We start from the raw sequence: 57671 nt of genomic DNA, 5'->3' as shown, positions 1-57671 counted from the left end.
CGCGTGCGGGCGGTGTTCGGGGTCGAGCTGCCGGTGCACGCGATGTTCGAGGCGCCCACGGTGGCGGAGCTGGCGGAGCGGGTGGAGGCGCTGCGGCGCGCCGAGGTGCGGCTGCTGCCCCTGGTGGCGCCGGTGGAGCGCGACGGTCCGGTCCCGCTCTCCTTCGCGCAGGAGCGGCTCTGGTTCCTGGACCGGATGCAGCCGGGGAGCGCCTTCTACAACATCCCCGCTGTACGGCGGCTTGGGGGTGCCTTGGACGGGCAGGCGCTGGCGCGTGCGCTGGGGGAGATCGTCCGCCGGCACGAGGCGCTTCGCACCACCTTCGCCGAAGCGGCCGGTGTCCCGGTACAGGTGGTCGCCCCCTTCGCCGGCTTCACACTGCCGGTGGAGGACCTCTCCGGCCAGGAAGGACCGGAGCGCGAAGCGGAGGTGCGACGGCTCGCCCGCGAGGATGCCGCGCGCCCGTTCGACCTGGCGGCCGGTCCGCTCTTCCGGGCGAAGCTGCTGCGGCTGGGCGAAGAGGAGCACGTGCTCCTGCTCTGCATGCACCACGTGGTCAGCGACGGGTGGAGCATGGGCGTGCTCTTCCGCGAGCTGTCGGCGCTGTACGCGGCCTACCGGGAGGGGCGGGAGTCGCCGCTGGCGGAGCTGCCGGTGCAGTACGCCGACTACGCCGTGTGGCAGCGCGAGCAGCTCCGGGGCGAGATCCTGGAGCGGCAGCTCGCCTACTGGAAGGAGCGGCTCGCAGGCGCACCGGAGATGCTGGAGCTCCCCACCGACCACTCCCGCCCGGCGGTGCAGACGTACCGGGGCACGTACGAGCGCGTCCAGCTCCCCCTGGAGCTGCTGGAGCGGCTCCAGGCGGTGGGGCGCAGCGAGGGCGCCACGCTCTTCATGGTGCTGCTCGGCGCCTTCCAGGTGCTGCTCTCGAAGTACAGCGGGAGCGAGGACGTGGTGGTGGGCAGCCCGATCGCGGGGCGTACCCGCGGCGAAGTGGAGGGGCTGATCGGCTTCTTCGTCAACACGCTCGTGCTGCGGACGGACCTCTCCGGCGATCCGGGCTTCCGCCAAGTGCTCCACCGGGTGCGCGAGGCCACGCTGGGCGCCTACGAGCACCAGGACGTCCCCTTCGAGCGGCTGGTCGAGGAGCTCCAGCCGGAGCGCAGCCTCAGCCACTCCCCCCTCTTCCAGGTGCTGTTCGTGGCGGACGGGGCCGACGGCACCGCGGGCGGGCTATCCGGGCTGGACGTCCAGGGAGTGGGCACGGAGAACGACACCGCGAAGTTCGACCTCTCCCTGTACCTGGCGGCGACCCCCCGCGGGCTTGCCGGCGGGCTGAACTACAGCACGGACCTGTTCGAGCGGAGCACGATCCGGCGGATGCTGGGGCACCTGGAGCGGGTGCTAGAGCAGGTCGCGGCGGACGCGGGCGCAAGGCTCTCCGCGCTGGTGCTGCCGGGGGAAGCGGAGCAGGAGCAGGTGCTCCGGAGCTGGAACCGCACCGATCGCTCCTACCCCGACACCCCCGTCCACGTGCTGTTCGCGGAGCATGCGCGCCGGGCCCCGGACGCGGTGGCCCTGCTGCACGAGGGCGAGGCGGTGACGTACCGGGCCCTGGACCGCCGCGCCGACGCCCTCGCCGCGCGCCTGCGTGAGCTGGGGGTGGGGCCCGAGGTCCCGGTGGGCCTGTGCATGGAGCGTACGCCCGAGCTGCTGGTAGGGGCGCTGGGGATCTGGAAGGCGGGCGGGGCCTACGTACCGCTGGACCCGGGCTACCCGCCCGAGCGGCTGGGGTGGATGGTCTCCGACGCGGCGCTCCCGGTGGTGGTGACCGCGGGGAGCGCGGCAGACGCGCTGCCGGAGCACGGGGCGGCCATCGTGCGCAGCGACGAGACTTGTGGCGGCCCCGCAGACGAGGCGGTGCGGGTGCCCGTCTCGGCCTCCAACCTGGTGTACGTGATCTACACCTCCGGCAGCACCGGCCGCCCCAAGGGAGTGCTGGTGCAGCACGGCTCGCTGGCCAACCTGCTGGGCGCCATGCGCGAGGTTCTCGGCGTGGGCGAGGGGGACGTGATGCCGGCGCTGGCGAGCTTCGCCTTCGACATCTGGCTCCTGGAGGCGCTGCTCCCCCTCACCTCCGGCGCCGCGGTGCGCCTCGTTGGGCGGGAGCGGATGCTGGACGTCCCCGCGCTGCTGGACGAGGCCGCCGACGCCACGCTCCTGCACGCGGTGCCCGCGCTGATGCGGGAGGTGGCGCAGGTGGGGCGCGGCGCGTCCCGCCCGGGGCGGCTGCGGCACGCCTTCGTGGGGGGCGACCGGGTCCCGCCCGACCTGCTGGCGGAGATGCGCGCAGCCTTCCCCGGGGCGGAATCCTACGTGCTCTACGGGCCGACGGAGGGAACCGTCCTGGCCTCCATCCACCCCGTCCCGGAGGACGGCGTCGTGGGAGGGCACCCGATCGGCCGCCCCCTGGGGAACGTGCGCCTCTACGTGTGCGACCCCCTGGGACGCCCGCAGCCGGCGGGGGTCCCGGGCGAGCTCCTGATCGGCGGCGCGGGCGTGGCGCGCGGCTACCTGGGGCGCGCCGCCCTGACGGCGGAGCGGTTCGTCCCCGACCCGTTCGGCGCGCCTGGCGGGCGCCTCTACCGCACGGGCGACCGGGTGCGGTGGCGGGCGGACGGCACGCTGGAGTTCCTGGGGCGGGTGGACCGGCAGGTGAAGGTGCGCGGCTTCCGCATCGAGCCGGGGGAGATTGAGGCGGTGATGCGCCGCCAGCCGGGCGTGCGCGAGTGCGTGGTGGCGGTGCGCGAGGAGGCGCCGGGCGGGGCGCGGCTCGTGGCGTACGTGGTGGGTGAGGTGGACGCGGAGGCGCTGCGGGGAGAGCTGCACCGAGGGTTGCCCGAGTACATGGTGCCGGCCGCCTTCGTGGCCCTCGACCACCTGCCGCTGACCCCCAACGGCAAGCTGGACGTGAAGGCGCTGCCCGCGCCGGACTTCGCCGCGGGAGGGCACCACGTGGCGCCGCGCACGCCCACGGAGGAGGTGCTGGCGGGGATCTGGGCGGAGGTGCTGCGGCTGGAGCGCGTGGGGGTGGGGGAGAACTTCTTCGAGCTGGGCGGCCACTCCCTGCTGGCCATGCGGGTGGTCTCGCGGGTCCGCGAGGTATTCGGGATCGAGCTGCCGGTGCGTGCGCTATTCGAGGGCCCCACCGTGGCGGAGCTGGCCGGGCGGGTGGAGGCGCTGCGGCGGGCGGAGCTTCCGGTGCTGCCGCCGGTGGTGCCGGTGGAGCGCAGGGGAGCGCTGCCGCTCTCCTTCGCGCAGGAGCGGCTCTGGTTCCTGGACCGGATGCAGCCGGGGACAGCCCTCTACAACATCCTCAGCGCGCTGCGGCTGCAGGGAGCACTCGACGCCGCGGCCCTGGAGCGAGCGCTGGGCGAGGTCGTCCGTCGGCACGAGGCGCTCCGGACCGTGTTCGCGGAACGGGATGGAGAGGCGGTACAGGTGGTGGTGCCGTTCACCGGCTACGCGATGCTGGTGGAGGACCTCTCTTCGCTCGGTGAGGAAGAGCGCGAGGCCGAGGTGAGGCATCGGGTCGCAGAGGACGCCGTGCGGCCGTTCGACCTCTCGGCGGGTCCGCTCTTCCGTGCCGGGCTGCTGCGCCTGGGCAGCGAAGACCACGTGCTGCTGCTGAGCGTGCACCACATCGTCAGCGACGGGTGGAGCACGGGCGTGCTCTTCCGGGAGCTGTCGGCGCTGTACGAGGCGTACCGCGCCGGGCGCGAGTCGCCGCTCCCGGAGCTGCCCATACAGTACGCCGACTACGCCGTGTGGCAGCGTCGGCAACTCCGGGGCGAGGGCCTGGAGCGGCAGCTCGCGTGGTGGAAGGAGCGCCTGTCGGGAGCGCCGGCACTGCTGGAGCTGCCGACGGACCGTCCCCGCCCGGCGGTGCAGACGTACCGCGGCGCGTCGGAGCCGGTGCGGCTCTCCCCGGAGCTGCGGGACCGGCTGCAGGCGCTGGCCCGCGGGGAGGGAGCCACGCTGTACATGGTGCTGTTGGGCGCCTTCCAGGTGCTACTCTCGAAGTACAGCGGGAGCGGGGACGTGGTGGTGGGGAGCCCGACAGCGGGGCGGACACACCGCGAGGTCGAGGGGCTGATCGGCTTCTTCGTCAACGCCCTGGTGCTGCGGACCGACCTCTCCGGCGACCCGGCGTTCCGCCAGGTGCTGCGGAGCGTGCGCGAGGCTACGCTGGGCGCGTACGAGCACCAGGACGTCTCCTTCGAGAAGCTGGTGGCGGAGCTGCAGGCGGAGCGGAGCCTGAGCCACGCGCCGATCTTCCAGGTGAGCTTCGCACTGCAGAATAATGAGGCCCCGGGGGGCGCTCTGCCGGGGCTGGAGGTCCGCCGCGCGGGCGCGGCGGCGGAGCCCGCCAAGCTCGACCTCTCGCTGGACCTGACCGAGACGTCCGACGGCCTGCGGGGGAGGCTGATCTACAGCACCGACCTGTTCGAGCGGAGCACCGTCCGGCGGATGCTCGGGCACCTGGAACGGGTGCTGGAGCAGGTCGTGGCGGATGCGGACGTGCGCCTCTCCGGCCTGGAGCTGCTGGGGGCGGCGGAGCGCGCCCTGGTGGTGGACGAGTGGAACCGGACGGAGACTCCCCGTCCGCCGGACGCGACCATCCACCAGCTCTTCTCGGCGCAGGCGGCGTGCACGCCGGACGCGGAGGCGCTCCGCTTCGGCGGACGGGGGACCACCTACCGGGAGCTGGAGGAGGCGGCCAACCGCCTGGCGCATCACCTGGCGGCGCGCGGCGTGGAGCCGGAGGCGCGCGTGGGCGTGTTCGCCGAGCGCGCGCCGGAGACCGTGGCCGCGATCCTCGCCGTGCTCAAGGCGGGCGGCGCGTACGTGCCGCTGGACCCCGCATACCCGGCGGAGCGGCTACGCTACATGCTGGCCGACGCCGGCGTACGGACGGTGGTCGCCCCCGCGGGCGTCCCGGACGGGGTTCCGGCCGCGCTCCTCCCCGACCTGCTGGACCTGCGGGCCGAGGCCCGGGCAATCGCCGCGCGCCCGGCCGACGCCCCCCGCGTGCCGGTGGAGGCGGACGGCGCGGCGTACGTCATCTACACCTCCGGGTCCACCGGCGCCCCCAAGGGCGCGGTGGCCGCCCACCGGGGCGTGCCCAACCTGGCGCGCGCGCAGGCCGGCCGGTTCGGGATCGACGCCGCCAGCCACGTGCTGCAGTTCGCCTCGTTCTCCTTCGACGCGGCGGTCTCGGAGCTGTTCGCCACGCTGCTCTCGGGTGCTACGCTGGTGCTGGCCACGCGCGAGGAGACGCTCCCCGGCCCCGGCCTCCTCGACACGCTGCGCCGTGAGCGCATCACCGTGGTCACCCTGCCTCCGTCGGTGCTCGCCGCGCTGGAGCCGGACGGGCTGCCGGAGCTGCGCATGATCGTGAGCGCGGGCGAGGCGGTGGGTGCCGCGGTGGTGGAACGGTGGAGCGCGGGGCGCACCTTCGTCAACGCGTACGGGCCCACCGAGGCCACGGTCTGCGCCACCACCGCGGCGTGCGAGGCGGACGGGCGCACCCCGCCGATCGGCCGCCCGCTGGAGAACGTGCGGGTGTACGTGCTGGACGCGCGGAGGGAGCCGGTGCCCGTCGGCCTGCCGGGCGAGCTGTTCGTGGGCGGCGTGGGAGTGGCCCGCGGCTACCTGCACCGCCCGGAGCTCACGGCCGAGCGGTTCGTCCCCGACCCGTTCGGCGCAGGCGGCGGACGCCTGTACCGCACCGGGGACTGGGTGCGCTGGCGGGCGGACGGCACGCTGGAGTACTTGGGGCGGCTGGACGAGCAGGTGAAGGTCCGCGGCTTCCGCATCGAGCCCGCTGAGGTGGAGAGCGCGCTGTCGGCGCATCCCGGCGTACGCGAGGCGCGCGTGGTCGTGCGCGAGGACGAGCCGGGAGAGAAGCGGCTGGTGGCGTACTTGGTGGGCGAGGCGGCGGCCGACGGGCTCCGCGAGCACCTGCGCGGCCGCCTGCCGGAGTACATGGTACCCGCCGCCTTCGTCACCCTCGACCGGCTGCCCCTGACACCCCACGGGAAGCTCGACCGGAAGGCGCTGCCGGCGCCGGAGTACGCGACCGCCGGAGACCGGTACGTGGCACCGAGCAACCGCGTGGAGGAGATCCTGGCCGGGATCTGGGCGGAGGTGCTGGGGCTGGAGCGGGTGGGGGTGAACGAGAGCTTCTTCGAGCTGGGTGGCGACAGCATCCTCTGCATCCAGGTGGTCTCCTGCGCGCGGCGGGAGGGGCTGGAGATCACCCCCCCGCAGATGTTCGAGTACCAGACCATCGCGGAGCTCGCCGCGGTCGCGGGAGACACGGCGGAAGCGGAGGCGGGGCACGCGGAGCAGGGCCGGGTGCAGGGGACGGTGCGGCTAACGCCGATCCAGGCGTGGTTCTTCGAGCAGGGCCACCCGGCGCCCTGGCACTACAACCAGTCCGCGTTGCTGGAGGTGGACGCCGGCCTGGGCGACGCGGCACTGGAGGCGGCGCTGCGGGCGGTGCTGGAGCACCACGACGTCTTCCGGCTGCGCTACCGCAGGACGGCCTCCGGATGGGAGCAGTGGCACGCCGGACAGGTGGGGATCGCGCTGGAGCGGGTGGACCTCGCGGACCTGCCGCGCGAAGCGCAGGAGCGCGTGCAGGGCGAGGTGGCCGGGCGGGCGCAGGCGAGCCTGGACCTGGAGCAGGGGCCGCTCGGCCGCGCGCTACTCTTCGACCGGGGCGAGCGGGGCCGGGCGTTGCTGCTGGTGCTGCACCATCTGGTGGTGGACGGCGTCTCCTGGCGCATCCTCCGCGACGACCTGGAACGCGCCTGCGCCCAGGCGCAAGCCGGCGAGCCGATCGAGCTGGGGGCGAAGAGCACCTCGTACCGGCAGTGGGCGGAGGCGCTGGATGCGTTCGCCGCGAGCGACGCGCTGCTGGAGGAGGCCGGCCACTGGCTGGCGCAGGGGCCCGAAGGCGTGGCTCCGCTTCCGGCCGACGGCGAGGGCGGCCGGACGATCGGCGGCTCGCGCTCGGTGACGGTGCGGCTGGAGACGGAGGAGACCCGCGCGCTGCTGCAGGAGGTGCCAACGGCGTACCGCACGCAGATGAACGACGTGCTGCTTTGCGCGCTGGCCGAGACCGTGGGGGAGTGGACGGGGAGCTCGCGGGTGCGCCTGGCGCTGGAGGGACACGGCCGGGAGGAGGAAGAGAGCGCGGGGGTGGACCTGACGCGCACCGTGGGGTGGTTCACCAGCGTGTACCCGGTGGTGCTGGACACTGCGGGCACGGCGGGCCCCGGGGAGCGGCTGAAGCGGGTGAAGGAGCAGCTGCGCGCGGTGCCCAGGCGGGGGATCGGCTACGGCGTGCTGCGCTACCTGGGCCCGGACGCGGTGGTGCGTGGAGCGCTGGCGGCGCAGCCGGAGCCGGAGATCTCGTTCAACTACCTGGGCCAGTTCGACCAGGGGCTCGCCCCGGCGGCGCGGCTCCGCTCCGCGGTCGGACTGCGGGGCGGCGAGTGGGCGCCGGAGAACCGCCGTGCGCACGCGCTCGAGGTGAACGGCAGCATCAGCGGTGGGTGCCTGCGGGTGCGCTGGACGTACGGCGAGGGGGCACACCGGCCGGAGACGATCGAGCGGCTGGCGGGGAGGTACCTCGACGCGCTGCGCGGGCTGATCGCGCACTGCCGGGAGGAGGGCGCGGGCGGATACACCCCGTCGGACTTCCCGCTCGCGGGACTCGCGCAGGCGGAGCTGGACGCGCTGCTGGCGGGCCGGCGCGGCGTGGAAGACCTGTACCCGCTCTCGCCGATGCAGGAGGGGATGCTCTTCCACACCCTCTACAGCGAGACCCAGGAGTACCAGACCCAGCGCGCGGAGCGGCTGGAAGGGGCGTTCGACGCGGAGCTCTTCCGGCGCGCCTGGGCAGAGGCGGTGAGGCGCCACGCCGTACTGCGGACCTCCTTCGCGTGGGAGGGGTTGCGCCGGCCGCTGCAGCGGGTGGAAACCGCGGTGGAGGTGCCGTGGCGGACCGAGGACTGGCGGGAGCTCACCGCGGACGCCCAGGACGCCGCGCTGCAGCGGTACCTGGAGGAGGACCGCGCGCGGGGGTTCGCGCTGCACCGGGCGCCGCTGCTCCGGTTCGCCGTCTTCCGGGTGGGCGACCAGGCCCACTGGCTGGTCTGGAGCCAGCATCACCTGCTGATGGACGGGTGGTCGTGCGCCCGTATCGCCGACGAGGTGTTCCGGCTCTACCACGCCTGGAGCACGGGGCAGGCGGTGGAGCTCGGCCGCAGGCGGCCGTACCGGGACTACATCGCCTGGCTGGAGCGGCAGGACCAGGATGCGGCGGAGCGGTACTGGAGGCAGGTGCTCGGGGGCTTCACCGCGCCCACCCCGCTCGGGCTGGACCGGGCGGCGCCCGCCGGAGAGGCGGTGCGGCAGGCCCACTGGAGGGCGGCGCTCTCCGCCGGGCTCACGGAGCGGCTGGAGCAGGCCGCCCGGCGGGGCCGGGTGACGCTGAGCACCGTGCTGCTGGGGGCGTGGGGATTCCTGCTCTCGCGCTACGGCGGCGAAGAGGAGGTGGTGTGCGGCAACACCGTCTCCGGGCGACCGGCGCAGCTGGACGGGGTGGAGGAGATGGTGGGGCTCTTCATCAACACGCTCCCCGTGCGGATGCGGGTGCCGGGCGACGCGCGGTTGGAGGAGTGGCTGCGCGACCTGCAGCGGACGCTGGCAGAGGCGCGCGAGTTCGAGTACGCCCCGCTGGTGCAGGTGCAGGGGTGGAGCGGCGTGCCGCGCGGCACGCCCCTCTTCGAGACACTCTTCGTGTTCGAGAACTATCCGGTCGAGCGCGGTGGGAGCGGTGGGGGCGAGGCGCGCCTGCGGGTCGCCCGGACGCGCGCGGTGGAGTGGGACCACACGTATCCGCTCTGCCTCACGGCCGCTCCCGGCAGGCAGCTGCTGTTCGACCTGAGCTACGACGAGAGCCGCTTCGAGGCGGACACCATCAAGCGGGTGCTGGAGCACCTGTCCCGCGTGCTGGAGCAGGTGGCGGGGGGGGCGGACGTGCACCTCGCGGAACTGGAGCTGCTGGGGGAGGCGGAGCGGCGTCTGCTGGTGGAGGAGTGGAACCGGACGGAGCGCGCGTTCCCGCGCGGAGCCTGCATCCACGAGCTGTTCCAGGCGCAGGCGGAAGGCACGCCGGACGCCCTGGCGGTGGTCTCTGAGGATGGAACGCTGGCCTACCGGGAGCTGAACGAGCGGGCCAACCAGCTCGCCCACTACCTCCGTCGGCGGGGTGTGGGCCCGGAGACGCGGGTGGCGATCTGCGTGGAGCGCGGCTCCGGGATGGCCCTCGGCATCCTGGGCGCCCTCAAGGCGGGCGGCGCCTACGTGCCGCTGGACCCGGAGTACCCGGCCGAGCAGCTGGCCTACATGCTCGAGGACAGCGGCGCCGCCGTGCTGCTCACGACGGCGCACCTTGCCGGACGGCTCTCCGCGCCCGCCGGGGTCGTCTGCGTCGACCTCGAGGCCGAGCCGATCTCGGCAGAGAGCCGGGAGGCGCCGGAGAGCGGCATATCGCCGGAGAGCCTGGCGTACGTCATCTACACCTCGGGCTCCACCGGCCGCCCCAAGGGCGTTGCGCTCCCGCACCGGGCGCTGGTCAACTTCGCCACCGACATGGCCGGGCGACTCGGGCTCGGCCCCGCCGACCGCATCCTGCAGTTCGCCTCCCCCAGCTTCGACGTGGTCGTCGAGGAGCTCTTCCCCGCCTGGGTCTCCGGAGCGGCGGTGGTGCTCTCCAGCGGGAACCTGTTCGCCCCCAATGAGCTGCTGGAAGTGCTGGAGCGGCAGGGCGTGACCGGCTTCGAGCTCCCGACCGCGTACTGGCACGAGTGGGTGCACGAGCTGGTGCACGCCGGCAGGCGGCTCCCCGCGTGTGTCCGCTTCGTCATCGTGGGCGGCGAGCGGGTCCTCCCCGAACGACTCGCCGAGTGGAGCACGCTCGGGGTGCCGCTGGTGCACGTCTTCGGCCTGACCGAGACGGCCTGCACCTCCACTACGCTCCGCCTGGAGGGGGGCGACGACGGGTCGCGCTGGCCCAGCCTCCCCGTGGGGACCCCCACCGGCAACGTCCGGATCCACCTGCTCGACCGCTCGCTGCACCCCGTTCCCATCGGGGTGGCGGGGGAGCTGTTCATCGGCGGGGAGGGGGTGGCCCGGGGATACCTGGACCGGCCCGGCCTTACCGCCGCGCGCTTCGTCCCCGACCCGTTCTCCGCCCGTCCCGGGGCCCGGCTGTACCGCAGCGGAGACCGCGTGCGCTGGCTGGCGGACGGGACGCTGGAGTTCCTGGGCCGGCTGGACGACCAGGTGAAGATCCGCGGCTTCCGCGTCGAGCCGGGCGAGGTCGAGCGCGCGCTGTCGGCGTACCCCGGCGTGAGCGACGCCCGGGTGGTGGTGCGCGAGGACCGGCCCGGCGAGCGGCGGCTGGTGGCGTACGTGGTGGGCGGGGTGGAGCCGGAGGCGCTGCGGGCGCACCTGCGGCGGAGCCTCCCGGAGCACATGCTGCCGGGCGCCGTCGTGGGCCTGGACCAGCTGCCCCTGACGCCCAACGGCAAGCTGGACCGGAAGGCGCTTCCCGCGCCGGAGCTGCCATCGGCGGGGGACCGCTACGTCGCTCCGCGCACCCCCGTGGAGGAGGTGTTGGCGGAGATCTGGGCGGAGGTGCTGGGCGTGGAGAGGGTCGGAGCCGACGACGACTTCTTCGCGCTCGGCGGGCATTCGCTGCTGGCCATCCGGGTAGTCTCGCGCATCCGCGAGATCTTCGCGGTCGAGCTGCCGCTGCGCGCGCTCTTCGACCTCCCGGTCCTCGGCGAGCTCGGCGCCCTGCTCGCCACCGACCCGCGCTACGCGGGGCACGCCGCACGCGTCGCGGGGCTCCTGCTCCAGATCGAGGGGATGCCGGCCGAGCCGGCTTCACCCGCCGTGCGCACGTAGTCCGCAAACGCACCGAGAGCCAAGGGCGCATCGATGGATCCAACGCACGTCCCTCCGCGGGCTTCCGGGCCGGAAACGGCCCTGGCGGAGTCGCACCCCCGCCGCATGCGGCTGGACCTGCTCGTGCGCCTAGCGCAGGAGACGGGCGGCGCTGCACCGGACCGGATCCGTCCCCGCGCGAGCCGCGACCCCGCTCCGCTCTCGTTCGGCCAGGGGAGGCTCTGGCTCCTCCACCAGCTGGATCCCTCCCCGGCGGCGTACACCATCCAGGCGGCCTACCGGATTCCGCGGGTGGACGCCGCGGCGATGCAGCGCGCCCTGGGCGAGGTGGTGCGGCGCCACGAATCGCTGCGGACCACCTTCGCCGAGGTGGGCGGCGCTCCCGTCCAAGTGGTCGCGCCGTTCGTCGGCTTCGCCCTCCCCGTGGAGGACCTCACCGGCCTGGACGATTCCGCTCGCGAGGCGGCGGCGCTGCGGCGTACGGCCGACGAGGCGGAGCTGCCGTTCGACCTCACCGCCGGCCCGCTCTTCCGACCGCGGCTCCTGCGGCTGGGCGGGGACGACGTCCTGCTCCTCTTCATGCACCACACCGTCAGCGACGGGTGGAGCATGGGTGTGCTCTTCCGCGAGATTTCGGTGCTCTACGACGCGTTCCGCGCGGGCGGGGAGTCTCCGCTGCCGGAGCTCCCGGTGCAGTACGCCGACTACGCGGCGTGGCAGCACGAGCAGGAGCGTGGCGGGGCGCTGGAGCGGCACCTCTCCTACTGGAGCGGGCGGCTCGCCGGCGCGCCCGCGCTGCTCGGCCTCCTCACCGACCATGCCCGGCCCGTGGCGCGAACCTACCGCGGCGCGAGCGTGTCCGCCGCGCTGCCCGGCGAGCTGGTGGAACGGCTACGGGGGCTGGGGCGGAGCGAGGGCGCGACGCTGTTCATGGTACTGCTGGGCGCCTACCAGGTCCTGCTCGCGAAGTACTCCGGAAGCGACGACGTGGTGGTGGGGAGCCCGGTCGAGGGGCGGTCCCGCCGGGAAGTCGAGGAGCTGATCGGCTTCTTCGTGAACATGCTGGTCCTGCGCACGGACCTCTCCGGAGACCCGAGCTTCCGCGAGGTGCTGCGGCGGGTACGCGAGACGACGCTCGGCGCCTACGAGCACCAGGAGATGCCGTTCGAGCGGCTGGTGGCGGCGCTCCAGCCGGAGCGGAGCCTCAGCCACTCGCCCCTGTTCCAGGTCGTCTTCGCGGCCGAGACCGAGGTGCGGACGGGGGCCGGGGCGTCCGCTCCGCCCGGGAAGGGTCTTCCGCTGCAGCGACGCGCCGCCCTGTTCGACCTCACCCTCTCGACCTACGAGTCCGCCCGGGGCCTGCAGGTCGCGCTGGACTACAGCACGGAGCTGTTCGAGCGGCCGACGATCGAGCGGATGCTCGGACACTTCCGGCGCGTGCTGGAGCAGGCGGCCGCCGACGCGGACCTCCGGCTCTCCCGCCTGGAACTCGCCGGGGCCGACGAGCGCCGCCTCCTGCTCCAGGAATGGAACCGGACCGAACGGCCGTATCCGCGCGAGCTCTGCATCCACGAGCGGTTCGAGGCGCAGGTCCGGGAGCGGCCGGAAGCGGTGGCGCTGTTCTGGGGCGCGGAGCAGCTGACGTACGCGGAGCTGGATGCGCGTGCGAACCGGCTGGCGCACCACCTGGCCCGCCTGGGGGTCGGCCCGGAGACCCGGGTCGGCGTGCTGCTGGAGCGCGGGCTCGAGCTGATCGTCTCCATCCTGGCGGTGCTGAAGGCGGGCGGGTGCTACGTGCCCCTGGACCCCGGGTACCCGGCGGAGCGGCTGGAGCTGATGCTCGCCGACGGCGGGGTGCGGGTGCTGGTGAGCCGGGGCGAGCCCGCCCCGGCGCCGGCTCCCGGCGGGGTCCGCGTAGTCCGCCTCGACCGGGCGGCCGCGGCGCTCGCGGCGGAACCCGCGTCCCCCGTACGGAGCGGAGCCACGGCGGAGAACCTCGCGTACGTCGTCTACACGAGCGGCAGCACGGGACGCCCCAAGGGCGTGATGGTGGGCCACAGGCACGTCGTGCAGCTCGTCTGCGAGACCGACTACGTGCGCCTCGGACCGGGCGACCGGGTGGCGCAGGCCTCGAACGCGAGCTTCGACGCCCTGGCGTTCGAGGCATGGGGCGCCCTCCTGAACGGCGCCACGCTGGTCGGCGTCCCCCGTGACGTCCTCCTCTCCCCGCCCGCGCTGCGGGAGGCCTTTCGCGAGTGGGGAGTCACCACGCTCTACCAGACGACCGCGCTGCTGAACCAGCTCTCGCGGGAGCTCCCCGGCGCCTTCGCGAGCCTGCGGGAGGTGCTCTTCGGCGGGCAGGCCGTGGACGCGGAGAGCGTCCGCCGCGTGCTCCGCGCGGGCGGACCGCGTCGCCTGCTGCACATGTACGGTCCCACCGAGACCACCGCGTGGTGCTCGTGGGAGCAGGTGGAGGAGGTGGCCGGGGACGCGGCCACCGTCCCCGTGGGGCGGCCGACCGGCAACGCGCGGATCTACCTCCTGGGCGCCGCGCTGCAGCCGGTGCCGGTGGGTGTGCCCGGCGAGGCGTACGTCGGGGGCGCGGGGGTCGTCCGCGGCTACCTGGACCGTCCGGCACTGACGGCGGAGCGCTTCGTTCCCGACCCGTTCGCGACGGAGCCGGGGGCGCGGATGTACCGCACGGGCGACAGGCTGCGGTGGCGGACGGACGGCAGGCTGGAGTTCATCGGCCGGCTGGACGAGCAGGTGAAGATCCGCGGGTTCCGCATCGAGCCGGGCGAGGTGGAGAGCGTGCTCTCGTCCCACGCCGCGGTCCGCGGGGCCCGCGTGGTCGTGCGCGAGGACGAGCCCGGGGAGAAGCGGCTGGTCGCCTACGTGGCCGGCGAGGTGGACGGGGAGGCCCTGCGCGCCCACCTGCGGCGGACCCTCCCGGAGTACATGCTCCCGGCCGCCACGGTGGTGGTGGACGTGCTGCCGCTGACGCCGAACGGGAAGCTGGACGTGAAAGCGCTCCCGGCGCCGGAGTACGCCGGGGCGGCAGAGCGCTACCTGGCGCCACGAACGCCGGTGGAGGAGGTGCTGGCGGGGGTCTGGGCGGAGCTGCTGGGCGTCGCCCGTGTGGGGGTGAGCGAAGATTTCTTCGGGGCGGGCGGCCACTCCCTGCTGGCTATGCGGGTGGTGTCGCGCGTCCGCGAGGTCTTCTCCGTCGAGCTGCCGCTTCGCGCCGTCTTCGAGGGCCCCACGGTGGCGGAGCTGGCGGCGCGGGTGGAGGCGTTGCGGCGCTCGGACCCTGCGGCGCTCCCCGCGGTGGTGCCGGTGCAGCGCACCGCGCCGCTGCCGCTCTCCTTCGCGCAGGAGCGGCTCTGGTTCCTGGAGCGGCTGCAGCCGGGGAGCGCCCTCTACAACATCCTCGCTGTGCTGCGGCTTGGGGGCGACCTCCACGTGCGGGCGCTGGAGCGCGCGCTGGGCGAGGTCGTGCGGCGCCACGAGGCGCTGCGGACCACCTTCCGCGAGGTGGACGGCGCACCGGTGCAGGTGATCGCGCCTCCCGGCGGCTTCGCGCTGCCGGTGGAGGACCTCTCAGGGCTGGCCGGGGCCGGGCGTGAAGGAGAGGTGGCGCGGCGGGTGGCGGAGGAGGCGAGACGGCCGTTCGACCTGGCGGCGGGCCCCCTCTTCCGCGCGGGCCTGCTGCGGCTGGGCGAGGAGGAGCACGTGCTGCTGCTCTGCATGCACCACGTCGTCAGCGACGGGTGGAGCCTGGGCGTGCTGTTCGAGGAGATGTCAGCGCTGTACGGAGCGTACCGCGAGGGCGCGGAGTCGCCGCTGCCGGGGCTGCCGGTGCAGTACGCGGACTACGCGGTGTGGCAGCGCCGGCAGCTGAGCGGCGCCGCGCTCGACCGGCAGCTCGCGTACTGGAAGGACCGGTTGGCCGGGGCCCCGGCGGTGCTGGAGCTGCCGACGGACCGCCCCCGCCCTCCGGTGCAGACGTACCGCGGCGCCTACGAGCCGGTCGAGCTGCCGCCCCGGCTGCTGGAGCGCCTGCGGGGGCTGGGGCGGAGCGAGGGCGCGACGCTGTACATGGTGCTGCTGGGTGCGTTCCAGCTCCTGCTCTCGAAGCACGCCGGAACCGACGACGTGGTGGTGGGAAGTCCGATCGCCGGTCGGACGCGGCGGGAGGTGGAGGAGCTGATCGGCTTCTTCGTGAACACGGTGGTGCTCAGGACGGACCTTTCCGGCGATCCGGGCTTCCGCGAGGTGCTGCGGCGGGTCCGGGAGGTGACGCTGGGAGCGTACGAGCACCAGGAGGTACCCTTCGAGCGGCTGGTGGCCGAGCTGCAGCCGGAGCGGTCGCTGAGCCACGCCCCGCTCTTCCAGGTGATGTTCACCCTGAGCGACGAGGTTGGGCGGTCGAGGCTCGCGCTGAGCGGGCTGCGGGTGGCGAACGCGACGGGGGAGCCGGAGGTGGTCACCTCCGACCTCTCGCTCGTCCTCGCCGCGGACGCGCGTGGAGCGACGGGGGCGCTGGGTTACAACACCGACCTCTTCGAGCGCAGCACCGTCCGGCGGATGGTGTCGCACCTGGAGCGGGTGCTGGAGCAGGTGGTGGACGACCCCGACGCGCGGCCGTCGCGGCTGGAGCTGCTGGGAGAGGCGGAGCGCCGGCTGGTCGTCGACGGGTGGAACCGGACGGAGGCCCCCTATCCCGCGGACCGCTGCGTCCACCAGCTCTTCGAGGCGCAGGCGGGGCGCACGCCCGAGGCCGTCGCACTGGTCCACGGGGACCGGTCGCTCACCTACCGGGAGCTGGACGGGTGGGCGGACCGCCTGGCGCACCACCTGGCCGGGCTCGGCGTGGGGCCGGAGGTGCGGGTGGGCCTCTGCCTGGAGCCCGGCCTGGAGATGGTGGTCTCCCTTTTCGCGATCCTCAAGGCGGGGGGCGCCTACGTGCCGCTCGATGCCGGCTCTCCACCGGAGCGCCTCTCGTACGTGCTCGCGGACTGCGGCGTGGCCCTGCTGCTGACCCGGGACGCGTTGCGCGATCGGCTGCCGGCCAGCCCGGGAGTTCAGGTCGTGAGCGTGGACCGGGCACCCTGGCAGGCCGGGGCCGGAAGTGCGGGGGACCTGCAGGGCCGGGCGACGGCGGGGAACCTGGCGTACGTGATCTACACCTCCGGCTCCACGGGGCGCCCTAAGGGAGTGGCCGTGGAGCATCGGGGGATCTGCAACCTGGTCCCCGCGCTGGTGGGGCTCTGCGGCCTGGGACCCGGGTCGCGGGTGCTCCTGCTGGCCCCCCTGCACTTCGACGCCTCCGCCGCCGAGATCTTCGCCGCCCTGAGCTCCGGGGCGGCCCTGCACCTCCCCGATGAGGAGGGCCTCCTCCCGGGCGAGGAGCTCCTCGCCCTGCTCCGCCGGGACGGGATCACCCACACGAAGTTCACGCCCTCGACCCTCGCCGTGGTGCCGCCCGCGGGGGTCCCGACCCTCACCACGCTGGTGGTCGGCGGCGAGGCGTGCACCGCCGACCTCGTGGCCCGCTGGGGCCGCGACCGCCGGTTCATCAACGTGTACGGGCCGACCGAGGCGACGGTCCGGGTGAGCGCGTCGGTGTGCGTCCCGGAGGCGCGGTCCCCGTCGATCGGGAGCCCGCTCCCGAACACCCGGCTCTACGTGCTAGACGGGGCCGGGCGGCCGGCCCCGGTGGGGGTGCCCGGGGAGCTGTGCATCGGCGGTGTCCAGCTGGCGCGGGGCTACCTGGGCCGCCCCGCGCTCACGGCGGAGCGCTTCGTCCCCGACGCGTTCGCGCCGAAACCCGGAGCGCGGCTCTACCGCACCGGCGACCGGGCGCGCTGGCGCGGCGACGGGACGCTGGAGTTCCTGGGGCGGCTGGACGAGCAGGTGAAGGTCCGGGGCTTCCGCATCGAGCCGGGAGAGGTGGAGGCGGTGCTGCGCCTGCACCCCGACGTGGCCGACTGCGCGGTGGTGGCGCGCGAGGACGCGCCGGGCCAGAAGCGGCTGGTGGCCTACGTCGTCGGCGACCCGGACGCCGAAGGGCTGCGGGCGCACCTGCGGCGGAGCCTCCCGGAGTACATGGTGCCGGCCGCGTTCGTGGCCCTCGAGAGCCTGCCGCGCACTTCCAGCGGCAAGCTGGACCGGCGCGCGCTCCCGGCGCCCGCGCCCGCGCGCCCGGCCCGCCGGCTCCGGCCCGGGACGGGGCTGGAGGTGCGCATCGCGGCGATCTGGCAGGGGCTGCTGAGGGTGGATGAGGTGGGCGCCGAGGAGAACTTCTTCGACCTGGGCGGCCACTCCCTCCTGCTGGTGCGGCTCCAGGCCCGACTCGCCGCCGAGCTCGGCCGGGAGGTGCGGGTGGTGGAGCTCTTCCAGTACCCCACCGTCCGCTCGCTCGCCGCCCGCCTGGAGGGCGAGGCGGAGGCGGTGGCGGTGGCGGTGGACACAGCGGCGGAGCGGGGCGGCGCCCGGCAGGCGGCGCTGGGACGGCGGCTGGAGGCGCGCAGGCGGCGGGACGGGTAACGCGGGATCCGATCACCTTCACCACCAGGCACATGGCAGAGCACGGCGGCGCCCCCGACGCGAGGACCGGCTTGGAAGTAGCCATCGTCAGCATGGCCGGGCGCTTTCCCGGCGCGGACGACGTCGAGGCCTTCTGGCGCAACCTCCGGGGCGGTGTGGAGTCGATCTCCTTCTTCACCCGCGAGGAGCTCCTGGCGGCCGGGGCCGACGCCGGCCTCCTCGACCGTCCGGACTTCGTCCCCGCCGGGGGCGTGCTGGGGGGCGCCGACGAGCTCGACGCCGGACTCTTCCAGCTCACGCCACGCGACGCCGAGATCCTGAACCCGCAGCACCGTGTCCTCCTGGAGTGCGCCTGGGAGGCGCTGGAGCGCGCGGGGTACGACCCCGCCCGCGTGGAGCGCCCCGTGGGCGTGTTCGCCGGCTGCAGCGCCAACGACTACGTCTCGAACCTTCTCTCCGCCCCGGAGCTGGTGAGCGCCGTCGGGACCACGCGCATCTCCCTGGGCAACGCCCGCGACCACCTGGCCGGCGGAATCTCGTACCGCCTGAACCTGCAGGGCCCCAGCGTGGTGGTGCAGACTGCCTGCTCCACCTCTCTGGTCGCCGTGCACCTGGCCTGCCAGAGCCTCCTGGGCGGGGAATGCGACATGGCGCTCGCGGGGGGCGTCTCCATCCCGGTGCCCCTCCGCCAGGGTTACCTCTACACCCCGGACGGGATCGTCTCACCCGACGGGCACTGCCGCGCCTTCGACGCGGACGCCCGCGGCACCGTGGGCGGGAGCGGGGCCGGGCTGGTGCTGCTGAAGCGGCTCGACGACGCGCTCGCCGACGGCGACACCATCCGCGCGGTGATCCGCGGCTCGGCGGTGAACAACGACGGCGCGCAGAAGGTGGGCTACACGGCGCCGAGCGTCACCGGGCAGGCCCGCGTCCTCTCCGAGGCGCTCTCGATGGCCGGGGTGGACCCCGCGACCGTGCAGTACGTGGAGACGCACGGGAGCGGCACCCCCCTGGGGGACGCGATCGAGCTGCAGGCAATGAGCCAGGCCCTGTCCCGGGGCGAACCGGGGCACCGCTGCGCCATCGGTTCGGTGAAGCCCAACATCGGCCACCTGGACGCCGCAGCCGGGGTGGCGGGGCTGATCAAGGCGGTGCTCGCCCTGGAGCACCGCGAGATCCCGCCCTCCCTGAACTGCGCCGTGCCGCACCCCGAGATCGAGGCCGCAGGCGGCCGCGTCTTCGTGAACACCGCGCTCACGCCCTGGGAGCGCAACGGCGCGCCGCGCCGCGCCGGGGTGAGCTCGTTCGGGATCGGCGGGACCAACGCGCACGTGGTGCTGGAGGAGGCCCCGCCGGCGGAGCCCTCCGGCCCCTCCAGCGAGCTCCAGCTCCTCGTCCTCTCCGCGCGGACCCCGTCTGCGCTGGCGCGGGCCGCGGAGAACCTGGCCGACTTGCTGGAGCGCGAGGCGCCGCCGCTCGCCGACGTGGCGTTCACCCTCCGGACCGGGCGGCGGGAGATGGAGCACCGCCTGGCCGTGGTCTGCCGCGACGCCGCGGAGGCGACGATCCGGCTGCGGGAGACCGCCGCCCGCGGCTCGTCGGGGGTGCGGCGCACCTCCCGTCCGGTGGCGTTCATGTTTCCCGGAGTGGGGACGCACCACGTGGACATGGGGCGGGGACTGTACGACGCCGAGCCCGTATTCCGCGCCGCCGTGGACGAGTGCTGCGAGCTCCTGCGGCCGGTGCTGGGGAGCGACCTGCGCGAGGTACTCTACTCCGCCGCGCCGCCGGGCGGAGAGCCGGGCGGCGCGGACGGATGGGACCTGCGCAGGCTCCTGGACCGCGAAGGCGGCGACGCCATTCGCCCCGCCTCGCCGCTCGACGAGACGCGCTTCGCCCAGCCCGCGGTCCTCGTGACGGAGTACGCGACGGCGCGCCTGTGGGCCGCCTGGGGGGTGCGGCCGCGGGGGCTCGTCGGGCACTCGCTCGGCGAGTACGTCGCCGCCTGCGTGGCGGGGGTGCTGCGCCTGGAGGACGCGCTGCGGCTGGTGGCGCTCCGGGCCTCGCTGCTCGACGCGCTCCCCGCCGGGGCCATGCTGGCCGTGCCGATGAGCGAAGCCTCGCTCCGGGCCGTCCTCCCGCCCGGGCTCGACCTGGCGGCGGTGAACACGCCGGAGAGCTGTGTGGTGGCGGGGTCGGTCGACGAGGTCGAGGCGTTCGCGGCAGTGCTGTCGGGCCGGGGGACGGTGAGCCGCCGCCTTCCCACCCGGCATGCCTTCCACTCCCGCGCCATGCGCGGCGTGGCCGCGGAGCTGGAGCGCCTGGCCTCGGGGTTCGAGCTGCGTCCGCCGGAGATCCCGTTCGTCTCGGGCGTGACCGGCGCCTGGATCACGGACGAGGACGCCTGCTCGCCGGCGTACTGGGCGCGGCACCTGTGCCGGACCGTCCGCTTCGCGGACGGCGTCGCCACCCTGCGCGCGGAGCCCGGCTGGGTGCTCCTGGAAGTGGGACCGGGGCAGGCGCTGGGCGCCTGGGCCATGCAGCACCCCGCCGGAGGAACGCCGGAGGGCCGCGCCGTCTTCAGCTCGCTGCGCCACCAGCACAACCGCGTCCCCGACCTCCACTTCGCCCTGGAGACGCTGGGCGGCGTCTGGGCGGCGGGGGCAGAGGTGGACTGGACCGGGTTCGGCCGCGGCGAGCGCCGCCGCCGCGTCCCGCTCCCGGGCTACCCGTTCGAGCGCAGACGGTACTGGGTGGACCCGACGCGGCCGAACGGCGCGGGGGAGGGATCGGAGGCCGGAGCGACGACCGCCGGGCAGGCCGGGGATGCCGCCGGCGTACCTCACGAGAAAGGACCGGACGCGATGGAGAACCAGCTCCCGGCGCAGGCGTTGGCAACGGCCCCATCCCCCCGGCAGGGTGCCGTCCTGGACCTCCTGAAGAGGGTGGCGGCCGAGCTCACGGGGATCGAGGAGCGGCACGTCGAGACCGACGCCGACTTCTTCCAGGCCGGGTTCGACTCCCTCCTCCTCCTGCAGGCGATCCAGATGATCGAGAAGCGGGTGGGCGTCCGCGTCTCGCTCGTGGAGCTGCTGGAGGAGATCACCACCCTGGGCGCGCTGGCGGAGCACATCGACCGGGCGCTGCCGCCCGGGGCGATGGTGCAGGGGAGCGGACCTACCGTCCCGGCCGGGGCCGAGGCGGTCGTCGCCGCCGCGCCGGCCGCCGTGGCGGAGCCGCTGCGGACCGTCCCCGCGCCGCCCGCGTTCTACCCGGCCTCGGCCGGGCCCGCGCTCCCGTCCGCGGGGGGCGGAGGGGACGCGGGGGTGGGAACCCTGGAGCGGGTGATCGCACAGCAGCTCCAGGCCATGACGCAGGTCATGGCGCAGCAGATCGCCGCAGTGCGGGGCGACGCCTCCTCTCCACCGGCGGGAGCGGGTCCATCCTCCCCGGCGCCGGTGCCCCTGCCGGTGGACGACGGCTCGGGCTCCGCCGCCGGCGCCCGTTCGCGAGAGGTGCCGCGGTCGCCGCGCGCGAAGATCCAGCCCGAGACTTTCGTCGCCTACCAGCCCCTGAACACCGAGGGGTCCGGCGGGCTGACGCCCGGCCAGAAGGAGTACCTGGACGACTTCATCGCGCGCTACGTGGAGCGGACGCCGGCCTCCAAGGCGCACCAGGCGCGCTATCACCTGCCGCTGGCCGACAGCCGCGTGACCGCGCGCTTCCGCCGGGCCTGGAAGGAGATCCTCTATCCCATCGTGAGCCCGCGCGCCCGCGGCTCGCGGGTGTGGGACCTGGACGGGAACGAGTACGTGGACATCGGGATGGGGTTCGGGTGCATCCTGTTCGGGCACGCCCCCGGGTTCATCACCCGCGCCATCCACGAGCAGGCGGAGCGGGGGTACGGCCTCGGGCCGCAGTCGCCCGACGCGGGGCGCGCTGCCGAGCTCGTCTGCGAGCTGGGAGGCGTCGACCGGGCCATTTTCTGCAACTCCGGGACGGAAGCCGTGATGGGCGCCATCCGCGCCGCCCGCGCCTACACCGGGCGCAGGAAGATCGCGTACTTCGCGGGGAGCTACCACGGCTGGTCCGACGCGGTGCTGGGACGGCTCTTCACCGTCGGGGGACGGCGGGAGGTGCGGCCTGCCGCTCCGGGCGTTCCCGCGCTTCCCCTGGGCGACGTGCTGATGCTCGACTTCGACGAGCCCTCGTCGCTGGAGCTGCTGGCTAGGCACCTGGACGAGATCGCCCTGGTGATGGTGGAGCCCGTGCAGAGCCGCCGCCCCGACATGAAGGCGTTCGCCTTCGTGCGCGAGCTGCGCCGGATGACGCGCGAGGCGGGCGCCCTGCTGCTCTTCGACGAGCTGATCACCGGCTTCCGACTCGGTCCGGGCGGCGCGCAGGCGTACTTCGGGGTGGACGCGGACCTGGTCACCTACGGGAAGATCGTGGCCGGGGGTCTCCCCATGGGTGTGGTCGCGGGGACGCGCGAGGCGATGAGCGTCTTCGACGGCGGGCTCTGGAGCTACGGCGACGACTCGTATCCCACCGGGCAGCGCACGCTGTTCGCGGGGGCGTACTTCAAGCATCCGCTCTCGATGGGCGTGGCCTGCGCCATCCTGGAGGAAATCCGGCGGCAGGGCCAGCCGATGTACGACCGGCTGAACGAGCGTACCGGCCGCCTGGTGGAACGGATCAACGCCTTCTTCGAGGCCGGCCGCTTCCCCATCACGGCCACGAGCATCAGCTCCTGCTTCCGCTTCTACTTCGGACCGGAGGTCCGGTTCCCGGACCTCTTCAACCATCACATGATCCTGGAGGGAGTGCACGTCATCCCCGAGACGGGGACGCACTTCCTCTCCGCCGCCCACGACGACGACGACCTGGAGAGGATCTTCGAGGCCGTCCGCGCCTCGGCCGAGGCGATGCGGCGCGGCGGCTTCATTCCCGAGCCCGCCGGCGGCGCCCCCGCTTCCGCTTCCGGGCCCGCTACGGAGCCGTGCCCGTGCCGGCGGGTCCGGGACGACGGGGTCCGGGACGACGGGGTCCGGGTCATGGCCCTGACGGAGGGGCAGCGCCAGCTCTGGTTCGAGTCGCAGATGGGCGACGATGCCGCCCGCGCGTACACCGAGTCGACCACGGCGCACCTGCGCGGAGCCCTGGACGTGGGCGCCATGCGCGCGGCGCTGCAGGGGCTGGTGGACCGGCACGACACCCTGCGCACGACCTTCGGCCCCGAGGGCGACGTGCAGCTCGTCCACCCGGCGCTGGAGCTGGAGGTGCCGTTCGAGGACTTCCGCGGCGTCCCCGCCGGAGAGCGGAGCGCCCGCGTCGAGGAGTGGCTCCGCGAGACGGTGAGGCGCCCCTTCGACCTGGTGCGGGGGCCGCTGGTGCGCTTCGCGCTGGCCGCGGTGAGCGACGACGAGCACCTCCTGGTGAAGGACGCGCACCACGCGGTGCTGGACGGATGGTCGTTCGGTCTCGTCTGGCACGAGCTGGGCGCCCTGTACGCCGCGGCCAAGGAGGGTCGCCGCGCGGAGCTCCCGCCGCGCCGCGACCACGCGGAGCTGGTGCGGGCGCAGATCGAGGCGGTGCGGGAGGACCCCGCGGCCGAGGCGTTCTGGCTGGCGGAGTTCGCCGACGGCGTGCCGGTACTGGACCTCCCCACCGACCGGCCGCGTCCCCCGGTGCGCAGCTATCGCGGCGAGCGCATGGTCCGGGTGATGGACGGCGAGCTGCTGCACCGGCTCTCGGCGGCGGGGCGGCCGCACGGCCTCACCATGTTCAACACGCTCTTCTCCGCCTTCTTCCTGTGGCTGTCGCGGCTGAGCGGGCAGGACGACCTCGTGGTGGGGACCCCGTCGGCGGGGCAGGCGGGGACGGCGGGGATGGCGGAGCTGGTGGGGTACGGGATCAACGTCCTGCCCGTCCGCGCCCGGCTGGACGCGTCGGCCTCGTTCGTGGACCATGCCCGCCAGGTGCGGCGCAGCGTGCTGCGCGCACTGGACCACCAGAACTATTCCTTCCCGCAGCTGGTCGAGAAGCTGCTCCGCACCCGCGACCCGAGCCGTCCGCCCGTGTTCGCGGCCATGATGAACCTGGACCGGGTGGGCGGGGAAGAGGCCCTGGGCGACCTGCGCGTCCGGTTCGAGGGGAACTTCGGCGGCGGGTCCAAGCTGGACCTCACCTTCGGCTTCACGGAGACGCCCGACGCGCTGCGCCTGCGCTGCGACTTCTGCACGGACCTGTTCGACCACGGGACGATCGAACGCTGGCTCGCCTGCTTCGAGCGCCTGCTGGACCAGGTGGCGCGGGACCCCGGTGTGCGGCTGTGGGAGGTGGACCTGGTCGGGCCCGAGGAGCGCCTGCTGGTGCTGGAGGAGTGGAACCGCACCGCCCGCCCCGTGCCGGACACCTGCCTGCACCGGCTCTTCGAGGCGCAGGCGGCGCGCACGCCCCACGACCCCGCCGTGATCTTCGGCGAGGCTTCCATCACGTACGCCGAGCTGGACCGGCGGGCAAACCGTGTCGCGCACGCGCTCCGGCGCCGCGGAGTGGGGCCGGACGTGCGCGTCGCGCTCTTTCTGGAGCACGGGCCGGAGCTGGTCGCCGCGGTCCTGGGCGTGCTCAAGGCGGGCGGCGCCTACGTTCCGCTCGACCCGGCGAGCCCCGCGGACCGTCTGGCGTCGCTGCTGGAGGACTCGGGCGCCCTGCTGGTGCTGGCCGACGACGCCGCCGCGCTCCCCGCGTCCGCGCCCCCGGTGCTCGCGGCCGGCGCGGAGGCGTTCGTCGGCGAGCCGGACCACGCGCCCGACTGCGAGGTCCACCCGCACAACCTGGTCTACGTGATCTACACCTCCGGCTCCACCGGACGCCCCAAGGGCGTGGGGGTGGAGCACCGGAGCGCGTGCAACGTCGTCGTCAACTACCTGGGCGGGTACGACGTGGGGCCCGGAGCGCGCCTCCTCTCGGTCTCGCCCCTCCACTTCGACATGTCGGTCACCGACGTGTTCGTCGCGCTCTGCTCCGGCGCCGCGCTGGTGATGGCCCCGCGCGACGAGCTCCTCCCCGGACCGGGGCTGTTGGAGCTGCTGCGCAGCCAGCGGGTGACGCACGCGAAGTTCACCCCCTCGGCGCTGGCCGCGCTCCCCCCCGCCGACCTCCCAGAGCTGAGGGCGATCACCACCGGGGGCGAGGCGTCCACCGCGGAGCTCGCGGCCCGCTGGGCCCCCGGGCGGCGCTACTTCAGCGGCTACGGCCCCACCGAGGCCACGGTCCGCGCCACGGTGGCCGAGTGCACCGACGTCACCCGCACGCCGCCGCTCGGCCGGCCGGTGGGGAACGTCCGCGTGTACGTGCTCGACGAGCGGCAGCGCCCCGTCCCCCGGGGCGTCGCCGGGGAGCTGTACATCGGCGGGGTGCAGGTGGCGCGCGGGTACCTGGGACGGCCGGATCTCACCGCCGCGAGGTTCGTCCCCGACCCGTTCGGGCCGGAGCCGGGCGGGAGGCTGTACCGCACCGGCGACCGGGTGCGCTGGGCGCCCGACGGGGAGCTGGTGTTCATCGGGCGCGTGGACTTCCAGGTGAAGATCCGCGGCCACCGGGTGGAGCCGGGAGAGGTGGAGGCCGTGCTGCTGGAGCACCCCGGGCTCGCCGAGGCGGTGGTCGTCGCGCTCGGGGACGGAGCCGGCGGAGCGCGCCTGGTGGGGTACGTGGTCCCGGCCTCCGGCGTGGAGGTTTCCTCCTCGGAGCTCCGCGAGCACGCCAGGGCGCGGCTCCCGGACTACATGGTCCCCGCGGCGTTCGTGACGCTGGAGCGCCTCCCGCTCGCCTCCAACGGGAAGCTGGACCGCGGCGCGCTCCCCGCGCCCGCCTTCGGGGCCGAGCGCGAGACGTACGCCGCACCGCGCACTCCGGCCGAGGAGATCCTGGCGGGGATCTTCGCGGAGGTGCTGAAGGTGTCCCGCGTGGGGGCACACGACGACTTCTTCTCGCTGGGCGGCCACTCGCTGTTGGCCATCCGCCTGATCTCGCGGGTGCGCGACGCGTTCGGAGTGGAACTGCCGCTCCGCGGGCTGTTCGAGGGCCCCACCGTGGCCGACCTCGCGCGGCGGGTGGAGGGGCTGCGGCGCGCGGGGACCGCGCAGCTCCCCCCCGTGGTGCCCGTGGCGCGCGGCCAGGCGCCGCCGCTCTCGTTCGCGCAGGAGCGGCTCTGGTTCCTCGACCGTCTGCAGCCGGAGAGCGCCTTCTACAACGTCCCCCACGCGCTCCGGTTCAGCGGAGCGCTGGACCACGCGGCGCTGGAACGCGCGCTGGGGGAGATCGTGCGGCGGCACGAGTCGCTGCGGACCGCCTTCCCCCAGGTGGCCGGCGAGCCGGTGCAGGAGATCGCCCCGTACGACGGCTTCACGCTGGCGGTGGAGGACCTGTCGGCGCTGGATGGAGCTGAGCGCGAAGCCCAGGCCGGGCGGCTCGCCTCGGAGGAGGCGGCTCGGCCGTTCGACCTGGCCCGGGGCCCCGTGTTCCGCGCCCGCCTGCTGCGGCTCGGCGAAGAGGACCACGTGCTGCTGCTCTGCATGCACCACATCGTCAGCGACGAGTGGAGCATGGGGGTGTTCTTCGGGGAGCTGTCGGCGCTGTACGAAGCGTACCGCGAGGGCGGGGACTCCCCGCTCCCCGAGCTGCCGGTGCAGTACGCGGACTATTCGGCGTGGCAGCGCGAGCAGCTGTCCGGGGAGCGGCTGGAGGGGCTGCTCTCCTACTGGAGGGCGCGGCTGGCCGGGGTGCCCGCGCTCCTCGAGCTGCCGACCGACCGTCCGCGGCCCCCGGTGCAGTCGTACCGCGGCGCGTACGAGGGGGTCGCGCTCCCCGGCGCGCTGGTGGAGCCGCTCCGGGCGCTGGCCGGGAGCGAGGGCGCCACGCTGCACATGGTGCTCCTGGCCGCGTTCCAGGTCCTGCTCTCCCGGTACAGCGGAAGCGAGGACGTGGTGGTCGGCACTACGATCGCGGGGCGCTCACGGCGCGAGGTGGAGCCGCTGATCGGGTTCTTCGTCAACACCCTGGCGCTGCGGACGGACCTCTCGGGCGATCCGTCCTTCCGCGAGGTGGTGCGCCGCGTCCGCGAGGTCACGCTGGGTGCGTACGAGCACCAGGAGGTGCCGTTCGAGGCCGTCGTGGCCGACCTGAGGCCGGAGCGCTCCCTGAGCCATTCACCACTCGTGCAGGTGCTTTTCGAGTTGCACGTCCACCCGGCGGAAGAGGACCTGCGCGGGCTCAGCATGCGCGACGTCGACCTGCAGATCGACACCACCAAGTTTGACCTGTCGCTGGAGCTCGGGGCGAGGGCCGACGGGGTGTTCGGCGCGATGATGTACAGCGTGGACCTGTTCGAGAGGTCCACCATCCGGCGGATGATCGCCCACCTGCAGCGGGTGCTGGAGCAGGTCGCCGGGGACCCCGGCGCCCGCATCTCGCGGCTGACGCTCGCGGGGGCGGAGGAGCGTGCGCGGGTGGTGGAGGAGTGGAACCGGACCGACCACCCGTTCCCGCGCGACGCCTGCATCCACGAGCTGTTCGAGGCGCAGGTGGAGCGTACGCCCGAAGCCCTCGCGCTGGAGTGGGGCGACCAGGTGCTGACGTACCGCGAGCTGGACGCCCGGGCGAACCGCCTGGCGCACCACCTGGCCGGGCTGGGCGTGGGGCCGGAGGACCGCGTGGGCGTGCTGCTGGAGCGCAGCCCGGAGATGGTGGTCGCCACACTGGCGGTGATGAAGGCGGGCGGCTGCTGCGTCCCGGTGGACACCACCTACCCGCCGGAGCGGGTGGAGCTGATGCTCGCCGACTCCGCCGTGCGGGTGCTCCTGAGCCAGGGCGACCTCGGCGCGCCGCTGGCGGGCGCGGGCGTGCGCGTCGTCCGCCTCGACACCCCGCCGGAGCTGCTCTCGTCCGGACCGGCCGACCCGCCGCGCAGCGGGGTGGCGCCCCGGAACCTGGCCTATGTCTTCTACACCAGCGGGAGCACCGGGCGGCCGAAGGGCGTGATGATGGCGCACCGCGAGGTGGTACAGTTCGCGGCGTGCATCCCCGAGACCATGCCGATGGGGCCGGGCGACCGCGTCACGCAGGCGTCGAACGCGAGCTTCGACGCGGCGGTGTTCGAGGTCTGGGGCGCGCTGCTGAACGGAGCCGCGCTGGTGGGGATCGACCGCGACGTGCTCCTCTCCGCCGCCGCCCTCGCGAAGGCGCTACGGGAGCAGCGGATCACCCACCTCTACCAGACCGCCGCGCTGTTCAACCAGCACGTCCGCGAGCAGGTGGACGCGTACTCCGGCCTGCGGCAGCTGGTCTTCGGGGCGGAGGCGGTGGGGACCGAGGGAGTGCGCCGGATGCTGCTCCAGGGGCGACCGAAGCGCGTGCTGCACGAGTACGGGCCCACCGAGGCGACGGTCTGGTGCACGCTGGACGTCGTGGAGGAGGTGGCCGAGGGCGCGGCCACGGTGCCGATCGGCCGGCCGGTGCCGAACGCGCGGGCGTACGTGCTGGGCCCGGATCTGGAGCCGCAGCCCGCGGGGGTGCCGGGGGAGCTCTACGTGGGCGGCGCGGGGGTGGTGCGCGGCTATCTCGGACGGCCGGACCTGACGGCCGGGCGCTTCGTCCCCGATCCCTTCGCCCCTGAGCCCGGCGCGCGGATGTACCGCACGGGAGACAGGGTGCGGTGGCGGCCGGACGGCAGGCTGGAGTTCATGGGCCGCCTGGACGACCAGGTCAAGATGCGCGGCTTCCGGATCGAGCCCGGCGAGGTGGAGGGCGCGCTGTCGGCGCACCCCGGCGTGCGGCAGGCCCGGGTGATCGTGCGCGAGGACCGGCCCGGAGAGAAGCGGCTCGTAGCGTACGTGGTGGGCACGGCGGGGGCGGATGCGCTGCGCGCGCACCTGCGGCGGAGCCTGCCGGAGTACATGGTGCCGCAGGCGTTCGTGGCGCTCGACAGGCTGCCGCTGACGCCCAACGGCAAGCTGGATCGGAAGGCGCTCCCCGCGCCGGACCCCGCCTCGGCGCAGGACCGCTACGCCGCTCCGCGCAGCCCCGTGGAGGAGGTGCTGGCGGAGATCTGGGCGGAGGTGCTGGAGCGGAAGCGGGTGGGCGTCGAGGAGAACTTCTTCGACCTGGGCGGACACTCGCTGCTGGCCACGCGCCTGGTCTCCCGGGTACGGCAGGCCTTCGGCGTCGAGCTGCCGGTGCGCGCGCTCTTCGAGGGTCCCACCGTGGCGGAGGTGTCGAAGCGGGTCGAGGCGCTGAAGCGAGCGGCGCTGCCGCAGCGGGCGCCGGTGCTTCCGGTGCAGCGCACCGGGGCGCCTCCGCTCTCCTTCGCGCAGGAACGGCTCTGGTTCCTGGACCGCCTGCAGCAGGGGGGCAACTCCTACAACGTGTCCCAGGCCCTGCGGCTCTCGGGGGGTGCGGATGAGGCGGCGCTGGAGCGCGCGCTGGGGGAGGTCGTGCGGCGGCACGAGACTCTGCGCACCACCTTCACCGAGGTGGACGGCGTCCCCGCGCAGGTGATCGCGCCGTTCACCGGCTTCGTGCTCCCGGTGGAAGACCTGTCGGCGCAGGGCGAGCCGGAGCGGGAGGCGGCGGCGCGGCAGCGCGCCGCCGAGGACGCGGCGCTCCCCTTCGACCTCACCGCGGGCCCGCTCCTCCGCGCCCGTCTGCTGCGGCTGATGACCGACGAGCACGTCCTGCTGCTCGCCATGCACCACATCGTCTGCGACGGGTGGAGCATGCAGGTGCTCTTCCGCGAGCTGTGGACGCTGTACGAGGCGTACCGGGACGGGCGCGAGTCGCCGCTCCCGGAGTTGCCGGTGCAGTACGCCGACTACGCGGTGTGGCAGCGGGAGCAGCTGGGCGGCGAGGCCGAGCTGCGGCAGCTCGCCTACTGGAGGGAGCGACTCGCCGGAGCGCCGGAGCTCCTGGAGCTGCCGACCGACCATCCGCGGCCGCCGGTGCCGTCGTTCCGCGGCGCGAGCGTCCCGGTGAGCGTCCCGGTAGAGGTGATGGACCGGCTCCGCGAGCTGGCGCGCCGGGAGGGCACGACGCTGTACGTGGTGGCTCTCGCAGCCTTCCAGGTGCTGCTCTCCCGGTACAGCGGGAGCGAGGACGTGATGGTCGGCACCCCCATCGCGGGGCGGACGCGGCAGGAGGTGGAGGAGCTGATCGGGCTCTTCATGAACACGCTCGTGCTGCGCGCCGACCTCGCCGGCAACCCGAGCTTCCGCGAGCTGGTGCGAGGAGTACGGGAGAGCGTGCTCGGCGCGTACGAGCACCAGGAGGTGCCGTTCGAACGGGTCGTCGCCGAGGTGCAGCCGGAGCGGAGCCTCAGCCGCTCGACGCTGTTCCAGGTGATGTTCCAGCTGGACAACGCCGAAGCTTCCGCACCCGGCACGGGCGGGCTCGCGGTGCGGGGCGTGGAGGTTGAGCGCGAAGCCACCAAGTTCGACCTGACGCTGGTGCTGTACGCGCACCCCCGCGGAATCACCGGCGCGCTGCAGTACAGCACGGACCTATTCGGGCACGGGACCGCGCGGCGCATGGTGCAGCACCTGGAGCGGGTGCTGGAGCAGGTGGGGGACGACCCGGATCGGCGCCTTTCGCGGCTGCAGCTCATGGGGCGGGCGGAGCGGGCACGGGTGCTGGGATGGAACCGGACGGAGGCGAAGTATCCCGCGGACCGCTGCATCCACCAGCTCTTCGAAGCCCAGGCGGAGCGTACGCCGGACGCCGTGGCGCTCGCCTTCGAGGGCCGGACCCTCACGTTCCGCGACCTCGATGTGCGGGCGAACCGGCTCGCGCACCATCTCGCGGGGCGCGGGGTCGGGCCGGAGGTGCGAGTGGGGATCTGCATGGAGCGCGGCCCGGAGCTGATGGTCGCCATCCTGGGCGTGATGAAGGCGGGCGGCGCGTACGTGCCGCTGGACCCCTCCTTCCCGGCCGAGCGCATGTCGTACCTGCTGGCCGACTCGGGGGTGGCGGTGCTGCTGACCCACGCGAGGGTGCAGGACCGGCTCCCGCCGGGGGGCGGGGTGGAGGTGCTGGCCATCGACCGGGAGTGGGAGCGGATCGCGGCGGAGCGCGCGGACCCCCCGGAAAGCGGGGTAACCTCCGAGAACCTGGCGTACGTGATCTACACCTCCGGGAGCACCGGCCTTCCCAAGGGAGTGGCCATGCACCACCGGGGCGTGTGCAATTACATCCACTGGGGCGTGCGCGCCTACGGGGCCGACCAGGGCACAGGGGCTCCGGTCTTCACCTCCATGGCGGTCGACCTGACCGTCACCAACCTCCTCCCCCTGTTCGCGGGTCACCCCGTGAGCCTCCTTCCCGAGGAATCGCCGGTGGAGGCGCTCGCCCAGGTGCTGCGCGAGCAGCCCGGCTTCGGGCTGATCAAGATCACGCCCATCCACCTGGGGCTGCTCAACTCGATGCTCGCCCCCGGGGACCTGCCGGCCGCGGCGCACACGCTGGTGGTCGGAGCCGACTTCCTCTCGGCCGAGCCGACGGTCCCCTGGCAGGAGCACGCCCCCGGCGTGCGGCTGATGAACGAGTACGGCCCCACCGAGACCGTGGTGGGCTGCTCCGCATATGTGCTTCCCGCCGGAAAGCACCGCGCCGGACCGGTGCCCGTGGGGCGCCCGATCCAGAACATCACCTTCCACGTGCTGGACGCGCACCTGGAGCCGGTGCCGGTGGGACTGCCGGGCGAGCTCTACATCGGGGGCGCGGGCGTGGCGCGCGGCTACCTGGGCCGGCCGGAGCTGTCGGCCGAGAAGTTCGTCCCCGACCCCTTCGCGGATCCCGGGGCCCGCATGTACCGCTCCGGGGACCGCGCCAGGTGGCTCGCCGACGGCAACCTGCTGATCCTGGGCCGCACGGACGCCCAGGTGAAGATCCGCGGCTACCGGGTGGAGCTGGGCGAGGTCGAGGCGGTGCTGCGGCAGCGTCCGGAGGTGCGGGAGTGCGTGGCGGTGGTGCGCGAGGACCGGCCGGGCGACCGGCGGCTGGTGGCGTACGTGGTGGCCGATGCTTCTGCCGCCGACCCCGCGGAGCTGCGCGAGCACCTGCGGCGGAGCGTGCCCGAGTACATGGTGCCGAGCGCCATCGTGGTGCTCGATTCTCTCCCCCAAACGGCGACCGGGAAGCTGGACCGCAAGGTGCTGCCGGCGCCGAAGTACCCGGGGGCCGACCTGGAGTTCGACGAGCCGGAGAGCTACGTGGAGGTGCAGCTCATCCAGCTCTGGGAGGAGCTGCTCGGTGTGCAGGGGATCGGGGCCAGGCAGAGCTTCTTCGACCTGGGTGGGAACTCCTTCCTGGCGCTCCGGCTCTTCGCGCAGGTCAACCGTAGGTTCCACTGCGACCTTCCCGTGGCCACGCTCTTCGCCGGGGCCACGGTCCGCCAGATGGCGCATGCGATACTCGAGCAGAGGTCCGCGACGGCGGCGCCGCCCTCCTCGCTGGTCCCCCTGCAGCCCAACGGAGACCTCCCCCCGCTCTTCGTCATCCACTCGTCGGACCGCAACGTGATGGGCTACGTGAACCTGGTGCGGCACCTGGGGGCGGAGCAGCCCGTGTACGGTCTGCGGGACGTGGGGGAGGACCTGGCGCGGCCGATCACCCGGATCGCCGCCGAGCACGTCGCGGCGGTGCGGTCCCTCCAGCCGCGGGGGCCGTACTACCTGGCCGGCTGGTCGTTTGGGGGGTTCGTCGCGTACGAGATGGCCGTCCAGCTGGAGCGCGAGGGCGAGACGGTGGCCTTCGTCGGGCTGCTGGACACCATGTCCACCGCCCTCGCGCAGGAGTGGCCCTGGCAGGGGGACGCCGACCTCACGTCGACCCTGGCGCACGAGATCGCGGAGCAGACGCGGCGCCCGTTCACCCTGCGGCCCGAGGACCTGCAGGGGCTGGAGCCGGACGAGCAGGTGCGCCGGGCCGTCGAGGCGCTCCGCGAGCAGGGCGCCGTGCCCTCCGGGTTCGAGGCCGCGGTGCTGAGGGACGCGTGCCGCACCGTGCGCGACCGCAACCGGAGCTACGCCGGCTACGTGCCGGGCCGCTTCTCCGGAACGCTCACCCTGTTCCGGGCGAGCTGCCTTTCCCCACGCCACGAAGAGTTCTTCGCCCCGCTCGGCGACGACGATAGGCAAACGCTGGGCTGGTCGCGGCACGCCGATGCCCCGGTGGAGGTGCACCCGGTGCCCGGGACCCACGCGACGGTCGCAGCCGAGCCGCACGTGCGCGTGCTCGCGCGGCACGTGCGCGAGTCGCTGTCCGCGGCGCGGGAGCGCGCCGCGCGCCAACCCTCCACCGCCGTCCGCCCATGAACCAGCCCGCCGCCGCTCCCGATCAGGTCTGCATCCCCGCCCTGGCCGTGGGCGGATCCATGGTGCGCCGGAGGCACGTCCTCTCGGTCCTGGACCTGTCGCCGCAGGAGGTGCTGTACCTCTGCCGCCGGGCCGTCCGGATCAAGCACGCGTCCCCGGACCCGCAGACGCTGCGCGGGCGGACGGTGGGCGTCTACTTCCGGAAGTCGTCCACCCGCACGCGCACCGCCTTCACCGCGGGCGCCGGGCGCCTGGGCGCGACCGTGGTCACCTTCGGGCCCGACGACCTGCAGACGACCACCGGCGAGACGCTGGAAGACACCGCCCGCACCCTGGCCGGCTACCTGGACGTGCTGGTGATGCGCACCAACGGGAGCGCGGACGAGATGAAGAAGTTCGCCGCTCATCCCGGGATGTCCGCGGTGAACGCGCTCAACGAGGACGAGCATCCCACGCAGGCCCTGGCCGACCTGACCACCCTCCTGGAGCACTTCGGGCGGCTCGAAGGCCTCGACGTCCTCTACTGCGGCGAGGGGAACAAGTCGGCCGCAGCGCTGGCCCTGGCCATGAGCCGCATCCCCGGCACGCGCCTGACGCTGGCCACGCCCGAGGGGTACGGCGTTCCCGAGCGCACGCTCGCCGCCGCGCGGGCGATGGCGACGGATCACGGCACCGTCGTCGACCAGACCCACGACGCCTCCCGCCTCCCGAGGGGCGTGGACGTGGTCTACACCAGCCGCTGGCAGGAGATGGGGGTGGGCAAGCCCGACCCGGAGTGGCGAGCGCGCTTCCTCCCGTTCCGGGTCACGCGGGAGCTGATGAGGCGGGTTCAGAAGCCGCGCGGGACGGTGTTCATGCACGACCTCCCCGCCGTGCGCGGCGAGGACGTGGACGACGAGGTGCTCGACGGCCCGCAGAGCCTGGCCTGGGTGCAGGCTCAACACAAGCTCTTCAGCGCCATGTCAGTGCTCGAATGGTGCGGCGTGGGGGCCGTGGACGACGAGACCTGACGGGGCGATGCGACGACGACCTGCCGTGCGGAGCGCGCTTTTGGGCGTGATGCGAGGAAACGCCTGACCTCTGCGTGAGGCCCATGCAAACAGCAGCATTGCTTTTCGACACTCGTGGGGAGGCGAACCGGTGCGCGCCGGCGGCGCCGGCTCCGGCCCTCTTTCCAGCGGCCGGGGAAGCGTTCCGCACCGGGCACGCCGAGGTCTACGCGCACCACGGGGAGATCGTCCAGGGCGTCTTCTACTCGAGCGACGGCACGCTGGAGCACGCCCTGGTGACGCTCCCGTGCACCCTGTACCAAGCCCGGGCCCGCTTCCGCCCCCTGCCCTCGGGGCCGCTGACGGTGGAGCCCGCCGACCGCTCCCGGGCGCGGACCGCGGCCCGCCTGACGCTCGACGCACTCGGGCGGACCGGGTGGGGCGGCGCGGTCCGGATCGAGGGCAACGTGCCGCTCCGCTGGGGGTGCGGGTCGTCCACCACGGACGTCCTGGCCACCATCCGGGTGGTCGCCGACGCCTTCGGCGTCGAGCTACCGCCGCAGTGGATCGCGCGGCTCGCCGTGGCCTCGGAGACCGCGTCCGACTCGTTGATGTACGCGCCTGATCGCGCGGTCCTGTTCGCGCAACGCCGCGGCAGCGTCCTGCTGGACCTGGGCGGACCGCTCCCGGCGGTGCACGTGCTGGGGTTCAACACGGAGGTGGATCGCGGGATGGAAACCCTTTCGCTGCCGCCCATCCAGTACTCCTCGTGGGAGATCGAGGCCTTCCAGCCGATCCTGGGTCTGCTCCGCCGCGCGGTCGAGCAGCAGGACCCGGTTCTCCTGGGCCGGGTGGCCACGGCGAGCACGAAGATCACCCAGCGCCATCGTCCCAAGCGGTTCATGTCCCAGGTGCTCCACCTCGCGGAGGACGTCGGCGCGGTGGGTGTCCAGGTGGCGCACAGCGGGACCGTGGCGGGCTTCCTGTTCGAGCCTGGGAACGGTGTGGCGCGCCGGATGGAGGACGCGCGGGCCGGTCTGCGCCGCGTGGGCCTGTCCACCTGCTGGGAGTTCTCCACCGACCCCGCCCTGCAGCCGGAGGGTCTCTCGTGAGCGGCCCCGTCATCAACGCGAACTTCGTGGACGCCATCGCGCTGCCCAGGGTCGTCTGGCTGCGCCCCAACCTGATCGGGCTGGCGTTTCCGCTGATGAAGCTCCTGCCCGCCCGGTTCATCGTCCGCAAGGCGCTCGAGCAGGGCGAGCTGGCGCCGGGCGCCCCGATCGCGGAGACCACCTCGGGCACCTTCGGGCTGGCGCTGGCGATGGTCGCGCGGCTGCAGGGGTTCCCGCTGGTGCTGGTGAGCGATCCGGCCATCGATCCACCGCTGCGCCGCAGGCTGGAAGACCTGGGGGCCGCCGTGCACATCGTCCACAAGACGGGGCCCTCCGGCGGGTACCAGCAGGTGCGGCTCGAGCGTCTGGAAAGGGTGCTGGACGCCACGCCCGGCAGCTTCTGCCCTCGGCAGTACAGCAATCCGCACAACCCGGGGAGCTACGCCCCCTGCGCCGAGCTGCTGGTGCACGCAGCCGGCGCGATCGAGTGCCTGGTGGGCACGGTCGGGTCCGGCGGCTCGGTGTGCGGGATCTCGTCGTACCTGCGCCTGCTCTTTCCCGAGCTCACCGTCATCGGCGTCGACACGCACCGGAGCGTGATCTTCGGACAGTCCGACGCCGGGGGAGGGCGCACGCTGCGGGGCCTGGGGAACAGCATCATGCCCCCCAACGTCGACCACACGACCTTCGACCTGGTGCACTGGGTGGGTGCCGCGGAGGCCTTCCGTGCCACCCGCCAGCTGCACCGCGACCACGCGCTCTTCATGGGTCCCACGAGCGGCGCCGCCTACCTCGTGGCCGACTGGTGGGCCCGCCGGAACCCGGACTCCCTGACGGCCGTGGTCCTGCCGGACGAGGGCTACCGATACCAGGACACGGTCTACGACGACGCCTGGCTGAACCAGAAGGGGCTCCGCCTGGAGAGCCTCCCCGGGGAGCCGGTGGAATGGGACTACCCCCACGACGGCGACGATCCCTGGTCGTTCTACCGGTGGGGACGCCGGCCGTACGCGGAGGTGATGCAGTCCCCCGAGCTGGAGCTGATCCCGTCATGAGCCGGGAACCGACGCGCAGGGTGCTGCTCTTCATCGAGAGCAACACGAGCGGGACGGGGCGCACCTTCGTGCGGACCGCCCGAAGCATGGGCTTCAGCCCGGTCCTGGTCACCGCCAGGCCGGAGAAGTACGCGTACCTCGCCGAGGAGGGCGCGCCGGAGGTGGTGGTCGTGCCGCGGGTCGGGGAGGACGAGCTGTACGCCCTGATCCAGCGCCGGTTCGGGGGGAGCGCCGGAGTGGCCGGGATCACCTCCAGCTCGGAGTACTACGTCGCCACCGCGGCGGCCCTGGCCGCGCGGTTCGGCCTCCCGGGGCCGGACGCGGGGTGCGTTCGGGCCGCTCGAGACAAATCGCGCCAGCGCGAGGTGCTCGCCGCCGCCGGGGTTCCGGTGCCGGCGTTCCGGGTGGCCACATCCGCGTTCCCGGCCGCGGCCGCAGCGCGGGAGCTCGGCTTTCCCGTGGTGGTCAAGCCGGTGGATGGAAGCGGAAGCGTGGGAGTCCGGGCGTGCGCCGACGCCGGCGAGGTGGAGAGCCACGCACTGTCGATCTTCGCGTCGGGCGAGGGTGAGGAGCGGCGGGTGCTGGTGGAATCGCTCGTGCCCGGCGACGAGTTCTCCGTCGAGGTCTTCTCCGGCCGGGTGGTCGGGATCACCCGCAAGCACCTGGGGAGTCCGCCGTTCTTCGTGGAGGCGGGGCACGACTACCCGGCCGACGTCTCCCCCGAGCTGGCCCGTACTCTCGCCGACACCGTCGTGCGCGCCACCGGGCTTCTCGGCCTGGGCTGGGGCCCGCTCCACTGGGAGCTGCGGGTGCGGGACGGCCGGGCCGTCCCCATCGAGGTGAACCCGCGCCTGGCGGGTGGGTTCATCCCCGAGCTGGTCCGCTGCGCCCAGGGGATCGACCTGATCCGGGAGACCCTCCGGCTGACGGTGGGCCAGGTGCCGGATCTCGCCCCGCGCCGGCGCCGGCATGCATCCATCCGCTTCCTCTTCGCGCCCCGTGCGGGGCGGCTCGCGGCGGTGCACGGAGCGGCCGGCGCGCTCGACCGCGTCGGCGTCGCCCACGTGAGCCTGTACCGCCGCCCGGGGGACGAGCTCTCCATCCACGAGGACTTCCGCGACCGAATCGGCCACGTGATCGCCTGCGCCGAGCGGCTCGACGCCGCGGCGCGCACCGCAGCGGACGCCCGAGACGGCATCCGCATCGTCGTCGACGCGCCCGCTGCCGCGCCCCGGGCGGGCGTGGGGGAGGGAGGTGGCTGATGGAGGACACCGGACGGATCCGGGAGCCGCTGGACTGGCGCGCGAGGCGGATCGTCTTCGGCGACGACGCCGACCGGGAGATCCGCGAGGAGCTGCCGTTCTACGTCCGGATCGACCGGGCGCACCTCGTCATGCTGATGGAGGTGGGAATCCTTCCCCGCGGTACCGGGCGGCGTCTGCTGGCCGCGACGGACCAGCTCGTCGCCGCGGACTACGCGCCGCTCAGGGGAAGGCCCGCGCCGCGCGGGCTCTATCTCCTCTACGAGCACTGGCTGATCGAGACGCTCGGGGAGGCGACCGGCGGCGCGGTCCACCTCGGCCGGTCGCGCAACGACATGAGTGCGACGGTGCTGCGGCTGCGGCTGCGGGGCGTGTACCACCGGTTCGTCCGCGAGGTGCTCCGACTGCTGGCCGTCCTCGTCCGCCGCGCGGAGCGGTACGCACGCACGACGATGCCGGTCTACACCCACTACCAGGCCGCGCTGCCGGTGACCTACGGGCACTACCTCGCCGGGGTCGCGGTCGCCCTCCTGCGCGACCTGCACGGGATCGAGGCGGTCGCCGCCGACCTGGCCCGGTGCCCGCTCGGCGCGGGGGCGGCGGGGGGGACGACCGTACCGATCGACACCGGGCGGACCGCGCGGCTCCTGGGCTTCTCGGACGGCGTCCTGCACTCGATCGACTCCGTGGCGTCGCGCGACATGGTGCTGCGCCTCCTCGCGGCCGGGACCGTGCTGGGCGCGACGCTGAGCCGGCTCGCCACGGACCTGCAGCTCTGGAGCACGGCGGAGTTCGACCTGGTCCGCTTCCCGGACCGGCTGGTCGGCTCCAGCTCCATGATGCCGCAGAAGCGCAATGTCTTCCTCCTGGAGCACGTCAAGGGCCGCGCCGGGGCGCCGCTGGGCGCCCTCACCGCCGCGGCCATGGCCATGCACGCCACCCCGTTCAGCAACTCGGTCGCCGTCGGGACGGAGGGAGTGAAGCCTCTCTGGGGCGCCCTGGAGCAGCTGACGGAAGCGGTCGTGCTCACGCGGCTCCTCGTGGCCGGCGCACGGCCGCAGCCCGAGAACATGCGGCGGCGTGCGCGGGAGGGCTTCACCGCCGCCACCGAGCTCGCGAACCGGCTGGTGCTGGACGGCGGCCTCGCCTTCCGCCGCGCGCACCACCTCGTCGGGGAGGTGGTCACCGCGGCGAACCGGCGTGGAGAGCCGCTCGACGCCTCGGTGGACGCCCTTCTCCGGGAGCACGGGCTCGCGGCGGACACGGCCGGGCTGGACCCGGCCGCGGTGGCGGCGGCGGCCGCGTACGGCGGCGGACCGGCCGAGCCCTCCCTGCGGCGGACGGCTTCGGAGCTAAGGCGGGAATGGACGGGTGCCGCGCGCCGGCTCGACGGCCTGAGCCGGGGGTGGCAGGAGGGAGACCGGGCGCTGGAGCTCGCGGTGGCCGGGGCGCTGGCGGAGGACCTTCCGCCGCTCCCGGCGCGGCGCGAAGTGCGTGCCGCGGATCGGGAAGCGACCGCGGCCGGGGGGGCTGTGGGTGGGCGGGCCGACACGGATCAACCCTGAACAGGTGCTCATGGCAAATCCACGGATCGATCGCCTCGCGCGGTGGCGCGCACTCCTGGGCCTGCTCTGGAGGGCGGCGCGCTGGCGGGCGGCGGGGTTCGGCGTCCTGCTCCTCGTGATGGGATTGCTGCCGACGGCGGTGATCCTGGCGACCGGCGCGCTCGTCCGGTCCATCCCCGGCGCGGTGGAGAGCGGGCTGCTCTCGGCCGGCGGACAGCCGACGCTAGTGGCCCTCGCCGCACTCGGGCTCTTCCTGGGCGGGCTCGCCCTCGGAGGGAACGCCGTGGCGCACCTCTCCCGCGTGCTCGACTACGCGTTCGCCCTGGAGGTGCACCAGACGGTCGCCCGCGCCACCCTGGGAACGCCGGGGCTCGCGCCGCTGGAGGACCCCGTGCTCGCCGACGAGCTGCAGGCCATCCAGGACGCGGACCGGCGCGGCGTGCTCTGGACGACCATGACGGCGCTCTCCAGCGTCGTCACCACGCGACTCCAGGGGATCGGTGCGTTCGTGGTGCTCCTGGGCTTCGAGTGGTGGGCGCCGCTCCTGCTGCTGGCGGCCTGGCAGCTGACCAACCTGCTCGACGCGAAGGCGACCGAGAACGGAGTGAGCGTCAACATGAACGACGGCGCGGTGAAGATGCGGCGCTCGGAGTACCTGCGCTCGCTCGCGGTCGATCCACCCGCCGCCAAGGAGATCCGGGTGTTCGGGCTGAGCGGGTGGGTGGTGGAGCGGTACGCCGACGCCTGGATGGACGCCCTCCGGGTGATGTGGCGGAGCCGGAGAGCCAACAAGGGGCTCGCCGCCGCCACCACGCTCACGCTGGCCCTCTCGCACGCGGCGGTGCTCGGCGCGCTCGGCCTGGCGGCGAGCCGCGGCGACATCGACGCCGCGGCGCTGCTCGTCTTCATGCAGGCGGTCATCGCCACCGCCGACCTGGGGATGATCGGCGACTGGAGGTGGCTGCTCACCCAGTCGCTGGCGGTGGCGGAGCGCACGGCCGGCCTGCGGTCGCGGGTGCCTTCCGCGTCCCCCGCCGAGCCGGCCGAGCCGGCCGAGCCGCCGGCCGGGCGGGGCGGGAAGGTCGCTCTGCGCCTCGACGGCGTGCGGTTCACCTACCGCGGCCGGGAGCGGCCCGCCCTGGACGGGCTCTCGCTGGAGATCCCCGCCGGCCAGTCGCTGGCGATCGTGGGCGAGAACGGGGCGGGGAAGAGCACGCTGATCAAGCTGCTGTGCGGGCTCTACGAGCCGGATGCGGGGCGCATCACCGTGGACGGGGGCATGTCTCCGCGCCAGGCGCGGGGGAGGATCGGGGTCATCTTCCAGGACTTCGTGCGCTACCCGCTGCCACTGCGCGAGAACGTCGCCTTCGGGCACCTCCCCCTGCTGGACGATTCCGAGGCGTTGGAGGGCGCGCTGCGCGACGCCGGGGGTGCCGGACTCCTCGGGGCGCTTCCCGGGGGGTGGGACACGGTGCTCTCCCGCGAGTTCGAGGGCGGCGCGGATCTGTCCGGGGGGCAGTGGCAGCGGGTGGCGCTGGCCCGGGCGCTGACCGCGGTCCGCGGGGGAGCCGGCCTGCTGATCCTCGACGAGCCGACCGCCAGCCTCGACGTACGGGCCGAGACCGAGCTCTTCGAGCGGTTCCTGGAGGTGACCCGGGGCGTCACTACCATCCTGGTCTCGCACCGGCTCTCGAGCGTCCGACACGCGGACCGGATCGTGGTGCTCCATGGAGGCCGGGTGGTGGAGGACGGGACCCACGACGAGTTGATGCGTGCCGGCGGCCGGTATGCCGGGATGTTCACGCTGCAGTCCGAGCGGTTCTCCATCGTGCAGGTGGCCGGCGTCCACACAGCCGAGGAGGCGCACCATGCGTGAGCACCTACGTGCGGTCGCCCTGCTGGTGCGGACCGCGTGGCGGACCGATCCCTGGCGCTCGATCGGGCTCCTGCTGGAGCCCCTGAGCTTCCTCCGTTTCCCGCTGTTCGCCTGGTTCCTGCGCCTCGTGGTCGACGGCGCGCTCCGGCAGGACCTCCGTCTCCTGCTTCTTGGCGCGGCGGGAATCACCGCCACGCGCGTCCTGTGGTTCGTCGGCATGTGGACGGGCGGGTGGATGCGCAACCGGCTGATCGAGGAGGTGGGGTTCGCCCTGGACCGGGAGATCACGACCGTCACCTCCGGGCTCCCCGGCGTGGAGCACCACGAACGCGCCGACTACCAGGACCGCCTGGAGCTGCTGCGGCAGCAGCAGGGGATCCTGGGCGGCGCGCTCAATTCCCTGATCTACACGGCCAACGTGGTGGTCGGCGGGCTGAGCACCCTGGTGGCGCTCGTGTTCGTGAGCCCGTGGCTGCTCCTGCTGGTCCCCTTCGCGCTCCCGGCCCTGCCGCTCGCCGCCGTGAAGCAGCGATGGCTCGCGGCTGCCGAGGAGCGCTCGGCGCCGCCCTCCCGCCGTTCCCGCCAGCTCCGGGCGCTCGCGTTCGACCGCAACGCGGGGATGGAGCTGCGGGTGTTCGGACTGGAGCGGGAGATGCTATCCCGCTTCCGGAAGGCCTGGGACGAGGCGCGGGGACCGAGGCTCGCCGTGGGACGTCGGGTCGCGCTCCTGGACAGTGCGGGCGACCTGCTCTTCCTGGCGGGCTTCTTCGGGGCCGTGGGGCTGATGCTCTCGAGGGCGAGCCGCGGCCAGGCCACGGTGGGCGAGGTGGTGATGGTCGTCTACCTCGCCCAGCAGGTGAGGGCCAGCGTCGTCGAGCCGGTCCAGCGGGTGACCGGTCTCGGCGAGGTGCTGCGCGCGGCGGGCCGGATGCTCTGGCTCCAGGACTACGCCCGCGGCGCGGCCCGGCCGGGGGGACGATCGGCGCCCGCACGCCTGGAGGAGGGGATCGTCTTCGAGCGCGTGTCGTTCCGTTATCCCGGCACCGAGCACTGGGCGCTGCGGGACATCTCCTTCCGCATCCCCGCCGGGGCCGTGGTCGCCCTGGTAGGGGAGAACGGGGCGGGGAAGACGACGGTAGTGAAGCTCCTCTGCCGGATGTACGAGCCCACCGAGGGGCGCATCCTCGTGGATGGGGTGCCCCTGGCCGAGATCGAGGTGGAGGCGTGGCGCCAGAGGCTCTCGGCGGCGTTCCAGGACTTCGCCCGCCTCGAGTTCACGGCGCAGCAGTCCGTGGGCGCGGGTGACCTGTCCCAGGTGGATGACCGGGCCGCGGTGCACGCGGCGCTGGACCGGGCGGGGGCGGTGGACGTCCTCGACGCGCTCCCCGGCGGCGTGGACACCCAACTGGGAGCCCGGTGGGAGGGCGGCGCGGACCTCTCCACCGGTCAGTGGCAGAAGCTGGCGCTGGGCCGGGCCCTGATGCGCGAGGACCCTCTCGTGACCTTCTTCGACGAGCCCACGGCCAGCCTGGACGCCCTGGCCGAGTACGCGCTCTTCGAGCGCTACGCCCGGGCCGCCCGCTTCGGCGCCGCCCGGGGCGCCGTCACCATCCTGGTATCGCACCGCTTCTCCACGGTGCGCTCCGCCGACCTCATCCTGGTGTTCGACGGGGGGAGCGTAACCGAGCTGGGCGGCCACGACGAGCTGCTGCGGCGGGACGGGCTCTACGCCGAGCTCTACTCGATGCAGGCGCGCTCGTACACCTGAAGGGGGCACAGGACCATGGGACGTGACCTTGGATTCGAGCGCGCGATCCAGTTCGCTGCGGAGCTCATCCGGATCCCCAGCCTGCCCGGAGAGGAGGGGAAAGTGGCGCATCGCATCGTCGAGGAGCTGCGGGCGCTGGGCTTCGACGAGGCGAGGACCGACCGCGCCGGGAACGTGATCGGCTGCATCGCGGGGACGGAGGGTGCCCCCGCGGTGATGCTCTCCTCCCACATGGATGTGGTAGACGTGGGAGATGTGGACGGGTGGGAGCACGATCCATACGGCGGCGCCGTGGCGGACGGGTGCCTGCACGGCCGGGGGGCCATGGACGTGAAGGGCCCGCTGGCCATCCAGGTGTACGCCGCCGCCCGGTTCGTGGACGAGCGGCCGTCCGGCGACCTACTCATGGCCTTCTCGGTCCACGAGGAGAAGGGCGGATGGGGAATGATGCACCTGATGTCGTCGTGCGGGGTCCGCCCCGGCGCCGTGATCCTGGCCGAAGCCACCGGGGGCGACCTGTGCACGGGGCACCGCGGCCACGCCGAACTCGCGGTGGACATCCACGGCCGCGCCGCGCACGCCAGCGCGCCCGAATGCGGCCGGAACCCCAACCTCGTCCTCCCCCACGTTCTCCTGGCACTCCGGGAGCTGACCCAGACGCAGCCGGAGGACCCCGTCCTGGGTCGCGCCACGCTCACGCCCACGGTCGTCGAGTGCTGGCCCAAGAGCGGCAACGTGATCCCCGACCGCGTGCGCGTCACGCTGGACCTGCGGGTCCTGCCGGGGTGGGACGAGCCCCGTGCGCTGCAGGAGATCCGCGCCCGCCTCTCGGAGCGGGTGCCGGCGGTCGACGGGCTCCGAGTGGAGGTGCTCCCCGGCCGCGCCACTTTTCGCGCGTGGACGGGGTGGGCGAGCGAGGACAGCAACTTCACCCCCGGCTTCCTGCTGCCCGACGATCACCCCGTGGTGCAGGCCGCGGCCAAGGCCCTCCGCGCCGCCACGGGGGTCGCCCCGGGGATTCGCCCGTGGAAGTTCGGCACCGATGGGGGGCACACCTGCGGGACCCACGGGATTCCGACGATCGGCTTCGCGCCGGGACGGGAGGCGCTGGCGCACACCACCCGCGAGAGGCTGGAGCTCGGGGAGGCGCGGATCGCGTTCGACGCATACCCCGCGCTCATCCGCTCCGTGCAGGCGTCGCTGGTGGTGGCCAGGGGGATCCCGGTCCAGGCGCTGGCGACCAGCGGGACGGCCGCCGCGCCCCGGCCGTAGGGCCGCGCGCCGCCGTTCCCGGGGCCTCGCGAAGACGCCTGAAGGCCGCGGAACGGACTTCTTTGGAGAAAGGGGAACAAGATGCAGGAGGCGGTTCACGGACGGGGAGAAATGAGCGGCGAGCGGCCATGGCCTGCTCCGGATCCGCTCACCCTGAAGGGGCTGGTGGAGGGGTACGCGGATCCCCACGGCCTCTACGACGCGCTGCGGGAGCGCGACCGGATCAGCTTCGACCCGGCGAACCGCTGCTGGCTCGTGACCGGGCAGGCCGTGCTGCGGCAGATCCTCTCGGACGACCGCTTCGTCTCCGATGTCGCGCTCGCGGTGCCGCAGCCCCGGCGAGGCGCCCGCCGCTCGTTCATCGCGGACGCGGTCCAGAAGCAGATCATCTTCGCCGACGGCCCGAAGCAGGTGAAGATGCAGCGGGCGGTGCTGGAGGAGCTCGCCCGCCGGTCGGACGCGCTCCTCCCCCCGCTCCGTGCCGCCGCGCTCGCCCTGGCGGAGCGCGCCCGCGAGCGGCGCGAGGTGGACTTGGTCAGTGACTTCGCCGTCCCCTACTCGATGGAGGCGATCTCGATGATCGTGGGGCTCCCCGCGCAGAGCTCCGGCGAGATGGAGCGGCTGGAGCGCTGGGCGACGACCTTCGCCAACGTCACCAGCGGATACCTGCAGGTGGAGGTGGAGGAGATCGTCCACCTGGGCGATTACTTCCGCGCCCAGGTGGCGGCGCGCGGGGGGAGGCCCTCCGAGGACCTCATCGGCGCGCTGCTGCGGGACGGCGGGCTCGACGACGAGGAGGAGGTCGTCATCCAGTGCATGATGGCTTTCGCGGCGGGGCGGGTCACCACCCAGAAGCTCCTGGGCAACGGCCTCCCGCTCCTCCTCCCGGAGTGGAGCACGTGGCGCGAGCGGATCCGGGCGAACCCCGGCTCGGTCCGCCGGCTCACGGACGAGCTCCTCCGCATGGTGACCCCCACCCGGTACCTGGTCCGCTACGCGACCGGCGACGTCCACTTCGCCGACGAGTCCACGGACGGCTGCACCATCCGGCGCGGCGAGAAGGTGGTCCTCTTCCTGGAGGCGGCCAACCGTGATCCGGATGCATTCCTCGATCCGCACACGCTCCAGGGCGACCGCAAGCCGAACCCGCACGTCGCCTTCGGCTTCGGCGCGCACCGCTGTCCCGGGGCATCGGTCGCGCGAATCGAGATCCAGGTCGCGCTCCAGACGCTGCTGGAAACGCTCGTGGAGATCCGTCCGGACCCATCAGCCCCGCCGACCTGGGAGCCGAACCCGAACCTGGGAGGCTACGCCTCCTACAGGTGTCTCTGCGCCTGACGCCGGAAGGGGGGCACCGGCCGGGAGGCACGCCACCAGCCATTTGTGTGGCCCCGTCGCACCGCGGTCGCGGTCCGACGACGCCCACACGAAACGGACGAGATATCCGATGAGCAACTCTTCTAAGAGCGTGTTATGAACCAGAGGGGAGCTGAGTTGTATTCGACCGGATGTCGAATCGCAAAGCGTACCCCAGTGATGTCAGCGACGAGGAGTGGGCCTTCGTTGCGCCGTACCTGATCCTGCTGCCGGTCACGGCAGGCCAACGCGAGCACAGCCTGCGCGAGGTCTTCAACTGCTTGCGCTGGATCGTGCGCACCGGCTCGCCCTGGCGCTACATGCGCACGATCTTCCGCCCTGGGCAGCGGTCTATCAGCAGATGCAGCGCTGGCTTCGCGCCGGTGTCTTCGAGCGAGGTGCTGAACACCTCCACGCTCAAGCTGATGCGCAAGAGCGCGTCGGTGTTCCAGAACCTGCAGTTCCTGATGAATGCCCTCGCTACAATATCTATCCGGCATGGAACCTACTCATCGGCTTCCCCGGCGAAGAGATCGACGTCTACGCGAAGTACCTGCAGGACATCCCGCTCCTGACCCACCTCCCCCCCGGGCGGGGTGTTCCTGGTGCGATTCGACCGCTTCAGCCCCTACTTCGTCGAGGCGGAGCAGTACGGCCCCGACCTGCACCCGCTCGACTGGTACCGGTTCACCACCTTCCCACTCGAGGCCCGACGCGCTACGTGACCTGGCCTACCACTTCGCGGACCACAACTACACCGCGCCGTACGCGATGAACGCGGCCAGGATGGTCACCCGGCTGCGCGAGAAAGTGAACGGGTGGACCACCCTCTGGAGCGACGAGCGGATCCGGCCCCGCCTGCAGCTCCGCCGACAGGGCGGGATCACGAGCGTGGTCGACTCCCGCTCGGGCACGGAGGTGGAGTGCCCGATCCGCGAGGAGAGCCGCCGTCTTTTGGGGCGCTCGGCACGGCGAAGAAGATCCCTGCCCTGTCCAAGGAGCTGCAGGTCGAGGCGGAGCTGAGCGGGCTCGTGGAGCTGGGCCTGGCCGGGAGGGAGACCGTTACATGAGCCTCATCGTACCCCCGAAGACCCCGGTCACGGTGCCGTTCGTTCAGCCCGCGGAAGCGGTCGCACTCGGATGAGGGGCCTCCCCGCGTCGGGGTCACGACCGCTCGTCGTGCTCGCGCTGACGTATCAGTTCGCTCAGCGGGAGCCTGATTCCTGCGCGGGCGTTGGCCCGCCGCACGAAGTCCGGGGTCACGTCGTGGCCGCGCAGCTGCACGAGCTGGTCGATGGTGAGCCGGCCGTAGCCCAGCTCCCGCATCTCCCGCACGAAGCGGAAGCTCACCCCGTGACCCCGCAGACGGACCAGATCCTCGGCGGGGAGGCCTCGGTGGCCGAGCGCGGCCATTTCCCGCACGAACTCGGGGGTGACGCCGTGGTCGCGCAGCCGGATCAGCTCCTGGAGCGTCCCCATCCGGTATCCCGCCGCCCCCATCCCCCGCAGGAATTCCAGCCCGGCCGCGTGCTTCCCCGCCCGGACCAGCTCCGCGACGTCGGGGCGGGGGTAGCGCTGGGAAGCCAACTCGTCCAGGTAGGCGATGCCGACGTCGTGCAGCGCCAGCGAGAGCTGCTGCCACCCCGTCGGCCGCCCCACCCCCCGGCGCTCTAGCTCCGCGGCGAAACCCGCGTCCGGGGCGAACTCGCAGTCACCGGAGCCGCGGCCCGTGCGGAACCACCCCTCGCAGTCGAACGAACCCGCCTCGTACCGGAGCCGGAAGCGCACCTGCGCCCTCGGCGACTCCACCTCGGCCGGCGTGAGTCCCTCCAGCCTCCGCAGGGGGACCGGACGGCTCGTCAGCCCGTCCTCTCCGCCGCGCGTGCGGTAGCTCAGCGTGAACTGGAGGGTCCGGGGCGCCTGGCCTGCCGGGCTCTTGGCGGCGGCGGTCCACTGGAGCGGGGGAACCTCCTGCGCGGAGGCGGGTGTGGCGGCGAGGTAGACCAGCGCGGCGAGCGCGGCTGAGGCTGCGGTACGTGGCATAGGACGGTTCCGGTTCGGGGTGGAGCGGCTGCGGCGACGGATCGGGAGGCGGCGAGTCTCCCGCGCCCAACTAGGGGTTCAGCCAGTAGCTCATCTTGACCACGAGCACGTTGTCGGGCCGGGCAGCAAACAGCGCGCTGCGGTCGCGTCCGAAGGCGAAGTCGCCGACGGGCGCCACGTCGTTGCGGAGCTGTTGCCACGCCACGTACAGGGTGGATCCGGGGCGCCATTCCCACCGGAGGATCGCGTTGCCCCGCAGCGACCGGAAGTTGAAGTCGGGATCGGCAAGCTCGAACGACGGGGCTCCCTCGGATCTCCCCAGGGGGAAGATCGTGTAGGTCGCTCCGTCGCGCACCACGCTTCCGACCTGGGTGCCGTAGGTGCGGAACTCGCTGGTCCGGGCGGCGGCGAGCTCGGCCGGGTGGCCGAACGCCTGGCTGGACAGGAACGGCTGCGCGTAGACCTGGAGCGACAGGGTGGGGGTGAACGTCACGTTGACGCGTGTCTCGAGCCAGACGGTCGTCTGGTCGAGCGGAGCGAACACGTAGCGCGAGCCGAAGGTGTGCTCGGCGGAAGGGTCGGGGATCGTTTCCAGGAACTGGGCCGCGGAGTGCCTGCGGGAGGCCCCCGGGGCGAGAGAGACGCTCCAGCCCGGCGCCGGCCTGGCAGCGACGTCGAGGACGGCCGACCCTCCCCAGCCTCCCAGGTCGTCGCGCACGTACGAGGCGGACGGCATCGCGCGAACCGGTCTGCGCTGGTCGCTCACGACGACGACGCTGCCCCGGACGGTCCCCGGCCGCCGCGCGACCGGTCCGCCGCGGGTGAGGCGGTCGTCGTGGGAGGCGGCGGTCACCGTCAGGCCGGCGAAAGCGCGCCAGTAGCCCAGGGTCTGGAGACCGGCCTGGAGGCCAGCCGTGCCGAGCGTGCGATCTCCGTCGAAGTTCCACCCGGCGTCGGACCGTCCCGTGACGTCCCAGTAGCGCAGCCACCGGCCCGGCCGGTTCTCTACGTAGGTGATCCTGGCCTGGCTCTCCACCCGGTTCGCTTGGTCTTGGTAGCCCAGGTCGTTGATCTCGAATCCCGGAGTGGTCGTCCTCACGGTGGCGCCGTAGCGCCAGTGGCGGCCGCGGCGGTGCTGCAGGTCGAGCTGTGTCGCCAGCCCCGCCAAGGAGGTCGCGGACGAATCCACCTGGAACGCGCGCGCGTCCGGGCGCTGGAAGTACCGCCGCGGCGCCTGCTGCGTGCGGACCAGCGCCTCCGGGGTGCCGGAGACGTAGCTGCCGGCGCCGAACCCGCTCAGGGTCCACGTGCGATTCGCCCACTGCTGGACGAAGTCCACGCCGCCGGAGTAGGCGGCGCTGTGCAGGGTGGAGCGCAGCACGTCCGAATCGAGCCGCCGGTTTACCGCGGTGAACATCCCGCCGACCACCGACTGGCCGGACCGGGCGTCGCGGCGGAGCCTGGCGGCGAAGTAGCTGGTCAACGGCTCGACGGTCATATCGTCTGCCCTGCCGTCGACTGCGAGGTACCGTGCCGTGGTACGCCCGGTGACCGCGCTGAGCGCCCCGATCGCCCATCCCGAGCGCGTACGCCCCGAGAGCTTGCCGGCGCCGAGGATGTGGGCCGCATTCGGAGCGTCCACGGCGGTCCCGGCAGGGCTGAGTTGCGGCGCGCGGCCGATGCGGCGGGAGTAGAACACGTCGTTCCCCCCGGCTCCGAACCTGAAGATGTCCGCGCCTTCGATGAAGAAGGGGCGCTTTTCCTGGTAGCGGGTCTCCGCGTCCGTGAGGTTGACCTCGGCCGGGTCGACCTCCACCTGCCCGAAGTCCGGGTTCAGGGTCAGGTCCAACGTCAGGTCGGAGGTGGCGCGGTACTTCAGGTCGAGGCCGGCCGAGATCCCCAGGTCGCGGTCCGCGCGGAAGGGGTTGTCACCGCGGTCCACGTCCTCGCCACGCGCGAGGGTGTACGGGAGGATCTCGAGGCGCTTCCTGGCGGTCCCGGTACGGAGATCATGGAGATGGCCGTACCGCGGGATTCCGCCGGGCTCGGTGCTCGGCGTGAAGGCGAACGCCGTAAACTCCTGGTTGCGGGCGCGGGACCGCTCGATTTGGATGCCCCAGACCTGGTCGCTACCGGGGTTGAAGCGGAGCTGGGAGAAGGGGATCCGCATTTCGGCGGTCCACCCGGAGCTGTCCACGGCGGTCGCCGCCTCCCAGACTGGATCCCATGAGTCGTCCTCGCTGCCGCCGGCCCGGATCTGGTCCCTCCGGACACCCGACGGATTCAACTCGACGGCGAAGGCGGTCCGATGATCGTGGTAGCTGTCGAGAATGACGGTGAGCCAGTCGGACCTGTCCATCGGTCCGTCCCGGCGCACAAGGCGAGTCGAGACCGGCTCCGTGTCTTCGAGACGCGCACCGATGTAGAGCGCATCGCGGTCGAACAGAATGCGGACCTCCGTTCGCTGAGTCGCCGGTGCACCTTCGCTCGGCACGATCTGCGTGAACTCGGTTGCCGGGGCGGCGGTCAGCCACGTTTCCTCGTCGAGCCGGCCATCGATGCGGATCGGCTGTGTGGCTGGTGCGGCGCGCAGGATGGGCGCAGGATGCGTGGCCGGAACGGGGATGTTCGCGCGCGGAGACGGTGCCTGCGCGCTGGCGAGTCCGGGGACGCAGAGGGCGGAGAGAAGTAAGCGGCGCATGGATTCTAGGTGGTGCGCGGGTGAGCCGGGACATCACGCCGGGGCGCCGTATCGTGCCCTCGGGCGAGCGAGTGTCGAGCGGCGGGTGTCGACCGCTCGCTCAGCGACCGGATTGCTTTCTTCCCCAGGTCGGTCGGCAGGAGGCCGGAGGGGGGCTGTGTATCGGGCCTCCTGCAGCAAAGCGCTGCGCCGGCCGGAGCCGCCGTGTTCGACTCCCTGACGTCAGTGGATGACGCGAGAGTCCGGTGTGAGGCGGACGTCCCGCGACTTTCTCAAGTCGCGGGAGATGTTGATGCGCTTCAACCAGCGGTCGGTCCCGTCGTGGCGGGCTCTGAACGGCTTGCGACCGTGCACCGCCTTCCAGTTGTCGACGAAGAGGAAGTCGCCGGGGAGGAGCACTAGGTCCCTGATCGACGCGTCCACCTGCCGGCACAGCTCGTCGAGCGCGGCCTGTGCCTCGGCGTTGTCGCGGACCGGGTCCATGAAGTACGGGTCGAGCCGGATGTATGGCGAGTCCATCCCCCCCGAGAACACCGCGATCTTCTCGGGCGATCTCCACATCTGCTCGACCCTGGCATACGCCCGCTGCACCAGCTTCTCCTCCTCGGGCGAGCGACCGTTGCTCGTCGTACGGTTCTTGGGGAGGTGAGATTCGTCCGGGCGGATGGTGAAGTGCGGCTCGGAGAGGATGCGTACCTGCTCGGGGGTGAGCTGCACGTGCTCCAGAGAGGCGAATGTGGTGGGGACTTGGTCCGGGTTGCGCAGGCACATGAGCGCCAGGTAGTCCCCCCGGTAGGGATGGAATGCGTCCTCCGTGTGCCAGGTCAGCAGCTCCTCGCTACCGCTCCCAAGCTGCTCGTGCTCGTGTCCCCGGATCGGAAAGATGTCATGCACCACTCTCCCGTCCTGCTGCGTCGACCAGGCGATGGGGTCCCCCAGGAGCGAGCCCAGCATTACCAGAAGCATCTCCTCCGCCAGCGTGTCGTTCGCGGAGTCCTTGTCACGCCAGTGCATCGGCGTAGGGCCGGCCTTGGCCTGGTCCACCGGATAGCCCGAGATAACGAGCATTGCGCCCTTCGGCTCGGCGAGCCGGAACTCCCGCAGCGCTGTCCGGAGCCGCCGCGGGAACTCGTGCGACCAGATGTCGGCCTCCCTCAGAAATTCCGGGCTCTCCGGGGAGGCGTAGTGGCAGGAGACCTCACTGAGCAGGGCTTGAATGGATTCGATCTCATCGCCGGTCAGCAGAAGCTTGGACATGACCACCCCTTCGAGTGAAGGTGTGCAGAGCACCCGACCCCGCCGGACCAGCGCCGCGAGCGTTCTCCTGTACGATGTGCGAGGGCCGCGACAGTGTTCCTTGCCGCGCCGGAACGTTCGACCCACCCGATAACGCAATGCGGCAAGCGATACCAGTACCCAAGGAACAAAATAAGTCGCAGCCACCGCGCTGTCAACGAAGTCCGGAACTGTGTTGCAAGCCGTTAGCCGTTGTCTGTAGCTTTTGGCAACAGGGGGTTCGAACGCACCCTGACGCGCCATCGACAGGCCGCCGCAACCGGTCGGCAGCTGTTCCTCCCGCTGGTGGTTGGTCATTGGAAGGCGAGACGCGGCCACCCGGAACCGTGCGGCCGGACCAACGACCGTGCGGTGTGCTCCGACGTGCGTACGCGGTGCACGCCGATGCACTCCTCTGTTCAGCCTTCGCACGAAGCACTCGACCCGCCCCTCGCACTCGTGGTCGCCCACACAGGTGGGCGAGTTGCGGTGCGGATGCCTATCCACCCCCATTCTTTCAATGGTGAGCGAAATGGGGTTCTTCCGCGGATTTGGTGATCTGAACGGGTCGAGAATGTGCCGCGCACCCACGGAGTCATCTGCCGGAGGTGCCTCGTGTCCATTACGCTCACCCCATCGGTCACCGAGCCTCACGTGGAGCGGCTCTCGGTCGCGGAGGACCAGATCACCGTCGCTGCCACTACGCGGCGGCACCTGGCACCCTGTCCCTCCTGCGGACAATCCAGTACCCGTGCACACAGCTGGTAAACCGGAACCTTGGCCATCTTCCCTGCCAGGGGGTGCAGGTAACCATGGAGATACACACGCCCTTTTCAAGAGGCGCCCACCCAGGTGCCGCCCTACTCGGGTCGCGGTCGCCAGCCCGTGAAGGTGCGCCTGGCTCCCGGCGCCGTACCCGCGCAGCCGGTGCAAGCTCTGGCTGCTGCGTTACCCGAGCAGGCCTGGCAGGAGATCGAGGTGGCCGAGGGCGCTCAGGGGCCGCGCCTCTACCGCTTTGCCCGGCTACGCGTCTGGGAGAGCCGCGATGGGCTGCCCGGCCGGGAATGCCGGCTGCTGCTGCGCACCAACCTGGAAGGGGAGGAGCCCAGATACGCGCTCTCCAACGCACCAGCCGAAGCGGAGTTGGGCCGCCTCGCTCAGGTCCAAACCACGCGCTGGAGGGTCGAGACCGAGTTCGAGACGCTCAAAGGCGAGGTCGGTCTGGACGAGGTACGAGGTACGCGGCTGGCGTGGGTGGCATCACCACATCCCGCTCTCGCTTCTGGCCGGCGCCCTCCTGCTCAGCTTGCAGCAGGAATGGGGGAAAAAACAGACCCCACCTGACGCGCCCGCAGATCGCGCGCGTGCTCGGGGAGATTCTGCCGCGGCGCCACTGGAGCCGAGCGGAACTGCTCAGCTGGCTCGAACAGACCCAGCGGCGAAACGAGGCCGCCAAGCAGAGCCACTACAAACGACGACTCTGCCGCAGGCTTCACCGACTCCTCAGGCGGCTTGAAGCTTCGTTGTAGTATTAGCCTGCTCTATCCTTTCACATCGGGAGCTTCGTAGGGCTGACGGTGCAGGTCCTGTACGCCCTGCTTGGCCTCTCTTCGTCCTCTTCGTGACCGGGTGCCTCCTGCGGTGGAACCGGAAGCAGGCGCCGACCACGATCCGTGCAATACTGGGTCGTTGCGGACACGAGTCGATTCGGCAGTTTGCCTTCTCAGCACTGATGTTCCTGAAGCGCGTGCCACCCAGGTGACGCCATTATTGACCTTTGGTGAGCGCGAGCCTATTCTGGGTGGGGATAACTTTAGACACCGAATGTTCGCCGTCTGCAAGCCGTGCGGCTCGCGGCACGAGAGCGAGAGGTGTCACCGGCGCGGCCCGGCGGATAACCGGGGTTGTGTCGACCGCAATCGTCGGGACAGGTAAGCCCTGGACCCGTTTGCTGGCCAGACCCTCTCCGCACCCCCGGCAGTAACAGTGGGGCCTGTGCTCTCCGTTGGCGCGGGAACTCCGGCGACGCTTGCCGATGTTCTCCGCCGCGCGTCGGAGCATTCCACCCCGGGCCGGGTCATCCAGGTGGGGAGGGACGGGCGGGCGGTCGTGATGTGCTACACCGGGGTTCGACCTCGCGCGGAGAGCATTCTGCGCGGTGTCCGTGCATACGGCACCAGGCCGGGCGACGAGGTCGTCCTGCAGGTGGAAGCGGCCGAAGAGCTCATCCCGGCACTCTGGGCCTACATCTTGGGCGGCTTCGGCGGTACCCGACCATCGGCTTTGCGCCGGGGCAGGAGGCGCTGGCGCACACCAAACGCGAGCGCCTGGAGCTGGCACCGGCACGGGAGGCCTTCGACGCGTACCCTGAGCTGATCCGTGCCGTCCAGGCCGAGCTGACCGCGATGCACGGGGACCCGGTCCCAGGCCTGACCGTGGTCCGAGCGAGCCGCGACCCGGCGGTCGCCGTGGCCGTGCCCCAGGTCGCGCGGCCATAGCAGGGAGGCGGAAGACGTTTCGGAGCCACCCGCGCCGGCCCTGGCTTGCGCATAGTAAAGGTCACACGTCGCGGAGCGAAACGGACGATGGATCCGACGAGCACCCTCTCAGGGAAGTGGGAACGCGTGGAGCCCCACGGCGGCGTGGTGATGGACGCGTACCCGCTCACGCCGATGCAGCAGGCGATGCTCCTACACAGCCAGCGCGACGCGGGCCTCTACCTGCAGCAGTACATCTGCACGCTGCGCGAGCCGCTCGACCCCGCGGAGTTCCGGAGCGCCTGGCAGCGCCTCTCCGACAGGCACCCGGTCCTGCGGACCTCCTTCGCCCTGGACGCCGCTCCCGAGCCGGTCCAGAGGGTGCACGCGTCTGTGGAGGTCCCCTGGATCGAGTACGACTGGCGCGGCCTGCCGGTCGACGCTCAAAATGACGCGATGCGCGCCTTCCTGCGGGAGGACCGCACCACGCCGTTCCGGCCGGGTGATGCGCCCCTGTCGCGCTTCGCCCTGTTCCGGCTGGAGGACGAGGCGTACCGCCTGGTGTGGAGCTCCCACCACGCGCTGTTCGACGGCCACGCGCGGCGGGTCCTCCTGCGAGAGGTGTTCGAGGACTACGAGGCCCGGTTGAACGGGTGGGCCCTCGCGGCCGACGACCTGCGGCCCTACGGAGATTACGTCCGGTGGCTGCGGGACGCGGAGCCGCAGGACTCCCGGACGTTCTGGGAGGAGGAGCTGCGTGGCTTCGAATCCCCGAACGAGGTGGCCCTGGAGCCGGGCGACGGCAGGCGGGAGGGGAGGGAGCGGCACGGCTTCGAGCTCTCCGCCGAGCTGAGCGCCGTGCTGCGGCGTCTGGCCGAGAGCAAGGGGGTCACCCTCAACACCGTGCTGCAGGGCGCCTGGGCGCTGCTGCTCGGCCGCTACACCGGCGACTGGGACGTGGTGTTCGGGGCGACGCGCTCGTGCCGCAGGGGCGGCTTCGTCGGCGCGGGCGAGGTTGTGGGGCTGCTCAGCAATACGGTTCCGGTCCGCGTCCACCTCCACCCGGGGCGCTCCGTAGCCGACCTGCTGGAAGGTCTGCGCTCGCTCTGGGTGCGGATGCGTCCCCACGAGCGCACGCACATGTCTCGCATCCAGCAGTGGAGCGAGGTTTCCAGCGGCGTCCAGCTCTGTCAGACGGTGTTCGGGTTCGAGCGGGAAACCACGCAGGAGGCTCTGCACCTCCTCGGAGACGCGTGGCGGCGACGCAACTTCGACCTCATCCAGTGGACCAGCTATCCGCTCGCGCTGGTCGCGCATGGAGGGGCGAGCATCACCTTCGTCGTGGGCTATGACCCCGCCCGCTACGATCAGGAGGCGATCCGGCGCATGGGGGAGCACCTCACCGCCATTCTGCGCGTCTTCGCCGGGGATCCTCAGCAGCCACTGGGCAGCGTCGGGATCCTTACACCCACCGAGCGGCGCCACATCCTCGACGAGCTGAACCCCGCGGCGACGCCCTACCCGCGCTCCGCGTGCGTCCACGAGCTCCTTCGGATTCAGGCCGCCCGTACCCCGGAGGCGGTGGCAGTCGCGTTCATGGGGGAGGCGCTCACGTACGGCGAGCTCGACAGGCGCTCCAACCAGCTAGCGCGCTCGCTCCACGGGCGGGGGGTGGGTCGGGAGGCGCGGGTGGCGGTGTGCATGGAGCGGTCGCCGGAGCTGGTGATCGCCCTGCTCGCGATCCTGAAGGCGGGAGGGGCGTACGTCCCCCTCGATCCCGAGAGCCCGCGCGACCGGTTGCGGTACGTGCTGGAGGACGCGGGGGCCTCGTACCTCCTCTGCCATGAGCCCCTGCTCGACAGGCTCCCGGCGGACGGCCCCGCCACGGTAGTCGCCGATCCCCTCTGGGCGCAGGCCGCCGGGGAGAGCGCCGCGCCGTTGGAGGTGCCAGTGGATCCGCGCGGGCTGGCGTACGTGATGTACACCTCCGGGAGCACGGGGGCGCCGAAGGGGGTCGGGGTCGAGCACCGCAGCATCGTCCGGCTGGTCCGGGGAGCGAGCTACGCGGAGTTCGGACCCCACGAGGTGGTCCTGCAGGCAGCTCCCGTCTCCTTCGACGCATCCACATTCGAGCTGTGGGGCGCGCTGCTCCACGGCGCCCGGCTGGTGCTGATGCCCGGCGCCACCCCGTCGCTGGAGGAGCTCGACCGGGTGCTGCGCCGGCACGGCGTCACCACGCTGTGGCTGACGGCCGGCCTGTTCCAGGTGATGGTCGAGGAGCGGCTGGAGGCTCTGGGGGGGGTGCGGCAGCTCCTCACCGGAGGGGACGTAGTGCCGGTGGCGCAAGTGAAAAAGGTGCGGAAGCGCTTCCCGGCCCTTCGCCTGATCAACGGGTACGGGCCCACGGAAAACACTACCTTCACCTGCTGCTACACGGTGCCTGAGGGGTGGAGCGGTGGCCGGCTCCCCATCGGGACGCCGATCTCCAACACCCGCGTCTACGTGCTGGACGGAGCGCTGCAGCCGGTTCCCGTCGGGGTGCCGGGAGAGCTCTACGCGGGCGGAGCCGGGTTGGCCCGGGGCTATGTCGGGCGCCCTGGAGCGACGGCGGAGCGGTTCCTGCCCGACCCCTTCGGCAGCGAGCCGGGTGCGCGCATGTACCGCACGGGTGACCGGGTGCGGTGGCGCTCCGACGGCACCCTGGAGTTCCTGGGGCGCCTGGACGCGCAGGTGAAGGTCCGCGGGCTCCGGATAGAGCCGGGCGAGATCGAGTCGGTGCTGCGGCAATACCCCGGCGTGGGCGAGTGCGTGGTGGTGGCGCACGGGGACGCGGCGGGGGAGCGGCGGCTGGCGGCGTACGTGGTGGGCGAGGTGACGGTGGATGCGCTCCGGCGCCACCTCCGGGAGAGCCTGCCGGAGTACATGGTGCCCGCCACGTTCGTCGCTCTCGACAGGCTGCCCCTGACTCCGAACGGGAAGCTCGACCGCAAGGCGCTGCCGTTGCCGGAATACGGGTCGGCGAAGGAGCGATACGTCGCGCCCCGGACGCCCGTGGAGGAGGTGCTGGCGGGGACCTGGGCGGAGGTGCTGCGCCTGGAGGGGGTCGGCGTGGAGGAGAGCTTCTTCGAGCTAGGCGGCCACTCGCTGCTGGCGATGCGGGTGCTCTCCAGGGTGCGGGAGCTCTTCGGGGTAGAGCTGCCGGTGCGCGCGCTCTTCGAGGGTTCGACGGTGGCACGGCTCGCGGAGCGGGTGGAGGAGCTTCGCAGGGCGGGCCTGCCCGGGCTTCCGCCCGTGACTCCAGTGGAGCGCACGGCGGCGCTGCCGGTCTCCTTCCCGCAGGAGCGGCTCTGGTTCATCCACCGGCTGGACCCGCGGAGCGCCGCCTACATCCTCCCCGTCTGCTACCACCTGGAAGGTCCGCTGCACACGGGGGCTCTCCGGCTCGCCCTCGACGCCGTGGTGCGGCGCCACGAGGCGTTGCGCACCGTCTTCTGCGAGGCGGGAGGCGAGCCGGTACAGCACGTCCTCCCGCCCGATCCCTTCCCGCTCCCGGTGGTCGATCTCACCACCCATGGCGACCGCGAGGCGCTGGCGATCCGGCTGGCAGGGGCGGAGGCGCGCCGCCCCTTTGACCTGGAGAGGGGGCCGCTCCTGCGCGCGCTCCTGGTGAGACTGGACCCGCAGAGCCACCTGCTCCTGGCGGTCATGCACCACGTGGCGGGCGACGGCTGGTCCCTCGGGATCCTGGCGCGCGAGCTGGGAGCCTTCTACGCCGCCTTCGCCTCGGGCGGAGAGCCGCACCTGCCGGAGCTGTCGGTACAGTACGCCGACTACGCCGCCTGGCAGCGGGCGACGCTGGACGCGGACCGCCTGGAGCCGGCGCTGGCCTACTGGCGCGGGCACCTGGCGGGCGTTGCGCCGACGGCCCTCCCCGCGGACCGCGCGGGGCCCGCGAGC

Annotated in this window: 19 protein-coding genes and 1 pseudogene (1 of these 20 running past the window's edge); 16 read left to right on the top strand and 4 right to left on the bottom strand. The window is 72.9% G+C overall.

Going from position 1 to position 57671, the window contains the following annotated elements; translation table 11 throughout:
• The 13 genes and pseudogenes from VGR37_21890 to VGR37_21830 all read left to right on the top strand — a co-directional run.
• Nucleotides 1-11049, top strand: the 3' portion of a protein-coding gene (locus tag VGR37_21890) for an amino acid adenylation domain-containing protein (protein HEV2150064.1). 291 nt of this gene lie to the left of the window's left edge; only the last 11049 of its 11340 coding nucleotides appear in the window; its start codon lies off the left edge, out of view; it ends in the stop codon at nucleotides 11047-11049.
• A gap of 105 nt (nucleotides 11050-11154) precedes the next feature.
• Nucleotides 11155-17598 carry an amino acid adenylation domain-containing protein gene (locus tag VGR37_21885; GenBank protein ID HEV2150063.1) on the top strand — a complete coding sequence of 2148 codons (6444 nt, stop codon included), beginning with the start codon at nucleotides 11155-11157 and terminating at the stop codon, nucleotides 17596-17598.
• 71 nt (nucleotides 17599-17669) lie between these two features.
• A complete protein-coding gene (locus tag VGR37_21880) occupies nucleotides 17670-32963 on the top strand; it encodes an amino acid adenylation domain-containing protein (GenBank protein ID HEV2150062.1) in 15294 nt (5097 codons plus the stop codon).
• Nucleotides 32960-33973, top strand: coding sequence for a hypothetical protein (locus VGR37_21875; protein ID HEV2150061.1), 1014 nt, complete (start codon nucleotides 32960-32962; stop codon nucleotides 33971-33973). Before VGR37_21880 ends, VGR37_21875 begins: the two co-directional genes overlap by 4 nt.
• Before the next feature lie 98 nt (nucleotides 33974-34071).
• Nucleotides 34072-35064 (top strand): hypothetical protein, encoded by a 993-nt coding sequence (locus VGR37_21870; GenBank protein HEV2150060.1) that lies wholly within the window; start codon nucleotides 34072-34074, stop codon nucleotides 35062-35064.
• Entirely contained in the window at nucleotides 35061-36119 is a 1059-nt protein-coding gene (locus VGR37_21865) for a pyridoxal-phosphate dependent enzyme (GenBank protein ID HEV2150059.1), read from the top strand. The genes VGR37_21870 and VGR37_21865 overlap by 4 nt, the downstream gene beginning before the upstream one ends.
• Nucleotides 36116-37381 (top strand): ATP-grasp domain-containing protein, encoded by a 1266-nt coding sequence (locus VGR37_21860; protein HEV2150058.1) that lies wholly within the window; start codon nucleotides 36116-36118, stop codon nucleotides 37379-37381. Before VGR37_21865 ends, VGR37_21860 begins: the two co-directional genes overlap by 4 nt.
• The gene (argH, locus tag VGR37_21855; protein ID HEV2150057.1) at nucleotides 37381-38946 is read left to right on the top strand and encodes an argininosuccinate lyase; all 1566 of its coding nucleotides are present in this window, start codon (nucleotides 37381-37383) and stop codon (nucleotides 38944-38946) included. Before VGR37_21860 ends, argH begins: the two co-directional genes overlap by 1 nt.
• A 10-nt stretch (nucleotides 38947-38956) precedes the next feature.
• Nucleotides 38957-40822 carry an ABC transporter ATP-binding protein gene (locus VGR37_21850; GenBank protein HEV2150056.1) on the top strand — a complete coding sequence of 622 codons (1866 nt, stop codon included), beginning with the start codon at nucleotides 38957-38959 and terminating at the stop codon, nucleotides 40820-40822.
• Entirely contained in the window at nucleotides 40815-42590 is a 1776-nt protein-coding gene (locus tag VGR37_21845) for an ABC transporter ATP-binding protein (GenBank protein ID HEV2150055.1), read from the top strand. Before VGR37_21850 ends, VGR37_21845 begins: the two co-directional genes overlap by 8 nt.
• A 102-nt stretch (nucleotides 42591-42692) precedes the next feature.
• The gene (locus VGR37_21840; protein HEV2150054.1) at nucleotides 42693-43862 is read left to right on the top strand and encodes a M20/M25/M40 family metallo-hydrolase; all 1170 of its coding nucleotides are present in this window, start codon (nucleotides 42693-42695) and stop codon (nucleotides 43860-43862) included.
• A 111-nt stretch (nucleotides 43863-43973) separates the two neighbouring features.
• Nucleotides 43974-45200: a cytochrome P450 gene (locus tag VGR37_21835; GenBank protein ID HEV2150053.1), complete on the top strand. Its 1227-nt coding sequence runs from the start codon at nucleotides 43974-43976 to the stop codon at nucleotides 45198-45200.
• Between the two features lie 170 nt (nucleotides 45201-45370).
• Nucleotides 45371-45600, top strand: a pseudogene (locus VGR37_21830) (transposase).
• 370 nt (nucleotides 45601-45970) lie between these two features.
• Here the strand turns inward: VGR37_21830 and VGR37_21825 are convergent.
• Nucleotides 45971-46105 (bottom strand): hypothetical protein, encoded by a 135-nt coding sequence (locus tag VGR37_21825; protein ID HEV2150052.1) that lies wholly within the window; start codon nucleotides 46103-46105, stop codon nucleotides 45971-45973.
• 36 nt (nucleotides 46106-46141) lie between these two features.
• On the opposite strand from VGR37_21825, the gene VGR37_21820 reads away from it, so the two are divergent.
• Nucleotides 46142-46288 (top strand): hypothetical protein, encoded by a 147-nt coding sequence (locus VGR37_21820; protein ID HEV2150051.1) that lies wholly within the window; start codon nucleotides 46142-46144, stop codon nucleotides 46286-46288.
• 94 nt (nucleotides 46289-46382) lie between these two features.
• Here the strand turns inward: VGR37_21820 and VGR37_21815 are convergent, their stop codons facing one another.
• The 3 genes from VGR37_21815 to gntD form a co-directional block, all read right to left on the bottom strand.
• Nucleotides 46383-47261 carry a hypothetical protein gene (locus VGR37_21815; protein ID HEV2150050.1) on the bottom strand — a complete coding sequence of 293 codons (879 nt, stop codon included), beginning with the start codon at nucleotides 47259-47261 and terminating at the stop codon, nucleotides 46383-46385.
• 70 nt (nucleotides 47262-47331) lie between these two features.
• Complete coding sequence (locus VGR37_21810; GenBank protein ID HEV2150049.1) at nucleotides 47332-49962, bottom strand: DUF5916 domain-containing protein; 2631 nt, start codon at nucleotides 49960-49962, stop codon at nucleotides 47332-47334.
• Between the two features lie 222 nt (nucleotides 49963-50184).
• Complete coding sequence (gene gntD / locus VGR37_21805) at nucleotides 50185-51219, bottom strand: guanitoxin biosynthesis L-enduracididine beta-hydroxylase GntD (protein HEV2150048.1); 1035 nt, start codon at nucleotides 51217-51219, stop codon at nucleotides 50185-50187.
• Nucleotides 51220-52122: 903 nt separating this feature from the next.
• On the opposite strand from gntD, the gene VGR37_21800 reads away from it, so the two are divergent.
• A complete protein-coding gene (locus VGR37_21800; protein ID HEV2150047.1) occupies nucleotides 52123-52581 on the top strand; it encodes a hypothetical protein in 459 nt (152 codons plus the stop codon).
• A gap of 1241 nt (nucleotides 52582-53822) precedes the next feature.
• The coding region (locus VGR37_21795; protein ID HEV2150046.1) for an amino acid adenylation domain-containing protein at nucleotides 53823-57671 on the top strand (3849 nt) is incomplete at its 3' end.

The organism is Longimicrobiaceae bacterium (assembly GCA_035936415.1).
Lineage (GTDB): Bacteria > Gemmatimonadota > Gemmatimonadetes > Longimicrobiales > Longimicrobiaceae > JAFAYN01.
The sequence above is the reverse complement of the archived record's forward strand: the minus strand, read 5'-3'. Positions and strand labels throughout refer to the sequence as shown.

Bases quoted from the DNA above. Each gene is read 5' to 3' on its own strand.
- VGR37_21850 (HEV2150056.1), top strand. From the start codon at position 38,957: ATGGCAAATCCACGGATCGATCGCCTCGCGCGGTGGCGCGCACTCCTG.
- VGR37_21835 (HEV2150053.1), top strand. From the start codon at position 43,974: ATGAGCGGCGAGCGGCCATGGCCTGCTCCGGATCCGCTCACCCTGAAG.
- VGR37_21885 (HEV2150063.1), top strand. From the start codon at position 11,155: ATGCGGCTGGACCTGCTCGTGCGCCTAGCGCAGGAGACGGGCGGCGCT.
- VGR37_21845 (HEV2150055.1), top strand. From the start codon at position 40,815: ATGCGTGAGCACCTACGTGCGGTCGCCCTGCTGGTGCGGACCGCGTGG.
- VGR37_21860 (HEV2150058.1), top strand. From the start codon at position 36,116: ATGAGCCGGGAACCGACGCGCAGGGTGCTGCTCTTCATCGAGAGCAAC.
- VGR37_21815 (HEV2150050.1), bottom strand. From the start codon at position 47,261: ATGCCACGTACCGCAGCCTCAGCCGCGCTCGCCGCGCTGGTCTACCTC.
- VGR37_21875 (HEV2150061.1), top strand. From the start codon at position 32,960: ATGAACCAGCCCGCCGCCGCTCCCGATCAGGTCTGCATCCCCGCCCTG.
- VGR37_21810 (HEV2150049.1), bottom strand. From the start codon at position 49,962: ATGCGCCGCTTACTTCTCTCCGCCCTCTGCGTCCCCGGACTCGCCAGC.
- gntD (HEV2150048.1), bottom strand. From the start codon at position 51,219: ATGTCCAAGCTTCTGCTGACCGGCGATGAGATCGAATCCATTCAAGCC.
- argH (HEV2150057.1), top strand. From the start codon at position 37,381: ATGGAGGACACCGGACGGATCCGGGAGCCGCTGGACTGGCGCGCGAGG.